Raw genomic sequence first — 57,671 nt, 5'->3', positions numbered from 1 at the left:
TGGAAATAGCCAACCCTACCTCACTTAAGCTACCAGCGATACAATATTTACTACAATCATCGAACTTTCATAAAATGAAATTGACCTAAATCAATTTAATTGAATCTTTTTATGATAAAATATGATAAGCGCAAAATGCGATTACTCTACGCACCAAGTTTAAATTTAAGTCTCGAAGTAGATCTAGATTTGCATTTTCTGATGTACGGAGAACCACCACAGAAGTGGCATTGGACCAGGATTTTTTAATTGATTTAGATCATTACCAGTACAAAGACCGCAAAACCTTTCTTCAAAATGTTGCTACGCGTGATAGCTTGAAGATGACAACACCATACACGAGATGAAGATTTTTAAAAAAACCCAAAACATACCTCTTGATTGGGTGCAATTGTGCAAATAAAAACATCAAACACAATACTCTACTGCAGAAAATGGAAAGAGACAGTTTCCTTCTATAGAGATGTGCTGAAACTTGATCTGCATTTCGTCAATGATTGGTTTGTTGAATTTTCTTTAAATAGTGGAGCAAGACTGAGCATCGCAAACGAAGAGAGTGCATCGATCAAGAGCTGTAGCGGCAATGGTATTACTATATGTTTTCAGATAGATGATATTCAAATTATGCACACTTGCTTGATGAACTTGAGGGTCAATCCAACCCAGATAAAGGTGATTTGGGGATCCAAGGCATTTTATGTTTACGATCCTGAAGGAAATAGAATTGAATTTTGGTCAGAAACGCTCGGCAATGTAGATGGTTAGAAGTTGTGCTGTTGTTTGAGACTAACAGACAACATCAATTGGCTTAAGTATCGATAAGCGGAAAGTTGATTGGTTCAAAAAGGTTCCGCATAGAAAAATCTCAACTACATATCAAAAGGGCAACCATGAGAATTAAAAAAAATACCACTAAGAGACAAATAAACTCAATTCGTCTAGCAGTGCTTACTACCAGTGTCTGTTTTATTATCAGTCTCAGTCTTGCATCTGAAGTACACCTCCCCGAAAAACATTCACCGGAACAACCTGCTGAACTGCATCTTTCACACGATTTGAAAGAAGTTTTAAATCAGGAGATGAACGAGATTGAGAAAGGGATGATGGCAATCATCCCAGCAATTGCAGCAGGTAATTGGCAGGCGCTTGCCCAGTTGGCGCAAAAAATCAAAGACAGCTTTATTCTCAAGCAAAAGCTTACCGAAGACCAGATGCAAGAACTCCATCATTCTTTACCGAGCGGATTTATTGAAATGGATCAAGAGTTTCACACAACAGCCGGAAAATTGGCCCATGCCGCTCATCAGAGCGATGGAGAGCTTGTGAACTTTTATTTCTATAAGCTTCACAGTCAATGCATGAGTTGCCACGCAAAATATGCACCCAAACGGTTTTCTAACTTAAAAAGCAGCCACCAGGCTGGGACAGGTCATCATTAAAGACGATTAAATGCCCCACCAGCATCAACCGCTCACGGTCGTGTTAGTGACTTAAGAATGATTTAATACCGATTTCGCCAGGCTTACTTGGGGGCTTTGTCCCTGAGGTAACTATAGAATTGTTCCCGATGACTCAATCAGGAGAAATGATATGATTAAAGCCAATAACGGTAATGAGACAGAAAAAGTAACCGCCTCTCAAGAAAATACATTCCTCAACCCAACCCCCATGCTCGATGAGTTGGAAAACGGGCTTTGGCCCAGCTTCATTTCCGGTCTCAAAGAGTTGGCCGAGCGTACCAGAAAACCAATACTGCGCGGCTTGCTGGACCAGCTCGAGTACTCCTATCAGACCAAGACAGGCTACTGGCAGGGAAGTCTCGTGACGGTTCACGGTTACGGCAGTGGGGTTGTCGGCCGCCGCAGTATGATCAAAGATAAGATTCCAGAGGCTGCCGAGTTTCATACCTTCCGTGTGCAACCCGCCCCCGGATTGCACTACAACACCAAAATGTTGCGTAATCTCTGCGATACCTGGGAAAAACACGGTTCCGGATTAATTGCCCTGCATGGGCAGACCGGAGATATCATGCTGCAGGGAATTGAAGAGGCTAAAGTTCAGGAATGCTTTGATGAGATTAATCAGGCAGGTTGGGATCTTGGAGGAGCAGGTGCAGCTATGCGGTCCGCCGCCTCGTGTGTTGGTCCCGCCCGATGTGAACATGCCTGTTATGACACGTTAAAACTGCATTACAAAACACTAACCCATTTTGTGAGTGAAATTCACCGGCCGCAATATAATTATAAATTCAAATTCAAGTTTTCCGGATGCCCCAACGACTGCACCAACTCCATTTTTCGCTCTGATATGGCGGTTATCGGCATGTGGAAAGATTCGATCCAGGTGGATGCGGCAGCGGTACAAACCTGGATTGACAAAAACAGCATTGATTCCCTGGTGAATATTGTCATCAATAATTGTCCGACCCGGGCCATCTTACTAAAAAAAGGGAAAATGGTCATTGATAACAAAAACTGTATCCGTTGCATGCACTGCATTAACGTGATGCCCCAGGCCCTGTCTCCTGGCAAAGAACGAGGAGTGACTCTGCTGCTTGGCGGCAAGAACGTCCTGAAAGTAGGCACAATGGGCGGGACAATGATCGTGCCGTTCCACAAGATGGAAACAGATGAAGATGTCCAGAACTTCATACACCTCAGTGAAACCATCATTGAATGGTGGAATGACAATGGCTTTGATCACGAGCGCATCGGCGAAACCATTGAACGGGTCGGGTTGAAGCAGTTTCTTGACGGCGTAGGCCTGGAAGCCTCAATCGATATGGTGACACAACCACGGAGTAATCCTTACTACAAGTCTGAATATTGATGAGGATAGAGGAGAAGATCATGAATACAAAAAGAACCTGGAAAACTGTTGAATCAGGCCCTCGTGATTATCAGGAAGCTCTTCATCCGGTAGTAAGAAAGAATTATGGAAAATGGCACTACCACGAGATGCTTAAACCCGGAGTCTTAAAACATGTTGCCGAAAACGGTGATATCCTTTTCACGGTCAGGGCTGGCACTCCGCGTCAGGATTCGGTCGATCTGATCAGACGGATATGCGACATAGCAGACAAATATGCAGATGGCTATCTTCGTTTTACCGTTCGTAATAATGTGGAATTCATGACCTCAGATGAAACAAACGTTGAATTGTTGATCAAGGAGCTTACAGCAATTGGCCTGCCTGTCGGAGGAGCAGGTCCCTGCGTTTCTGCAATAGCCCATACGCAGGGGTGGCTGCATTGTGATATCCCGGCAACCGATGCCTCCGGAGTGGTCAAGGCCCTCATGGACAGCTTGATTGACGATTTCAAGAGCTTGCGGATGCCCAGCAAGGTGCGGCTTTCAACTTCCTGTTGTGCCATTAACTGTGGTGGCCAGGTAGACATTGCCATTGTTGTCAAACACACCCGGCCTCCCCGCATCAATCACGAGATCCTGGGAAATATCTGTGAAATGCCCAAGGTTGTCGCCCGCTGTCCGGTTGCGGCAATACGGCCGGAGGTTGTCAATGACAAACCATCTCTTATTGTCGACAATGATAAATGCATGTACTGCGGAGCCTGTTTTGGTGCCTGTCCGGCAATGGAAATTAATCACCCGGAACATTCAAAATTTGCAATCTGGGTGGGTGGTAAAAATTCCAATGCCCGGTCTAAACCCTCTGTCATGAGCCTGGTTGCTCATAATCTGCCCAATAACCCACCGCGCTGGCCGGAAGTTACACAGGTTGTCGGCCAAATCTTAGCAGCTTTCAAAAAAGAGGGGCGCCCCTGGGAGCGAATGGGCGAGTGGATTGCCCGGGTCGGCTGGAAACATTTTTTTGAAGCAACCGGGCTGGTTTTCGACAAGGATATGATAGACAGCTATCGTCATGCCAGAACCACCTTTAACCAGTCGGCACATCTGCGGTTTTAGGAGGAGATTCTTCTGTAATGGTGCCCTATCCCCTTATTGAAGGATTTAAGCGGGTCGCATTTTACTGGACGAAAGAAGGAGCGGAATCATGCAAATAAATCCTAAAGAATCCAACTCTCTGCTCGACTCTGCATTAAACTATCATTTTCCTGAATATAGCGAAGAACAGGGAATCCAAAAAGTCGTTGCCTTTGGAGATCATAGCCACAAATGCCCCATCTATGTCAAGCAGACTCCTTCATGCACTGCAGGATGCCCTGCCGGCAATGATATTCGCGCCTGGCTCACCCTGGTCCAGCATAGCGAAAAAAGAAAGCGCAGCTGGCAGGAATCCTACGAACTTGCCTGGCATGAGGCGAGCAAGACCACACCTTTTCCTGCCGTCTGCGGTCGGGTCTGTCCGCACCCCTGTGAAACTAAATGCAACCGGAGTAAAAAAGATGATGGTGCCGTCAATATCAGTTCCTTTGAGCGGTTTATCGGAGACTATGGCATCAGGGCCGGATTACGACATAAAAAACTTACAACAGAGATCAAGGACAAAAAAATCGCCATAATCGGTGCCGGTCCGGCCGGTCTCAGCTGTGCCTTTCAGCTGGCACGGCGGGGCTTTCAGGCAACTGTATTCGAGGCCTTTGCCCAACCGGGTGGAATGTTGCGATATGGCATTCCTCCTTACCGACTGCCACGCAATATTCTGGATGGTGAGATTGATGCTATCGTCAAGACAGGAGTGAAGATCATCTGCAATACGGTTATCGGTATTGATAAATCCCTTGATCAACTGGCAGCCGAATTTGATAAAATTTTCATTGGTATCGGGGCGCATAAGGGAGTCCAGCTTGGAGTCGCTGGAGAAGAAGCTCCCAACGTCTTCAGCGCAGTGAGATTTCTGAGGATGATCAACTCTGGCGAGCCTGTACAGCTTGGCACAAAGGTGCTTGTCGTTGGTGGTGGTCATAGTGCTCTCGTTATTGCCCGCGTCGCCCGGCGTCTCGGAGCAGAGGTCACGGTGTTATACAGGAGAACCATTGTGGAGATGCCGGCCACAGAGGAAGAAGTAAGCGAGGCCTTGGACGAAGGTGTTGAGATTCGATACCTGATCGCCCCGGTTGGTATCCGAACCGAAAATGGCCGAGCTGTTGCTGTGTTGTGCACCCAAATGAAACTCGGAGACTTAGACAAAACCGGCCGGCGGCGGCCAATCCCCGTTGAAGACTCTCATATAATAGTCGAATGTACTGCCCTGATTCTGGCAATCAGTCAGCGCCCTGACTGGAAGGATGCCAAACGCTATGTCAGTGCTAACGGCTGGCTCAAGCCTGACAAAGATTGGTCCATTGACGAATCTATGTATGCAGGTGGCGACGTCATAAGCCCTGATCGGGTAACCACGGCTATCGGCCATGGCCGCCTGGCCGCAGAACGAATAGCGGCTTCGCTGGAAGGTAAACCCTTCCAACCGCCGAACTACTCAGAGATCATCACCGAAGAAAAATTGCGTCTCAGCTATTACGAAAAGAGAGAACGCAATGAACGGCACTGGATGCCAGTAAATAATCGCTTCGATGGTACTATTGACCTGGAGATCGATTTTGGTATAACAGAAGAACAGTTCCGTGCGGAAGCCTTGCGCTGTATGAGCTGTGGTCTGTGCTTTGAATGTAACCAGTGCATGATTTACTGCCCCCAGCACGCAATCTCAGAATTTCCTGACAATCCGGTCGGACAGGTTATGTATACAGACTATACAAAGTGTATTGGCTGCCATATCTGCGCCCTGACATGTCCCTGCGGCTACATCCAGATGGGAATGGGCGAAGGGCTATGAAATGGGAACCAACCTTTGACCGTTCAAGCTGACAATCAGGGCTATTGACAGAGCGACCGCCATAGGTACAAAATTTTAACGTGGCAAGTAATCAGCATTGCTATCTTGGACCAGCGGGAGTATTTGAACGAAAACCTACGGTTATTCTCTAACCCATGTTTAACACAGCAAAAATAATATCTAAAAAATATAAACATATACAGCCGTTACATATTTCCAGTGGCACTACATTCGCATTATTTTGCATCGGTTGACAATTTTACAAAGGATTCCCAGCGACCAGAATCTTCGGTGAAGTACCTTTGTGAACCTCTCTATCTGTCAATTGAGGCTATAACCGCCGATAACCAGAACCTCAGCAGTTTTAATTTTTTCTGCAAGTTCAAGAAACTCTTCGTCCACTTTACAAACGATATTCGGTTCGCATTTTTTGCAGGCAGGATTTGACATTCATTGTGCTGAGTTTCATAAATTCCGATTCCATGCCTGTCGGCAGCCTGTACTGCCTTTACAAGGCGATTCGTAGTACTGTCATTTAGAGGACTTCCGGAAAAACCCAATACTGTAATACCCACCTGCATTCTCCTTCCAACCGCCACTTACGTTTGATTTGAGACAGAAACAATCCAGATCTATCTAGTTGTTATTCTGTTGTAATTAATGTTCATATTTATAAATATTAACACCTTGCTAACCAAGAACTTCACTCAGCTTTGCCTGAAAATAATCAAGGCTTATCTGCCGTATTTCGACCGGTACTTGGGTCAGATCATAAAACTCGAGTATTTCTTCATCTGAGAGGGGGTTGATGCCCGTATCCATCAACAGAAATCGATCATAACGACCAAAGTTTTGGCGAATATCCACTTCATCCCAACCCGCAGCCGCCATCATGTTAGGAAAGCAGCGGACCCAGCCGGGGGTTATAATCATTGAGCGATTTTGCTCTAATCCATCTATACTTTCGTCGCAAAACGCTTCAAGACAGTTTTTGGCCTCAAGAATTTTCCCGCTATGGTTATTGATAATCTGGCACATATCCGGATGACAGCCATTGCCAAAAAGAACTCTGGCATTTGTTCCTTCTGTTGCGGCATCCTGTAGGGCCTGTTTCAAGGTGATTTCGAGTTTATCTAAATTCCAATGCAGTCCGGGATCGAGCCAGGTAATGTCAATACCTCTATACTCTTCAGGTAAAACAGCCAAAAGTTCATCGGCGAAAACTTGGCAGGCGATTATTTTTTTCTTAACCATAGTATTGTCCTATCCTGCAATTAGTGTCTTTTTCTGATGCGCTTGAGCAGATAAACAGCGTGGTAAGAAAAAGAATTTCAATAAATGGGAAATGAGCCTTTCCAGAGAAAACTATAACACACATTCAATTTTGCTGATTGACCACAAAAGAAATCCAAGGTACCTCTTCCTCGCTCGAACCTCCCCATTTATACAGCAAATCTGTTAAGATTCCAGGTGCCGTGGTCTTTTGCCGTAACAACACGAGTTCAACACATCTTGTCATTTGCTAAAGAAACTTGTCAGGTTTACAAAAGAAACTCCATGCGGCAAATTTAAGAAAAACACCACATGGAGCTAAAATCCTTTCTGATACTTGTCGGTTTATAGGAAGACTAACAGTTAGATTGCCACTTACCTGTTGAATACCAGAGATCAGGTCGCCGACCCGATCGCAAAGTGGTTATGCAGGAATCATAATCACACAAATGACTTTATCATCTGTAGATAACTTCCAGAAGCCGATAAATAGGAACAAGTACGTTTAGCCCTTCAAAAAGATCACCTGAAATTAAGCCAAAACCGCTTTTGCACATGCTTTGGCATTTGCTACGTCCTCCTCATTTGGATGGCCAGTCATCTGTTTAACCATACCTGCCCATGCCTTATCAGATAAATTAAGCTTCTTCTGTACCGGTTCGTGCATTGATTCCGCAAGAGCTCCCTGGCAGTCAAAACAGCCTACGTATTCAATACCTTTTTCTTTACATGCCGCTTTTATGGGTTCTGCAAATCCATCCATGTCCTGCTCCGGATAGGCTGGGGCGAAATGGGTGATGAAACCAGCCATTTTTTGGCCCGAACTTGCCTGAAGGACACTCAAACATTCTTTTACGGGTGTTGTCAGGCTACCCGAGTGTAACGGCGAACCAATGAAAATCACGTCGTATAGAGCCACATCACCGGGAGTGATGTCTTCAAGCTTTTTACAGTCTGCCTCATGCGCCAGAGATGCCTCTTCCCAGATAGCTTTAGCGATCTTTTCCGTATTTCCACTCTGGCTGAAAAATGTAATTAAGACTTTCATAGTATAAACTCCGGTTATTGAACGTACGATTAATAATGGACCACTGGATTAGATAATAGCGTTAAACAAGCGGTCTGTTTTTTGGTTTAAAAAATGCTGAAAACCGGCCTGCACTTATCCCGTTATTTTCAAGATAGATTTACATCCTAAATGAAGTCGCATAAGAACTCTGTAGCAGCTGCTACAGAGTTGAAGAAAAAAAGAGGCCTTTCTTTTCTAATATGGCCATTACTTCGCGTCCGCTTCACTTCTTATCCAGTCAGTAAAGTCTGCGACTTTTGGGATACTGGCCTTTTGCATCATCGAAGTAATAAAATATCTCGGAGTCGGTGGAACAATTCCCTCTTCAAGTTCAAAAGGTACACATAAGAGGTTCTCATCGATATACCATTTCGCATTATGACGATTCCCAAGAGCTACCCCTAACCCAAGTTCGGCGGCCTTGAGAGCATGCAGAGAATAGCTGAAGGTAAGTATCTTTTGTCTCTTGAACCATGGATATGATTGCAATATCACATTCCAGCTCACCAATCGTCGCTCTGTTTCTATCAGCGGAATACCTGCCAGACTGTCCACGGAAACAATTGTATGTCTTCGCAATAAATCTGGTGCAGCAAGGACGACGACCTCATCCGGGAGAAGACGTGCACTCTGTACATCCTTCAGAGCCTCAAATCGATATTCAATAGCGCAATCTATACTCTTGTCTTCTAAATCCAGAATCATTTTATCAATAAGTCGTAAATTAAGATCCGGATGAGTTTTCAGGAACCTGTCAATACGAGGCAGTAGCCAGGTTACGATAAAGCTCGGCGGGGCAGAAACGGTTAATGTCTCACGCTTGGCATCCTTTGCCACGCTATACGTAGCGTTAGCGATACTATCAAGAGCTGGCTCGATCATCTTGAAATAGTCCTGCCCTCCCGTTGTGAGAAAAAGGCGTTTGCTGCGCCGGTGGAACAATTTGACCTGGAAATGGTCTTCGATCTTGGCAATCTGATGACTGATTGATGATTGAGTCACATTCAATTCGTCCGCTGCGGCACGAACACTGCCAAGCCGAGCAACTGCCTCAAATGCGAGGACTGCTGTTAAAGGAGGTAGTTTTCTCATATAATTAGAATCTTACCTAAAATTGTTCGTTTTTGTTCATATATTTGATGAATTTATATCATTTTATTTATGATATGTCAGATGCTATTTTAGCATAAATGAAGCAAGAACGATGACTGTTTACAGCGAACCACAACCCAGAACGAAAAAGTACGTATAACCAAAAAGATCGAACCTGCCAGGAGATTTGTAGGAATGTGGCGGTGGAGCTTGTTCACTATTCTCTCAACGAAAGGGTGAAAATGATGCAAAAGCTGATGAGCGTAATAAGCCTAATAGCAATTTTTGTCATGAATGCACTTGCAGGACCTGCTCACGCAGAAAAACCGATCGTAATAAAATTCTCTCACGTCGCAGATGAGAACACTCCGAAAGGTCAAATGGCATTAAAATTTAAGGAGTTAGTCGCTCAACGTTTGACCGGGAAGGTTGTGGTTGAGCTATTTTCGAACAGTCAACTTTATGATGATAACACTGTTCTCGAGGCAATGTTACTGGGCGATGTGCAAATGGCTGCACCTTCAGTTTCAAAATTTGGTGCCTATAGCAAAGAGATACAGGTGTTTGATCTCCCTTTCCTGTTCGACAATCGACAGGCACTTGAAAGATTCCAGACCTCCCCCAACGGTCGGCAATTACTTCATTCCCTCAACGAAAAAGGGTTAATTGGTCTGGGATATTTGAATGATGATCTCAAAATATTATCGGCAACGAAGCGTCTGAAAGTTCCTGCCGATGCTGCAGGTCTCAGGTTTAGAATTCAACCTTCTCAGGTATTGGCAGCTCAATTCAATGTTCTTCATGCCACATCATTAAAAAAGCCTTTTTCACAAATCTCAACACTGCTGCAAGATAATGCCGTAGATGGACAGGAGAATACCTGGACAAATATCTTTTCCAAAAACATATTCCTAGAACAGCCCTATATTACAGTGTCGAATCATGGTGTCGTCAGTTTTCTCGTGGTTACTTCCACTGCTTTCTGGCAAAACCTGAGCGATCCGATCCGACAGGAAATACAACAAGCACTTCATGAAGCAATTGCTTTTGGTAACAATCTCACCGAACAATACAGTAGTTATGCACGTCAAAAAATAACCGCCTCTCATCGTACAGAAATCATAACGCTTTCTGATATTGAAAGATTGCAGTGGAAGAACACCATGAAATCTGTCTGGCAGGAATTTGAGGGTGAAATAGGAAGAAAGCTGATTGAAGCAGCTTACCAATCGAATCAGCCGAACAACTTTGCTCGGAATCCAGAAACCAACGGTATCTGATATTGTCAGGGCACGACATCACTCAAAAGTTGCTCACATGACAAGCGAAACAATGTTCCATTTGTCTGCTGCAACAAGAGCTGTCCCGGTTTTTGCTCTGTGAACCGGACTTAGTGCAGTATTTTATTAGACCAGTGCACGGCGAATTTGACCAGACCGGTGAAATGCTTGAGCTGTAATTTTTCTTTGAGGTTTTCACGGTAGGTACCAATTGTTTTGATGCTGAGGTGGAGACGATCGGCAATTTCCTTGGTGGAAAAGCCCTCCCCGATCAATCGAAGCACCTCGAGTTCACGGTTGGTGAGAACATCCAGGGGAGACCTGCTGTCAACATTCTGCTGGCTGGTGATGCGCTTAAACACCTTCTCCTTCACTGTAGAGCTGGCGTAGATGTCGCCTTTCAGAACGCAGCGGATGGCCTCAACCACGAGAGGGATTGCCTCTTGTTTCATGATATAACCACTGGCCCCGGCCATAAGTGCTCTCTCCGCGTAAAGAGATTCGTCATACATGGAAAGCACCAACATAGGCAGACCATAGTTTTTTTTTATTTCCTGTACGAGATCAATGCCGTTGCCGTCTTTCAAGGAAATGTCGACAACAACCAGGTCGGGTTGTAAACGGTCTATAGCCTCGCCGGTTTTTCTTATCGACTCGACACTGCCGCATACCAGGAGATCCTCTTCCGTGTTGATCAGCTCACTCATTCCAAGACAGAAAATGGGGTGATCATCAACAATAAGTATCTTATGTTTTTTTTGCGGGGCCATCCGTTCTCTCCGCTGTACATTTTAGTGGTGTATACTTTCCGTTTTTTTCATGAAGACATGGATGATCGTTCCACTTTCACTCTTCCCGGTGATTTCGAGAAAAGCGCCAATAACCAGAACCCGGTATTTCATAATCTGCAGGCCAATCCCTTTTCCTTTCTGTTTATCATCTATACCTCGACCGTCATCAATAATCCAGAGATGAATATATTCATCTTTTTGTTCAAGTGATATATCAATAGATGATGCATCTGAGTGTTTTACCGCGTTATTAACTGCTTCCTGGACGATATAATAGAGATGTGTCGCCAGGGTGTTATCGTGAAACTTCAAGGAAGGATCACCACTGAAGGTACAATGGATAGCAGTCGCCAACTGCGTCTTTTCCGCAATTTCGTTGAGCGCCGACTGCAGCCCATACGCCACCAGATGGACCGGACAGAGTCCTCTTGCCAAGTCACGTGCCTTAGAGGCTGCTTCCCCTATCAGGTCGACAATTTTTTCAGCCAGACGTTCCCCGTCACCATTATTTTTTTTAATGGTCGCTTTTAAAGCCGAGATAAGTCCACCAATTCCAATGAGATGTGGACAAAGATCATCATGGAGATCCTGACCGATGGTCTGGCGGACATTGTCACCAATATCCATTAACTGTCTGGTCAGTCTTTTGGTTTCAGTAATATCACGGAGAATGACCACACTGCCGGCAAACTGATGAAGGTGGTCCCGAAAGGCGGCACCACTGATGCTGACATTGCGGATCTCACCAGTCCTGGTATATCGTTTTGTTTCTGTAGCCGGCAGGACCGTTCCCTCCCGGATAGTATTGATCATCAACTCTGTTTCCGGCCAATTTTCCACTGGTACAAAATGGTCCAGTTTGTTGCCGAGACATTCCTCAAGGCTCCAGCCAAAGACAGTACTAAATGCAGGGTTAAAATACGTCACACCGCCTTCCATGTCATAGATAACAATAGGATCAGCGGCAGCTTCCATTACCGAACGATAACGTTCTTCACTTTCCCTGAGGCTGTTTTCCGCTTCCTGCCGGACCTGAATCTGCTGCTTCAAATTACTGCTGTAATCGCCCAGCTGTTCCATAAACCTGTTGAAAAACATGGCCAGCTGACCAAGCTCGTCTTTTGAAGTTACCGCCATCCGCAGGCTGAAATCACCTTTACTGGCATCGGTGAATTTTTCCATTAAATTGCGTAAAGGACTGGTAATCGAGTCACTGATCTTAAAGGTGAGCGTCAGAACCAACAACATGGTGATAATGAATGTAACCATAACCAGGGTTCGAATGGTTTGAAGCGGTCCATAGAATTCCTCCTGATAACTGGCCGCTCCGACGATCCAGTCATAATCTTCTATGTAGCTGAAGTAACATAGCTTGGAACGCGGCTCGGTTTCCCCCGGATTCTTCCAGGAATAGACCACCCTGCCGTTTTTCTGGGTAAGGATGGAGCCAAGATATTCATTTGGCAATCCTTCCACTCTCAGGATATTGACGCCTTCAAGTTGAGGATGAATAATCGCTGTGCCTTCATTGTTCATCACAAAGGCATAGCCTGTTTGGCCAAACTTCACATCAAGAACGCTTTGCCTGAAGTCATCAACATTGACCAGCCCCTTAAACTCCTCGCGATAAGAGGAAACTGAAATCAACCAGTCCCATGGTGTGAAATGGATCATATAAAGGGCTTTAGGACGGCTCTTGGGCTCATCGGGGTTTTTCCAGTCATATTCAAGATAGCCACGCTCTTTCACTAACAGGTCTCTGACGAAGGAATATTCTGAAACATCCGTCTGCAGCAGGGATTTTTGCGGATGAACAACGACGATGCCACTGCTGTTGAGACAGTATATATATCCTGATTCTCCAATAGTCTGACTCAGCAACACCCGCCTGGCCCTCTCTTTGGCTTCCTGTTCCGTAAGTAACCCACTCTTGTAATCCTGATAGAGTGATTCGATAATCTGGAGATTTTTTTCAGCGGCGCTGCGCAGATAATTCTTAATGGAAACAGTCAGAGACGTCGTTACAAGGTTGTAGATTGTGGTTGAGGTGTTGTGTAATTCACTTTCAATATTCTTTTCTATGGTATCGCGGGTAATAACATAGACAGTTGCAAAGCCTATAGACAGGGAAAGGGTGAACAAAAGCGAATAGTAGAAAAGAAGCTTGTGGCGAATCCGTGTTCCGGCAAACATATCCTCTCCATTTTTTCCAGATGATACGATTCTGTTCAATCCATCACCCATGTCTCAGTTGCATTCTATTGCTATGACTTGGGACAAACTTGTGCAAAGTTGGAGATGGTTGGAGACTCACTAGTAACAAAAATCGGAGAACAGGAGAAGAGTTAGTACCGGACCGGTTGTTTTCTTTGCATTTATTCAAGAAAACAACCGGCAAGACATGTACCTCTCAAAGGGTGCTGAACTGAGCACCCGACAAGCGAATACTAAAAAAAGTCCCGGCTTTGTTCCCATCCACCGGGCTGAGCCTTTCTGCTTGTTTTGGGGATGTTAATCTTCAACGAAAATTTTCTCGATTCAATTTTTCAGAAAACCGTGGGCCTCCTCCGGGCTTTCATAGATATGCGGCGGTACACCGCGTTTTTCCAGGGCATCGCCCAGCTTCATCCTGAGAAAGGCACTGGTGGTATATCGGCTGACCTTGGAAAAATAATTCTCTACCAGCGTCTGCTGCATCGCTGCATATTCATCAATCAGGTCGGCATCGATGACAAACTGATCGTAGTTGCCGATGGCGGGGACCTTTCTCCCCAGGGGTTTGAGAAGACGGGCAATGGTATCCCCGATTGCATTGACATCATCGATGGATTTGACCTTATATCCTGCAAGATTAGCAAACAGAGTTTCGGTATCGTGATCAAAGGTGATCCGGTCTTCGACCGAAATATTCAGAAGATCATCCTTCAACTCCATTTTAGCGGGTTTAAAAATGCGCGCGTCCATCCGTTTAAGCGGCTCACGGATGACAGGTTTGAAATCCATATGATCGAGAATGTCTTTCTGAAGATCCAGGCCGGGGGCGATTTCAATCAGTTCAGGCCCCTCTGTTCCCAACTCAAAGACGCATCGTTCCGTAATATAGAGTATCTTCCTCTTTGACTTTGCTCCATAAGAACCGCTGAAAGTAATATGATTCACCTTATCAACGAATTTTCTCAGACGCCCCTCTTCTTTGATAATAAGGCGGCCGTCATCGATCTCATATTTCATCCCCCCGGCGGTGAATGTGCCCATGAACACGACCTTTTTGGAATTCTGGCTGATATTAATGAATCCCCCGGCCCCGGACAATTTCTTGCCAAACTTGCTCACGTTGACATTCCCGGCCCGGTCAGCTTCGGCCATGCCCAGAAAGGCCACGTCCACGCCCCCACCGTTATAAAAATCGAATTGATATGGCTGATCAATGACGGCAGTGGCGTTGGTGGCGGCCCCGAAATTGCCTCCCCCGGCCGGAAGCCCACCTATGACTCCGGGTTCGGCCGTCATGGTCATAAAATCGAGGATCTGCTCCTCGTTGGCCACGCTGGCAATGCCTTCCGGTACCCCGATGCCGAGATTGACCACACAGTTTGGTTTGATCTCAAAAGCGGCGCGTCTGGCAATAACCTTTCGACAACACAGTTCCATGGCTGGAATCGCGTCCATGGGAACCTCCATTTCCCCACTGAAGGCAGGATTGTAGGGTTCCCCCAATGTCTGCCAGTGGTTTTCAGGACGAGCCACCACCACGCAGTCAACAAGGATACCGGGAATCTTGACCTGCCGTGAATTAAGGGTCCCAGCCCGACACACCCGCTCAACCTGAGCTATGACCAGTCCACCGGAATTTCTTGCGGCCATGGCAATGGAAAGGGACTCTAAGGTCAGGGCCTCTTTCTCCATAGTGATATTGCCATTGGTGTCGGCTGTGGTTCCCCGGATAACCGCTATATTGATCGGCAGGGTTTTATAATAAAGATATTCTTTGCCATCGATCTCCATGAGCCGGACGATATTCTCCGTGGTCTTCTCGTTGAGCTTGCCGCCACCGTTGCGGGGATCGACAAAGGTTCCCAGGCCGACATCGGAGAATATACCGGATTTCTGCGAAGCAATGTTGCGATACATATGACTGATAATGCCCTGAGGCAGGTTATAAGCCACCACCTTATTTTCCACGACCAACTTCTGAATTTTCGGAGCCAATCCCCAGTGACCGCCGATAATACGTTTTATGAGTCCTTCGTGGGCCAGATGATTAAGGCCTTTATTGGTGTCGTTACCGGGCCCGGTGGCAACCGCGAACATCAGGGTCAGGTCTTTTGGGGCCCCTGTCTCGAGATAGTATTGCTCCAGTGCAGCGGCGATCTCCTCACATACCCCGACACTTGCAAAACCGCCAACTGCGATAGTGTCGTTGTCCCTGATCATGCGAACGGCCTCTTCCGCAGAAACAATTTTATCCTTCTTGGTATAGGTTGTCTGGAACTGGTTGAGCAGGGTTTTAAATGTCCTGGTTTGCGTAAAAGGCTTTTCCATCGGCATTGAGACTCTCCATCATACTCCAGGAATACCGGAGCATAGCAATAGGTTTAATCTAGAAAGGTTCCCTTGACACGTACTACCAATCTTTACAGCGCCGGCAGGCTTCTTTCATGGTCTCCCTGACCTGACCGGTTCCACTACAGAGCACGGTAACGTCGTTTCTGTCATACCAGACGCCATCTGCATCCATCCTTAAATTTCGATTCCATATCCCGAACCTGTTTAATACCCACAGGAATTTTCATGCTTTTTTCCATAAAGCAATGGATGTTATCCGCTGAAAGCCTCCGGCCCAATCAGCCGGAGAGGCGCTCAACCAGGATCTCAGTAATATCCCGGGGCCTTAGACTCTCCTCGACATTTGCCCCTTTCACCCCATCTTCAAACATGGTCAGGCAGAACGGACAGTTGGAAAGCAGTGTCTGCGCGCCGGTCGCAGCGGCCATTTCCACCCTTTTAATACTAATCCTCGTACCGAGTTTCTCCTCAGCCAGAATCCTGCCGCCCCCGGCACTGCAGCAAAATGCCTGGTCGCGGTTTTTCGCCATTTCGACGAGATGGCCCCCCGCCGCTTTTATCAGCTGTCGAGGCGCTGCATAGATACCGTTATGCCGGCCGAGATAGCAGGAATCATGATAGGTACAGTCAAAGCTCTCCGGCCTGAGTGGTAATTTGCCTTCTTGTACCAGCCCGGCCAGGAAAACTGCATGGGATTCAACGTGGACGGTCAGGCCAAGATCCCGGTAGTCTTTTGCTAAGGTGTTGAAACAGTGCGGGCAGGACGTGACGATTTTCGTAACGCCATATCTTTGCAGGGCCTCGATATTTTCCACAGCCAGAGTCTGATAGAGATATTCGTTGCCCATCTTACGTACCGGTTCACCGCAACACTTTTCTTCCTTGCCAAGAATGCCGACTTTAATACCAGCGGCATGGCACAGGGTGACGAAATCCCTGGCAACTTTCATGTTGCGCTTGTCAAAACTTGCGTAGCAGCCAACAAAATAAAGAACATCGACATGAGGATCATCGGCAAGGCTGGGCACATTCAAACCCTCCGCCCAATCACCCCGGGCCGCATAGCCCATCCCCAATGGATTGCCGTTCACTTCAACCTGCTCCATGGCGGCCATGACTTCCTCGCCGGGAAATTCTCCCTCCATCAGCACCAGGTTACGCCGCATTTCGATGATCTTGTTGACATGTTCAATCGAAGCCGGACATATATCCTGACAGGCACGGCAGGTCGTACAGGACCAGATGGCATCTTTTACCACGGCATCGATAAGATCCATTGCCGGATTGGTCGCGGCGATCTCGCCTATTCGATTGATAAGCTTCATCGGGGAAAGAGGTTTGTCCGTGGCAAATGCCGGGCACCTGTCCTGACAACGCTTACAGAGCGTACAGGCGTCGCTGTCAAAGATATCCTTCCAGCTCAGCTCGGTTACCTGCCGGGCGCCAAAGTTCTCGATCTCTTCATTCTCCAGATCAACGGTGGCAAGTTTGCCGACGGGACCACGGTCAGCAAAAAAACAGTTCAGACTCGTGGTCAATATGTGTCGAAATTTGGTGTACGGAATCAAAGAGATAAACAGCATCGCCAGGAGCAGATGGAGCCACCAGAGCCCCCTGTGCAAGGTGAGGAGAGACTGTTCAGTCATACCGCCGCTCAGTCCTTTTGCAACCACCAGCCCAAGCGGCGACCAGTACGAAAGAGGAGTGTTCATTTCGGTCACTGCCATTCTCGCTCCCTCTATCAAAAAACCGGTCAGCAGGATTGTAAACAAAAGCGAGTGCATGATGACATCATCACGCCTGGTCTCAAGTCCCGGAGGCCGGACGATCCAACGTCGCACCAGCAGACCGGACAACATCAGGATTGCCGCGCCGCCTGCGATATCCAGAACAATACTGAAGATCTTATAAAAGGTACCTTTGAGGAAGACAAAATCAAAAAGCAGGTCGGTAAAATCAGCCTGGACCACGATGAGCGACGTACCGATAAAAAGCGCCACAAATCCCCAGAAAAAAATGGCGTGGGCAACTCCCGGCCCCTTCACTCGCAATACCCGGGTCTGGAGCAACACGTTGCGCACCATTGCCGCCAGCCTGGCTGCCGGTTGATCGCTTCGCTTTATGGGCTGACCCAGCCTATAGATCCTGATGCGCTGTAGAGTGCCATACACAAGAACAGAGACAGCCGCAAGGGCCAACAGATACATGGGTGCGAGTGTCGTTAGCCCATGACCCACATTCCAGTAAATTTCACGGGTGAATTCCATTACGGTCTCCGGATTTTTTACGTGCAAGTTTTTGTAAAGAAAAGGAACGGCTCAAAGCCATTCCTTTTCTTTTCTTAACGGGTCAGACCCGCACCGATAACAATACGCTGAACCTCACTTGTACCCTCGTAAATCTCGGTAATCTTCGCATCACGCATCATTCTCTCTACGGGGAAATCGCGGGTATAGCCGTAGCCACCATGCAACTGCACAGCCTGAGTTGTAATCTTCATTGCGGTTTCACTGGCAAAAAGTTTGGCCATGGCCGACTCCTGGGAGTAAGACAGGCCGTTGCTGGCACGGTAGGCTGCGTTATAGACCAGTAGCCTTGCCGCTTCGACCTGGGTTGCCATATCGGCCAATTGAAACTGGACCCCCTGAAAGGCGCTGAGCGGTTTATTGAACTGCTCTCTGTCGGTGACATATTTAACAGTGGCATCGAGTGCGCCCTGGGCAATGCCAAGGGCCTGAGAAGCAATACCGATCCGCCCGCCATCCAGGGTTTTCATGGCGACCTTGAAGCCTTTGCCTTCTTCGCCCAGTAAATTTTCCAGCGGCACCTGGCAATTTTCAAAGACCAGCTCCATGGTTGGCGATGAGCGGATACCCATTTTTTTCTCTTTTTTGCCGAAACTGAATCCTGGAGTCCCTTTCTCAACGATAAAGGCACTGATCCCGTGATGCTTCTCGGCATTTTTGTCTGTCCTGGCAAAAACGATATAGGTTTCCGCCTCTCCGGCGTTGGTTATAAAAATTTTACTGCCGTTGACAAGCCAGTTCCCACCTTCTCGCATAGCGGTTGTTCTCGTTCCCCCGGCATCAGAGCCTGCGGAAGGCTCGGTCAGCCCGAAAGCACCCATGGCCTCACCTGTGGCCAGTGGCGTAAGAAATTTCTTTTTCTGTTCGTAGGTACCGAAAAGATTGATGGGATTAGAGCCGAGTGAGAGGTGGGCAGACAGCGTTACCCCGGTTGAGGCGCATACCCTCGACAACTCTTCCACCGCGATCGCATAGCTGATATAATCAGCTCCTGCTCCCCCATATTCCTCAGGAAAAACGATGCCTGTCAAGCCAAGGTCGGCAAGTCTTGCAAACATCAGGTCACGGTCAAAAAGCTCCTGCTCATCACGCTCGTCCGCCGATGGTGCGAGCTCTGTCTCGGCAAAAGTTCTTACCATGTCGCGGATGAGATTCTGTTCTTCGGTCAATTCAAAGTTCATCGTATTGCTCCCATTGGTTGGTGTTTGGCTCTATCTATTACTTTAGTGGTTCATGTTCCTACAATCCCATCAATATTGATAAAATCCTCTGCCGCTTTTTCGACCCAGCCAGCCGGACTCAACGTATTGGCGAAGCAGAGGACAGGGGCGATATTTCGGATCGCCAATGCCCTGGTGCAGGGTAGTCAGAATCGCCAGACACGTATCAAGACCAATAAGATCTGCAAGTTCCAGAGGCCCCATGGGATGGTTCATGCCAAGCTTCATCACCGTGTCGATGGACTCCTTGCTACCAACGCCTTGAAAGAGGCAGAATATGGCCTCATTGATCATCGGCAGCAGAATTCTGTTGGCAATAAAACCGGGGAAATCACTGGCGACTGCTGGAGTTTTTCCCATTTTTTCGGCAAGTTCTACGGTTGTCCGGTAGGTCTCATCGGAGGTGGAAAGGGCCCGGATAACCTCAACCAGTTTCATCACCGGCACCGGATTCATGAAATGCATGCCGATCACCTTTTCAGATCTTCTCGTCCGGGAGGCAATACGACCAATTGGAATAGAAGAAGTGTTGGAGGAGAGAATCGCATGGGGGGGACAGACTTCGTCGAGCTGGCAAAAAATCTTGAATTTTATCTCCTGATTTTCAGAAGCAGCTTCAACCACAAAGTCAGCCGATTGCATTTTAGTCATATCGGTACTGGGGGTAATCCGGCCAAGAATACTCCGCACTTCACTGTCGGATATTTTTCCTTTTTCCGCACTGCGGCGCAGGTTTTTAGTTATTGCCGCCATCCCCCGCTCAACGAATTCAGTGGATATATCATGAAGAATAACCTGCATCCCGCTTGCTGCTGCAACCTGGGCTATCCCCCCGCCCATCTGACCTGCCCCGATAACACCAAATGTATTTACCTGCATGATCTGCTCCTCTATTTGTTTTCGGCGAGCCAAAATCGTTCTGTTTATCCCGCCCTGTCTGGATTCTGAATTACGATGAACTCGCAAAAAGCCTAACTACAAGATGGTTATGTAAAAAACTGCATATGCGAGGCGCGCAAAATATCTTTTATTTCGGCGTACTAACGTACGTCGTAATGAGAAATATTGTGCAGCAACGAAGCAGATGAAGGATTTTTCGACGCCATCACTTATTGCTCACCACCATGGCCATACCCATGCCACCGCCAATACACATGCTGATCAGCCCGGTTGCGTAGTTGTTGCGCTGCATCTGGCTGATCGTGGTGATCATCTGCCTGGCCCCGGTGCAACCAACAGGATGGCCCATGGAGATTGCACTGCCGAGCTGGTTTGGTTTTTCAATGTCAATGCCAAGCTCAAGCATGCAACCGATCGCCTGGGAGGCAAAAGCCTCATTCAGTTCAATCAGCTCGATATCGCCAATGGTCATTTTTGCCTGTTTCAGAGCACGATTGATTGCCGGAACTGGACCAAGGCCCATGAACGCCGGATCAAGTCCCCCGGAGGCGAAACTCTCAATGGTCAGGAGCGGTTTCAGATCAAGCTGCCGGGCCTTTTCCTCACTCATCAGCAGCACCGCTGCTGCGCCGTCGTTGATACCGGAGGCGTTGCCCGCAGTAACGGTTCCATTTTCAGCAAATACCGGCCTGAGCCTGGCAAGTTTTTCCATGTCGGTGGCCATTGGTCGTTCATCACGGTCAACGACGATTTCCCCCTTGCGGGACGTCACCTTCACCGGAACAATTTCCTCGGCAAAATATCCTTTGTTAATCCCCTCCATTGCCCTGGTATGACTGAGACAGGCCAGTCGGTCCTGATCTTCACGACTGATATTGTATTTCCCGGCAATATTTTCGGCGGTAACCCCCATATGGTAACCATAGAATATTTCATACAGGGCATCATAGACCATCAGATCAAGGACCTCGCCAACCCCCGTGAGTTCCATACGGTAGCCCCAGCGCGCTTTACTCATTGCCATCGGTGCCTGGCTCATATTCTCCTGACCACCGGCCAGCACTACATCCGCCTGCCCGGTCATGATCGACTGGGCCGCAAGAGCGATCGCTTTCAGTCCCGAGCCACACACTTTATTGACACCAAATGCAGGAGTTTCCTTACATATTCCCGCTCTGATCATGGCCTGCCGCGCAGGATTCTGCCCCTGTCCGGCCTGCAGGACATTGCCCATGATGACCTCGTCTATGGCAATCTCTCTTGCCGCTGTATCCCAGTTAGCGTACCTGTTCTCCATGGCAAGTTCTTCCTGGTTGGCCAGTTTTTTGGGTACAGTCTGGTTGAAATCACTGCCCTTTGCCGGCCGCAGGCTAACTTTTTCTAGAGTGTTGCGCAGGACCAAAGCCCCCAGGTCAACGACCGGTACATCTTTCAAAGTACCGCCAAACGCACCTACAGCCGTCCTGCATCCACTGACAATAACAACTTTATTCATATGCTTATCGCTCCAGTAAGGGTTGATCGAGATGACGCTCTTGCATCACACTTGCCGGCACATTGTGGTTAACCAGTCCCGCTCAACGCACATGGCGATCCTGGCCAAACCATTCCTGATGCCGCAGTTTCGCTTTCATGGTCTTACCGGTTGCCGTTTTGGGCAGCTGGCAGAATTCAACAGTCTTTGGTGATTTATACTCCGCATGATTTTTCCGGCAGAAATCGATAATTTCTTCCCCGGTGGGATTTGTACCATATTTGGGAACGACAAATGCCTTCGGCACTTCGCCCCAGACTGGATCCGGGATTGCAACTACAGCTACTTCCAGAACATCAGGATGCTGGTAGATAATATCCTCAATTTCAATGGAAGAAATGATGTCACCACCCCTGACGATGACATCGCTGGTTCGATCCATCACCTGGATATACCCGTCAGGATGTATGACCCCCAGGTCACCGCTGTGAAACCACCCATCCCGGAAAGCCCTTTGGGTTGCCTCGTGGTCTTTGTAATAGCCGAGCATGACATTATTGCCCCGCATCACCACCTCCCCCATGGTCTGCCCATCAGCCGGTACAGGCTGCATCGTCAGTGGATCAACCACCTCCATATGGATGCTGGTGGTATATGCGACCCCCTGTCTCGCTTTCATTCTCGATACTTTTTCTGGATCAAGTTCAATCCACGATGGTTGCCAGGCACAGACACTGTGCGGGCCATGAAGCTCAGTCAGGCAGTAGACATGGGTGACGTTTGCACCAATTTCCTCCATCCCCTGGATGATCGTGGGCGAAGGAGAGGCCCCGGCGGTAAGAATTTCCAGGGGACGGTGCAGTCTCACCCTGGCCGCCTCCGGAGAGCAGATCATCCTGAGCAGGGTCGTCGGTGCAGCGCAGAGATGGGAGACATTTTCTTTTTCAATAAACTGAAAAATCTCTGTCGGCAGACATTCTCGCAGACAGACATGGGTTGCCCCCACCGCGGTAACCGCCCATGGAAAACTCCAGCCATTGCAGTGAAACATTGGCAGGGTCCAGAGATACACGGAGGCAGGTTTCAGCGAGGACTCGACGATCTCACCCAGGGTATGCAGGTACGTTGAACGGTGACTGTACATAACCCCTTTCGGTTTGCCTGTCGTTCCGGAGGTATAATTGATGGAGATCAACGCGTTTTCATCAATAATGCCTTCAACCACGGGCGGTGTCTTTGCCCTTCCCAGGAGAAAAGATTCATATTCCGGACCCTGCAAAAGGAGTGAACAGCTGTTTTCACAGATGTTGACGAACAGTTTAACCTTGGCAAAATCGCCAACCACAGCAAGGATCTGCGCTACATATTCGTTATCGACAAAAACAGCCTTTGCTTCGGAATGGTTGATGATATGAAGATATTCCTGGCCCGATAACTGGGTATTGACACATACCAGGACAGCGCCAATCATGGGAATGGCGTAATGCGCCTCTAAAAGAGGCGGTGTATTGGGACAGATGAAAACCACCTTGTCGCCGGGGCCGATACCCTTTTCCAACAGCGAATGTGCCAGCTGGTGGATGCGCTCCTGAAATTCACGGTAGGTGTACCTGCGATCTCCATAGACCACGGCAACCTTGTTCGGATAGACCCGAGCGCTCCGGGCGAGAAACGAAACCGGACTGAGCATGTCACTGTTCACACTTTGCCTGAACACCAATGGAACTCCTGTATTATTATTTCGTGGAGGAACGTATCCCCGCACAGCGTGGCGACCGAAAAAAGTGGTCGTCAGGCGAGTATTAACAAAATTCCCGCAGATCTTTGCGCCCGATGATGGACGCCTTACAACCTGTCAGATAAAAACCAGTTTAAGTCTGTTGCATTACAGCGTTCTATGTATAGTGAGAAAAATATTTGATTTAACGACATGAAACAATCGGCACAAAACTTATTTCTATCTGGGAAAAAAACTGAAAAGCTCTAGGTTCACAACCTAGAAAGTACCGTCGGATTAAAGGCTGTCCACGACGGCATGAAACAGGACGCATGGAACAACAGCTTTTACGTCACGTTCTGTTTGCCAACGTAGGTTATGGTATTGATACAAGTGACAGGCTTGAACTGATGGCCCAAAATGGAGACACGCATCGGGCAGGTGGATCAGGCCGGCGAAAAAAAGGACGGCCCGTCTGGATTCATCATCCGAGGCAACCATGTCATTGTTCTGAATTTCAATGCCGCCTTTGACAACCCTGAGGTGATAAACAAGAAGGCGACGATACCACGCACACTCTGTCCGTGATCCAGTTCAAATAGAGTTTGCCCGGTACATTCAGCTTACCCCACTCATGCTGGGCTGGCAGCGTATTGATAGTATCTGCTGCGGCGTAGAACAACCTTCTCTGCCAGCACCGAGAACTGCCTTGAACCATTTCTCGAACCATTAACTCCCGATTTTGCAGGAAAAACCAAAGATTCTCAAGAGGATCAGGAGAGACATGACCAGGAAACTGCAGTTGATCAAGGTACAGGAGATGACAGCCAGTTTTGGCACGGATGTAATTCAAACGGCAGGCGGTTTTTTCCTTGCCCGAAATTGTCTTTATCAGGGTTTTGTAGCAGATAATTTTCACGGCCCGGGGCTTCAGGTTCTTGATTTTTCCCACCCTTTTTTTCGCAGGGGATAAGATTCATCTGCAATCTTAAACTCATTCCTGAACGTACGGTTTTACCTTCTTCCGGAAGTTGCAGTTTTAGGTCAAGGCGTAATTTACCAAACGGAATTTGAAGAAAAACAGGAATGAGCCTTAGTCGCTGGATTAGCATGCCTCTTTTTATCGGCAGTGCAAGTCTCTATCCAGTCCTTACCCCCTACTGCCCTGTTGTCTTGCATCTTGCCTAACATGATTTCTTTCTGTATAACAATACAGAATGCGGCGTAGTTTCTACAAAACTTCTTGTTCAGCATGGGGCAACCCACATGACCATTTTAACCATTTTCCTTGATTGAACGTATTCGATACATTGATTCAAAAATGTAAAATTGGAAAGAGATGACAGAACTCGACATTTGCGGTTTAAAAACAGAATTCTAAGCTAATAAAAGCATGAATTTTTCTCAAAAAAAATCAGTATCTACCCTTCGCTTTTATGAAGCAATAATCTCAAGCGGCTCTGTAGGGATGGCGGTCTGCGATTTTTCAGGTCAGTACCTGGAAGTGAACAATGGAATGTGTCAGATGGTTGGCAAAACCAGATCTCAGATTCTTCGGCAAAACATCAACTCTCTGGATTCATGGAAACAATCCGGTTTATTAGATGCGGCACGAGCTGTAATCAGAGAAAAAAAGGAGAGACATGGTGAAGTGTCTGTTACTTCATCCACTGGGAAAGCAGTCACTGTCAATTATCATATAATGCCTTTTGTTGCGGAAAAGCAGGATTATTTACTTTTTATTTTCAATGATATCAGCAGAAGAAAACAAGTTGAGGAGCAACTCAGACATTCTCGGGACTTGATGGACTATGTCATATCTCATGCTCGAAGTGCAATTGCTGTGCATGACAGGGACTTGAATTATATTTATGTCAGTGATCGATATCTCAAAGAATACAAAATAAAGGAAGAAAAAGTCATTGGTAAGCATCATTATGAGGTATTTCCTGATCTCCCTCAAAAATGGAGAGATGTTCATCAGAAATGTCTGAAAGGTGAAGTATTAAGTTCTGAGGAAGACTCCTATTCTAGAGATGATGGTTCCGTTGATTGGACACGATGGGAATGCCGCCCATGGTATGAATCTGACGGTACCATTGGAGGTATTATTGTCTACACTGAGGTTATAACAGAGCGAAAAACGATTGAAGATCAACTGCGCAAAAGCCAGGAACAATTGAAACTTGCGATTGAAGGTTCAGATTTAGGTTTATGGGACTGGAATTTACAAACCGGAGAAACGTTCTTCAATGACAAATATCTAAGCATGCTTGGCTATGCTCCTACCGAGCATTCTCACACAAAAGAAACCTGGTTAAAACTTCTGCATCCAGAAGACAAAAAACGTGTTCTCAGAGCATTAGATGAAAACCTGAGAAACAACGAAAACTGGAATATCGAGTTTCGTCTTCGAGGGAAAAATGGCGATTACAAATGGATTCTCGGCCGAGGAAAAGTTGTTGAAAAAGATGCCGAAGGAAATCCACTGAGGGCGTCAGGGACGCACCTGGATATTTCCGACCGAAAACGTGCAGAAGAAGACCTGCTGAAGCTGCATAAACTTGAGTCCGTTGGAGTATTGGCAGGTGGAATCGCCCACGATTTCAACAACATTTTGGTATCCATTTTAGGTAACATCAATTTAGCTCGTCTTGATTCTCAGCTTACGCCAGAAACACAAAAACTCCTAATCGAGGCAGAAAAGGCATCATTTCGTGCGAAGGGTCTCACCCAACAATTGCTTACCTTTTCAAAAGGGGGTGAGCCAATAAAAGAAGCAGCGTCTCTCAAAGAAGTTGTTCAGGACTCTGCTGAATTTATTCTCCATGGGGAGAAATCTATAGCAAAATATGAATTCGTTGATGATCTCTGGCTGGTTGAAATCGACAAAGGCCAGATCAGCCAGGTAGTACAAAATATTATTCTCAACGCTAACCAGGCTATGCCTGATGGCGGCACAATTGAAATTGTCTGCGAAAACTATACTCAAAAAGAACAGGCCAGCACAATTTCTCTACGCGCAGGTAACTACATTAAGCTGAGCATAAAAGACTGCGGTGTAGGCATCCCAGCCAACATACTTGGAAGGATTTTCGATCCGTATTTTTCAACAAAACAAGAAGGCAGCGGTCTCGGACTGGCTATCACCTTCTCAATAATAAAAAAGCATAATGGTCATATTCAGGTAGAGTCAACATCGGCCTGCGGGACAATATTTACAATCTTTCTCCCTGCTTCAACGCAGACCCACCAGGAAGCCCAGAAAGAAAAAATTATTGATACAGATCCTGCTAAAATAAAAGTTATGGTAATGGATGATGAAGAAATGGTCAGGAATATGTCTCAGGCTATGCTGACAAGCATGGGACATGAAACAGTCCTCGCCAAAGATGGAGGTGAAGCTGTATCGTTATACAAACAGGCAATGGAAAGCGATTCTCCTATAGATTTAACAATTATGGACCTGACAATCTCTGGAGGCATGGGGGGAAAAGAATCTGTAAAAGCAATATTGTCTCTAGATAAAAAGGCCAAAGTGATAGTATCAAGTGGTTATTCTACCGATCCAATCATGTCCAGTCATCATGAATATGGCTTTTGTGGGGCTCTTGTTAAACCATATCAACTACATGAACTCGTCCGAGCAATAAAGGAAGCTTTTACAAACTCCCAAAAATAACTTAACCTCGCCTGTCAAAAACTGAAATATTTAACATGCGGGATTACATGACCATTGCAGATAAGTATCCTCAACTATTGAGATCGCTGATCGGCTGTACTCGATTGTGCCGGTAATGGTGGTACTGTGCGGGGTGATCAGCCCACTGTCAATCAACAAAGTCGGCTGACATCTAAAGGACGGGTCAGAACCTCAATCGACATTAGCCTCAGAATGGTAAACATTTTGGGCGACAACCCGATTTCGGCCACCGTTTTTAGCCTGATACAAGCGATCATCAGCCTGGTTGATCAGGCTCTCAACCGTTTCAGCATATTCGATACTCTGCACACCCAGGCTTGCGGTTATAGTTTGACGTCGCGGTAATTCGCCCGATTCAATGTCAGCCACAACTAATCGCAGTTTTTCCGCCACTTTGATTGCCTGGGCCAGATTAGTCTGTGACAGCAGAATCAGGAATTCTTCGCCGCCCCAGCGAGCGACATGATCCGTCTGCCTGATGTTTGCAGACAGCCGTGAAGCGACTTCAATCAGCATCCGGTCGCCAAACCCATGACCAAAGCTGTCGTTCAAATGCTTGAATCGATCAAGATCGAGCATGATTACCGAAAACGTCTGCCCATATCGCATAAATTTGCCGTACTCCATTTTCAATAGTGCATTCATCTCGCGGCGATTAGCCACCCCGGTCAAATCATCGGTGCGGGATGCCTTGTCGAACTGGCTGCTGATCAACCGGTATCGCGCCTGACTCTCGGCGCGCAGATACTCATAAATCAGTGCCATTATTGCCAGGGCCAGAAAAGAGGCGATAAAGCGTGTCTTGAAAAGAATACTGTACTCTGCAATCGCAAAAGGCAGGTTAGGTATGAACATCAACAACAGGGTTAAGACAGTGAGTCCAGCGACCACGCAGATGCCTCGTCGCAGACCCTGAAGAAAAGTTATCAGGGCAAGCAGAGAGTAACACCATAGCGGACCCGTACCTTCGACACCACCACTGATAATCAGGTAAAGGAACAAATAACTTGCAGCCAGAGAAACCCCGTTTTTACCGTAACGCAGGTCGATAGTCGACCGCATAAGCAGCAAAGAACCGAGGCCGACCACAGCGGGTAAAATCAGGTTCGCAGCAAGTAAAAACTTGCCATCAACCAGCGCATTGATCCCGAAGGCGAGGAGAAAAACACCGCCGATAAGCCCAATCAGCAGGTTGAGTTGATAACTGCGTTTTCTTTCCGCTTCGCTGAAGTCCATTATCGGGTCCATAAAATCGGCGTACTCGTTGGTTAGATGATAAGTACTTGCCTTTTGGGGCAAACTAAAAAAATGGTCTTCAGACGGGATCTGTTTAATCGACTCCTTACAGGCTACCTTCTCAGGCTGATTTAGGCAATTTTTTTTCTGCCTCGCTTATTGCGCTTAACCTTACCGTTACAGGATATTTTCTACAAAAATGTTCCTATAATTCTCAAAAGTTGTCAACAGTTCCCCCAACAGAAAACCAAAGTACCTGACCATCACAGGGTGGCTCATCTTCGCTGAGATACAGGTCGCACAGGTCGGAGGAGATACAATCTGCTAAGAGGCTGTTTCTTTTCAAGATCAAACTCTTCCCAAAAACCAAAAGTTGATACGTATAGTTCCTGTATCTCTCCAGATACGCTCTACCATCTGAAAGCTCTTTTAACCAGACAGGCAAGACCCTGCCTTCATAGAAAAAATATACAGTTATCAGTCAAAAAAAGCACAGACGTTGAATCGGCAATTTAGACAGGTCGGTCAGTTACTACAGCTTTTTGTCGTCTTGAATACGTACTGGCTATGCATTCTAAATGGTTTGGCCTTCAGAGAGTAATTTAATGTTTTCGAGTGCTTTGGGCCAACAGGAGTCGAACATCTCGACAAACGACGGATGGGTGTACATTTCAATGGCTAAGATCGTTTTGCCTTCAGACTCGGACAAAAGATATTTCTCTGTGGTGCCGATCCATTGCCGTGCTGTTTCACTTTCCGTTTCTTCAATTCCTTCTTGAGTTATCATTGCAACATTTTTAGCCAAAATACAGTTGTGGGGTTCAAAGATCTCTAATATTGCTTTCGTTCCACCCATATTCGGATCAACAAATTTAACAGTCGCCCCGGCCTCCCATCGGCCTTCAAAACCAGAGTTCTCTGAAAAAGCCTTCACCCACTGTTCATATTTCCCAGGTTCAAGCATGGTGTTCCAAACATGACTTCTATCTGCATCAATTTTTATTGAATAGCGTAATGTCTTCATTTGTTCCTCCTCTGCATAACCACTAAATAACATATCAATTGCCCGACCTTCATGCCACTATGTGGCACATACTCATATAGTATGTAATTTGGGGAAAAATAATGTCAAACGATATCTACCAATTTGGGTAAGAATAAACAGAAGCTACCAGGGTTTCTAGCAAGACTCAGGAAGCAGTTGAGGAACACCAGATAAATTCGTTCTAAGCAGGTTTTCCCGGAAGGTCTCTCGCTATAACGAATGGAATGCAACGTTGCGAGGAGTTGAGCAAACCCTGCACCTCACTGATTCACTTTGAAAAAATAAGAATGCTGTTTGCCGGGATTGTTATGGATGTTGAAAAATGCAGACCGTGCATACCGCCACCGGATACGTATATTTCTCCTCCATTGCCGGTACCCCAGGGATTGGCCCAGTTATCATACACATCGCTGTTGATCACCTCTTTCCAATAGCCGTTAATCGGAAAGCCCAGCTCATAACTATTGAAAGTAGACTCATTCAAGCTGGCTACAACAACTACATCATAACCCTCCCGGGGAACCCAGCGGTGAAAGGCTAAAATACGATTATCATTACTTGCATGATACACATTGATACCGTCACCTCTCAGTCCTTTCTGGGATCTTCGGACGGCAATGACCTCTCGGGTAAATTGAAGAAAATCCACCATGGCTTTGTCGCCCTGATCCAGGCCTTCCCACCAGATCAGGAAGGGGTGCTGGGGATTATCACTCCACTGCTTGTCTTCAAGCATTTCCTGCCCCATAAAAATATGAGGAATACCTGCTGCCGTGAGCGTTAGCCCCATTGCAACCCGCGATCGACTCCGTGCGTACCAGGAACGGCTGTTGGAACTATCGGCGATTTTGGGAATGCGCCAACCCCTGTCATGCCTGACCAGGTCGTGATTTTCAGTACATTGAACCGCCCGCCATCTATCATTGAGTATCGGTGATGCAATTTCTCTGCCGATACGTTCCATATCAACAAATGCAGATGCCCCTTGGGCAGACTGACCAATGGCACTCCGGACCGCATCCCTCAGCCCGTCATTCTGAATCGCATCAAAACCGGCACCATTTTGCGAGGCTGGCTTAACGATTGCCGACTCTACCGGCCAACATTCTGCGATGTGAATGGCCTCTGGTTTAATGTATTTACATGTCTCAGTAACATATTTGCAGAACAGCCAGCCGTGATAACCCCCTACGTTTTTTATGACACTGACCTCATCGTAACGAAAGCCATCGCAATGGTATTCAGTCAGAAAATACGTCGCGTTGTCAATCAGGAACTGTTTGACATTATCCTTCCAGTATGCAAAGACCAGTCCCCCAGCCCAGCCCCGGTCGGTAAAATAGAGGCTGTCATTTAGATTCCCGCGCGATTTGCAATCAAAAAAGAAAATACTCCTATCATTGGCAATCGATTCACCGCCGGAAAAATCACCTCCGGCATGGTTATAGACAACATCGAGCAGAACCGCGATATTATAGAGATGGCACATGTCAACCATAACCTTCAGTTGATTGGCAGTGCCCTGTATATCCTCGAGGCGATATGGAGAAAAACCAGGATTGATGGCCAACAGTTGCGTGTTTATTGACGCCAGATACGTTTGTAAAGCAGCATCGGTATCTCGGACACCGTAATCCGTCTCTGGCGAAAAGTAATCTACACCGTTATAACCGAGACTGAAAGTACCCGAAAACTCTTCAATAGGTAGAGGCTGGATGGCGTTTATACCCAGATTTTTCAGGTAAGGGAGTTTTGCAATGATTTCAAAAAATGTCCCATTGTTTCTATTTGCTGGAAAATACCAGACTCCGATGTGTAACTGGTAAATAATCAGCTCGTGAAAAGGCGGGGGCCGAAAGTCTTGATCGTGCCAGGGAAAAGAGCGCGGATCGATGAGAAGACAATGGCAATTCGGCCACATGGGATCATCCGTCAGATCACGGGCATACGGGTCACGTTTCAACCCTTCCATGCCGCCGTCCGGACCCACCACGTAATACATATAGCTTTCGCTAGCCGTAAGACCAGGGACAAAACCAACCCAGAAGCCACCACCTTTTTGTTGAAGAGCTGCAGTTGCATTATTCTTCCAATCTCCCTGTTCGGTCTTTTGGTAATCCCAACGAACCCAAACCTCCCGAGCAGATGGTGCCCAGACACGAAAAGTCGCACCTTCCCCCGTACCGAGCAAATTACCGCCCATAGGGGTATTGTCATCTACATGATCAAGACTTGCAAAATGTTGTCCATTCATAGTTCTCCCACTCCCTCAATGGCCTTGCTCTATACTGTTACGGGTTCAACTTGCTGATCAAGAAATCTCCCTTCAGGATGGCACAATATGTTGTATTCACATCAACTCTCAATGTTGAACGATTTGAGAAAAATGAAAACATGGTGTTTTCCCCATCAGATGGTCCAGGCTAACTCAGCCTGATCTATGAGCTGGGTTGTCAAGGCTTTTTGCACGTTTTCCATCATAGTAAGCTTGCCAGTGGTAACACAGTCCTGCTGCAGTTCGCACGCAGAGCAGTCAGGACAATTGGGCAAACGAGTATATTGGAAGATCGATGCGGGATCAGCCAGATCCTCAACGACGATGCGGGCCAGCTCCTCCTCTTTCGTGTCATCTGCCAGCTTGCTCCCGGCCTCTTCTGCAGAAAAACCTTCAGCCCGCCAGTCGAGATATCGATCCACCATTTCGTAGTAGGGGTTTTTATCGTCCTCACGAGTTTTAAGAAATTTTTTAAAATTATCCCTCGCCCGTTCGAAATGCCCGAGTTTGTACCATGTCTGGCTCAGCATGAAGGCTACATTATATTGTGTCCAGGGCGATTCCTGTTTCAAGCTAATGCCAAATACATCCACGAATGAAGTTGGACTACCCAGTTTTTCCAATACTTCTGCGATCTTTATCAACTCCTCATCGGAGCAGCTTTTGAGTTTGAGTGCGTTTGGTTCAATCTTGTCAAGATCCAGCATGATCGGCGTATCGTTTATAACTGGGGGCGGTACGTTTTTGCGGCCCATGGCTGACACCTCTGGTACATAGCAAAAAACCGAAGGAAATCCCATGAAGGATACGTCGCGCAGATAGACATTTCGACCCTTGGAATGAAAAAAGCCAATCAACCGTCGAACCTCCTCAACATGGGAGTCACCCTGGGTCCACACCTGAGGGTCGAACTCATAGGAGGGATTCTCGGCAAACAGGCTGAGTGGATACTGCCCTCGATTGTCCTTGGTAAATTGTGCGAATTCGATATACCGTGCATACATCGAATTTTCATCATTCTTGGTAAAATAGGATGCCTCTTCCATGGGTTTTGCCAGAGCAGTTTCGTCGAACATGGCATCACTGGCAATTCCTTGGTAGATCTCAGTCAGGCAGCGGCTCAAGGCAACCTGAAAACAGGTGTCGCAGCCCACGTTAAGTCGATATGTATGTTTTTCGGGGTATTCAACTATAAGACCAAGTGAAGGGATTTTTTGCCCGGCTGAAAAATCTTTAATTGTCACCCGATACCTGCCGCAGGCTTCAATGGCCTTAATGATTTCTACCTCCGGTTCGTATTGCGCTAAATATTCATGAGGTATAGTTGGAGGCGTCATCTGGCCGAAGAAAACCTCTGCAGCGCCCCATCGTTCAAGTATTTCACACAGTCCTTGATATATTGCTTCAGCTCTCGTGTTGCCTGCGGCCATTCCATTTGAACCAATTGTGAGCAGCAAAAGGTTTAACGGGAGCGGAATAACTTTCCGGTTCTTCGTGTCAAAAAACGGTACAGCAACCACACCGGGGGCCCCGTTCGTTTTCACCCTGGCGTGATACGACATCATGAACTCACTTCGGCCGGCTCCATTATAGCGAACGATATCGCTGGTCACTTCATCCGGCAAAGAAGAAAATTCGTCATGTGTCAAATAACACTCATCCGGCATATAGTAAAATCCATAGTTTTGTTTAAATTGGGAGACAATAGTTCGTGGGAAGATTGCGAAGAGGCCATTTTGCATTCGTTCGACGAACTCGGCATAAGCACTTGCCAAAGAAAATTCGGCGGTTCGACCTTTGCCATTGGCCCGGAAACCTCCTTTTTCCTCAGGCAATGACAGGCTTACAGAAAATAATTCCGGGTAGGGGTTGCCGTAAAAAGATTCTTCAGGCAACAATCCAATCTGGGCTAATAGTGTCCTCAGCAAGGTGATGGTCTGCTGCGCGCTTCGTTCTTTGTACGGACGGTGAATGGTTTCAAACATGACTACCTCATGATTTTTAATAGGTGGATGTGAACCATAGGTTTGTCTGACAAATCATGTACATAAGTAACCAACAGAAATTACAAACCAACTAAAAGTTTGATCGGCCTGTATTTCCCATACCATACTGACAGCAGGGTCTTTAAAATGTCGGATATCTAATAAAAGGATTGACCCATCGCCCAAAAGGCGGTGCGGCTTGTAACCATTCCTGCTCCATCTGAAAGAGCAATGGTGAGCTCAATGGTGTGAAAAAGGGCATGCATTGTGGTACTGGAAAATTTTGTACCAGTTGAGGTGGGAAGCCGGCCCGAAAAAACTGAGGCCCCTCCCAGGGTAGCCCCCATGGATGTTGTGTCTGGAGAAATTCCTGATTTTGAGCAGATACACCTGGCAGCTGCCCAGAGACAGGTTGCGCAATCAAGGCTGTTTTCGGAAAAAATCTCATATCTGTATTCTCCGTTTTTTAAAATAGCGCGTTTTTCTGGGGATTGATTTAAAGCAAGGTATGGGGACATTCCTGATGGTATCGGGTTAAGCATAGAGATATCCCTCTTAAATGGTCATCCGACCTCGCAACATTTCCCTCATCGATATTTGCATGGCAACTCAAGATCTCTCCTCGCCATTTGGTGTGGATTTAAACCATACCAAATGGCGGGGATTACCAATTATCGCAGGACATTTCAGGTTTAAAAGACAGGTCGCCCGAAATCGCCGAGGCCGCCTTGATAATAGGATTGGGGGCCTTGGAGATCGCTAGCCCGTTGCGGATCGAACCTCTGCGGATCAAACCTCTGCGGGTCATACCTTAGAGCATTACTACGCAAACATTGCTGCTGGACCTGGCTGGCTGCCTGATATTGTGATTGATTCTGCCCCAAATCCTGGCCAAGAACATTGGCCCTGGCTGCCGCGCTGGCTATTGCCTCATCACCCGGCTTTTTAGTAAGGGCCTCTTCAATCTGGGCTAATGTTTCTTCAATTGACTTGGAATATTGCGCTACTCTTTGTTGCAGTTGGAGCAGTTGTTGTTGTTGATACTGAAGTGCTATTCGCTGCATTTCAGCAGTTTGTTCGGCTGTGGGCTGAACTGGAGGAAAAGACATTGGCATCATAGGCATTGATGAGAATTGAAACATAGCTGCGGCCTCCTCAGTAATTGGAATGTTAAATACAGGAACAAGCATTGTACGGTGAAAAATCCAATTTAAAAACCGATACTTTTCAATATGTTACCAATAACAATGACATGAACAGGTCTCAGCTCAATCGAATCGCCAAGAGCTCTTCTCTATCGATACTTCTACAACCCTCCTCTTTTGAAATTTACCTGTAAACAAGGTGACCAGAGTGACCGTGAACTTACCTATGCGGAGCAAGTAAAACGACCAGGCCACCTCACCCCCTTAGCCAGCATTTCTCATGAGTATTGTGATTACAAACTCAACGACCTGCTTTCATTTTAAAATATTGACTATCGCAGAAAACAGAGTCTTTTTCGTTTCAGATCAAAAGCTCACCCTACGACTCAATAGATTTTATCCCGCTTTTTAAAGTGTTATCTTCTCCCTGGCTTGAGCCATCAACGAGCCGTTAAGGTTGGCCTGTACACTGACCTCAGCCGATCCACTCTGGAATTCCTCTTTTTTCCAGTTACAACGCCAGATGAAATAGCCACCGGTTCGAAGGAAAGGCAGGTCACCGGAACGTAATTTTCTACGACCTTGATTCAAGATCATGCTGACACTCACGCCTTTGGCCGGTGTTGCCAAACTTCCATCAGCCATTAAAATTCTGGCACCAATGAGAGTGTAAATCCACCGCTTGTTACGCCGACTGAAGATATCTTTTATGACAAGCTTTTCCACAGGTTGCTCTGGCCGCGGCACGTAGATCGGGATCAACCTGGTACAGCGGTGGATGCCCAACTGATCTGTTTTAACCTCAAATGATACCTGAATCAGATAGTTGCCAGCCACCCCGGCAGCCTTCGGATCAAAGAAAGCCGTGTAGATGCCGTCTTCAGGCTGAGGGTCAGCTTGTCTTCCATCGTCTGTAAGTTCGATCCGCACCCGTTCCCGCTCGTAGATATCCCGGCCGTCAGCCATGATCTGGGCAGCAAACAATCCAAGCTTCGTCAAATCCGGATCAACCTTGTCTCCGTTCAAGGCTTGATCGTCCAATTTGATCTCCTTAAGCTGGTTAGCATACTGCTTGAGCAAATCGTCAATGGACCGGGTGGGAAAAGTGATGCTGGCACTGGCTTTACCCCCTGTAAGCGGTTTGCCGGCCAGCTGCGCCTTGAAGGACAGTAGAACCTGATCGTTGTACAGATACTTGGGATCCAGAGACGCCAGACATTCTACGTCTGAATCGGCCATAACTGCCGTTGTGATCGCAAGGGGCTTGTTGCCGCCACCGCCCTTGTGGTCGACTATGAGCGTCCAGGCTCCTGCCTCGGGGTGGACGACGCGATAATAGGCATGGCTTGAGCCCTGGAAAAAACAAACATCCGCAGTACCTGGAGAATAGACTCTGCCTGATGGGGATCTGATCCCGAAGACAACCTCCACGCCCGAACGCGGCCATGCTGCCGAGAAAAAGGCCTCGCGGGTAATCCGGTTTATATATGCGGTTTCCTCCAGGTGGCCCCCTGGGGTCAGCGGCACCGAGGACAGGTGGGCAACACCGCCGCAACCGACATGGCCCATAATGTCATAGTAGATTTCCTGCAGCTTATGAAGGTCCGCCGCGGACTCAACGGAATAAACGGCACCGGTGCCGGTGCGGACGGCGATATTGTTGAGGACTGCTATATCGCTGGCCGGGCCCAAAGCAATCGTATAGACCTTCACATTTTCATCTGTAATTCCGTCTAGGAATATATCGTCAATCAGCGGTGGCGGCTCTGTATGATAGCCATCGCTGAGAAAAACAATGGCGCGCGGCCGTCCGGTATCTGCCCCGAGTGTTGTAACTCCACGCTGCAGTGCTTCGCGAAGATCTGTCATCCCGCCTGAGGTGATCGGGTCGATAAGATTGTGAGCATCGTCCTTGTCATCCTGGGAGTCTATGGCGGTGAGGGCCATATCTTCGACAGCGGACGCGGCAAACGAGACCAGTCCCGTCCGGTCGTTAATCTGCAAAATATCGATCATCTGCTTGGCTCGTTCCTTAGCCGGATCCATGTATCCGGAATAGCCCATGCTGCCCGAGCGATCGATTACCTGGACGATGTCTGAAGGCTGGCAGGAAAAACCGGTGGCGTTGGCAACCACCAGCGCATAATCCTGACGCAGCCCAGCCAAAGACGGCACTCCTGTGGCCACGTTCACCGCTTCCACCTCAATGCGATATTGCCCGACCTGGGGGGGATTAACCACAACCTTCTGCACATTGTTGCGGATGTCGGTGATGCTGTCTGCGGTGGCTTCGGTTCCGGAAGCCACATGAATGACCCGCAGGAACAGCCTATTCTGGATCACGGCACCTGCCGGGTCACGCCACACCAGCGTCACCATGAGGGGTATGGCCGTCGACGCGACATGGACATCATAGCTGCGAATATCACCTGTCGCGACGGCGCTTGACAGGTCGTCGTCGAACTGCACACGACCGGTACCTGTCGGGAACAGTGTGTTGGTCAGGTCAACGCGGCCCCAGCCTTGAGCGTTGTGAGGTATTCCCATTCCCATATCAACCGCACCGTTGACAATCAATGCCTTCACAAGGGCGGCGGAAGGCGTGTGTCCACGCTGCTCGATCAGGTACTGGCGGATCAGTGCACAGCAACCAGCGGTTATAGGAGCGGCCATACTGGTACCGCTCATCCAGCAGTAATTATCTGCTGCGGTGGGGCCAGACCCTGGAGGCACATCCGGAGCATTGTGATCACCGCCGTAAAGGATTGGTTGGCCCGGAAGACCATATCCAACCGCCTCGGCATGTGTCCAGGTCCCATCCTCGTCCCCGGTTCCTCCTAGGCCATCAGGGCCGCAATCGTTGGTGGACACTGAGGCGCGTGTTGAGAGAATCCAGCTCCCCGGTGCGACGACATCCGGTTTTCTTCGGTTGTTCTGCACCGGGCCGGGACAGCTGAAATCCGCTACCTGATTCTGGTTATCAGCGGCTGCGGCGACCCCATGCAGCACCGGCCCTCCTGGATACGTCGTTGCAGGATAGGCAGGGCTATTGGGAAACCTGACCGAGGCTGGCAAAGTGGGTTGTACGCTTTCACTCGCACCAACTGTCAACACGTTTTTCCCTGAGGCCGGTGCATTGACCCTTTTCGGAGCATCATTGCCAGCCGCAAAAACTATGAGAAATTCCCGGTTGTTGAAGGCAAAGTCATCACACCGGGAGGTGAATAAATTGTAAACACCGTCTGACTCATGATACGACCACGAATTTGTGTGAATCCGGGCTCCATCATCGCGTGCCACGTCGAAAAACCCGACCCTCGGATCGACCGGAATACCCGTCAATTCACGGTTGGAATCCATGGTGGACTGAAAGACGACCTGGGCTGCAGGGGCCATACCCTGAATGTGACCATTAGAGAGGGTGCCGTTGCCAAGCACTGACCCTGCGACATGGGTGCCATGGTTATCAATGTCGCTGGCATCCCCTGGGCGGGCAAGGGCATGAATGGCTACAATCCGGCCCTGGAAATCATCATGCAGAGTGGCATCATCTACGCCTGTGTCCAGACCTGTATCGGCGATTGCGATAATTTGGCCGTTCCCATTCAGGCCGTGGTAATTGTGCAGCACATCGGCACGGATGATGTCTGCAGCCACGTTATTGGACAGGGTGGGAGGACTGTAAGGGGCAAGACGTTGCACCTGGGGAATAGCGGCAATGGCTGCTACCAGTGACGTGTCGGCATACAGTATGATCACCTGCCCACTCATCCGGATAATACGTGCTCCCAGGCTACGTATGGCATCCACCACAACAAGCGGGTCCTCCCCGGCAAAGACAACAGCCTCAATATTCCCTACCTGATCGGGGCTCCGGGCCGGGACGGGACGAAGAGATTTTAAGGTCAGGGCACCACTTTTGGGGGCGTCTGTCGGACCCGCCAGCTCGACCGGTTCAGTTGCAAGCGGAGAAATGGCATCCGATTCAGGGAGCGCATTCCGCACCTCAGGCGCAAGAAGAAGCGGGTCAACCTTGAATGCAGAAGAGTAGGGAGAAACCGACTCAACAAACGTAAGCTGCCTCACCTTATTTATCTTGTCGCTCTCAACGGAAAACAGGTATTGATCTGGGGCCACACTTTCAACCAAGACAACGCCCATCCGCTCAAGCGTTGTCTTCCAGTCAGGGTGCATGGGCCCGATGAGACACATGATGTGATGGCTTCGACCTGAAGGCAGTGCTGCCCCGGCAGCTCCTGCAGCCGTTGAGACTGCAGAGGGCCGCCTGGTATCCATGCTGAACCCGCCTATCTTTATCTCATGCTGGTCAGGTAGCTCGCGTACCCGACATCCTGCTGTACGCAGAACCTGCAGCCCCCCTTCTTCGATACGGACAAGAAGTGATTGTCCATAGTTTGCCAGAATTTCACCACCTTGCTGATCAATCAACTCAGCAATTCGATTCAATCTTTTGCCTGTATAGACTATCGCTTTCTTGCTCATACTGTCACCTCCATACAACTTTTATTTAGAACAGTTTTGGCCGTATGTTTCTGATGAAAAACTGGTATTTACCGCTCTACTTTCAATGTATCTGGAGTTGATCTTCTCGCTTGTTCAAAGAAAAGTTTGGATCAATCAGCTCTCCCCTCAATCATGTATCCTTTCTAACGATCAATGACTTTAATATTGTGCTTGTATCTTCGAACATTCACGGTAGGTACTAAGAACTTTCTCCCCAGGCACCGAGAGAAGAAAATATATACAATTGAGTTTTCCCAGTTCTGGTATGCGAGGTCAGAAAAAACAAAAAGCCGAACCACCTTTTCTCAAGGCAGCTCGGCTATCCGTTAAGACCCGTTGCTTTCCGTGCCTGCCTTGCAGCAGGGTCGGCTTTATCTTATCTGAATCATATTTGATAATATATTTTATAATAAAGGTTAAAGGGAAATCAATACCACTGCGTAATACCGGTTTGATATTAGACTAAAAACAGAAGAAAGTGTGGAGCCATGTTTTGCAATACCATGCAGTAAACGGTTCATTTGACAGATAATATTTCTATTACCACTTCCGAATGCTATGGTAAAAAGTCAGATTATGCTTCCTGTTCATTTGTTGAGTGTAATTGTTTTCCCAAATTCTATTTCGCCCCCAACTTGAAGAATTTTTAAGATAGGATGCGGCGACAAAATTTACCTTTAACGGAGATCTCTCCAATCGATTCTTTGTCGACCATTCGAAATTGGCCAAAGGCTGTTTGAACATCCGCCCTGATAACAGCCATGTCACAGGAATTAATCAGAGCTGGCAGTGCGATGCCATTCAGGGTTAAGCAGTACTACTCCGTCACATTGACAGGCGAATACACCCTCATATATAATTTAGGGTAAAGATAATTTTCATCATGAGATAAAGCCGACCCTGCTGCAAGGCAGGCACGGAAAGCAACGGGTCTTAACGGATAGCCGAGCTGCCTTAGAAACAGGTGGCCCGGCTTTTTTAATGGGAGATCCCTTTGAAAGGTCTTGAAAGTTGTTTTAGCTACTTATGATGACAGTAAGCAGCATGCTCACCTGAGAAATGTATAAACTCGGCATAACGAAGTGAGCTTCACAAGCATTCAACAACGATGGCGAAAAGTCGGGTCCCTCAAGCCAGCGTTTAAACTGGGGAGGATTTGGGTTCATATAGAAGTGAGGAGCAAGACAACGATCTCAATGAACTGCCTTGTAGCTCGGAATACTCCGGAACAATGACATTTAAGAGGTGTTTAAGAGAAAATCTGGACTGAAAGCAGCGTCTTGTACAATTGGATCGAGATGTTTATGAGGCGATCATTATACCATGGTTGGGAAAAATACGGTCTGTACCACAATCTTTTTTAAACCACAGTGTCCTTAAGAGAGGTTAGAAATGAAAAGAGTGAAAAGTATCTACCGGCCTTTAGTCTTGCTATGTTTTTTTCTCTTCCCATGCTGTCCCGCCTACGGTGACAGTACCAGTGCCCAGATTGGTTCCGGTCTCATTCGCTATAGCGAACCGATGAATCAACAATATCGTTTAGACTGGTGTCTGGACTGGACAGTCCAGTGCGGAGAGCCTGCAGCTACGGCCTGGTGCAAACAGAATAATCTATCCCGTTCTAATAGCTGGAAGCAAGCTGCAAACATTGGCAAGACCACTCCTACTAAAACTCTAAAAAGTGGTAAAATATGTGACAAAGATTTCTGTGACGGTTTCTCTGAGATCGTCTGTGAAAATCCTGAACCAGGCATTTTTTACGATTTTATTCAAAAAGCACCAAGTGCAAAATGGACGAATGCCTGGCAAATCTTGCCCTATCCTGGCAGTGGCTCAGATGATAAAGGGTTTGTCCGTGTATTAAACAGTGTCAAACTTGAAAACCAACGCACATATCGCGAAGTATTGGAGACCCATCCACACTGGCAACCTCGAGGGCGCATAGTTGGCCGCTATTCAAATATCAACCTGCCTGCCCATGGTACAGAGTTTCGTGCAGAGCTTGGTTTTATTGACGGGGCTGGAGTCTCAGATGGAGTATACTTCGAAATCTGGGCCGAATTTCCACAATACAATGGTATACCCCTTCGACGTGAATATCACAAAAAAATGAACGGATATCTTATCAGTGATTTCAGCCAGGATCTGTCTCTGTTTAGCAATATGACAGGAACAATTGCTCTTTCTATTGATGCCGGAGAAAAATCGTCTGCACAGGATTGGGCTGTTTGGGTAAGGCCCCGGCTGGTGTCAATGAAAAATGAATATGCTTTTGCATCTTTTATAGGTGGGGCCATAGGTTCAAAACGTAGTGGTAACACGCTTATAAATCCTTGGGGTGGCAAGTCCGGTTATCTTTATGGCGATGTTGTATTGTATCTGGCTTTTGCTCATGTCACCTCAAATCACCCAATCAGAATTGATTCCTATTATAAAGAGCAATTTATGGGTACCACTAATCTTGGGTCAGTTCATTCCGGTCAAAAAGAAAAGTGGTTCACTTTACGAAGAACTCAGGAGGGACCTTGGCGTGAAACCGTTGTTTTCAACGGCACATATGTGGGTGATTTACGTTATACAATCTCAAAGATAGGAGAGTAAATTCAAGAAGCTTGTTTTTGTAGTTTTGTCGTAAACTTTTGCAAAAGTGCGACCAAATTGCATTGCCGCCAATATGCAGTATAAAAAAACGATTTAAAATCATATTATTACGGTCGAGATTCGAGGTCACCTCGAATCTCGTTGTCGGAGAACATGCGCTGTGCCAGCAATGAGCTGTAACAAAAAGAACTCTTTCATTTGCATGGGTCAGAATAGATAGATCTGCAAAAATGAAGTTGCATTGCGCTCCGGGCTACCGACTATTTTTTCAAAGCCGCTGTGATCCTGCTGCTCGAATGTCTTGCCCCCACGATGTTTCTTGCCACAGGGCCAATTTGGAGTTCAGAGAGGGGGCCGGTAACGAAAATCCGATCATGCCACTGGAGGGATGGTGTTATCACCGGAAATCCACAGGCAGCTGTCTTGAGTTTGAACTCCTTAACTGCCTGGTTCACGAAACCGCCATCGGGACGTTTTTCCACAAAACCTGTGGCCAGAACAATTCTTTGACACTCATATCGACCTTGCCGCCCAGTCAGCAGGGCACTTCCGTTTTGACATTTCGCATCGGTTATATCGTCAGTGATGCAAGTAAGTTGATGCCGTGCCGCCGCTTTGTCCAACGCAAGTTTCATGTCTCCGGGAACACTGCCTTTGGCTCTGGCGGCCACTATCTGCTGACGTCGTTGTTCAATCGGTGAACGGTAGAACCCTTCCGTATACCTTGGACCTATCCAGCCTGGAGCAAAATCGAAATTACTGACATACACCTCCTTTCGGGAAATCAACAGCACTTCAGCGTTCAATTGTTCAGTCACTTTCAGAGAAAGATGTCCACCACTGATACCACCACCGATCACCCCAACCGGACCATCGGCCCGCAAACCATCAAGGCGAAAGCCGGGATCGAACACATGATCTACCGATACTCCCATTTCTCTGAGACGGGTCGCCCAGGTCGGCCACAGGGGTTGTTCACTCATTCCGAGCGCAAGTAGCACAAATCGAGCATTGATCGTCTCCTCCGCAGTCACAACACTTACATACTCGACGTTATTGTGAAGTTCTAAAGCGCGGCCTTTTATGTGCAAAGACTCCAGTTGATGGTCATCTACCACCATCCTGCAATGCGCATCAAATAATTCCACGGATGGCCTGTTTTTAGGGGCGATAAAATTGGTGTCTTTTCTGATTTCTGGTAGTGCGGCGTAGCGACGCAGTGAGAAGGGATGGATGTCAATATGGTGCACCGAGGAAGAGCGTAAATACTTCATTCCACAATTTCTGGCGCAACGTCGCCATTCATGGAGCAGTTCTATGTGGGGATCTAAAATTCGAATATCATCGTGCGTCAGATGGGTCTGTTGACGCAAACAATGCGCCAGATGAACTCCGTGAATACCGCCGCCAATGATGAGCATTTCAAGCATGTAATTATTTTCTCCGTTTTACTGCATAAGCTTCCACATGCCAGTCCAGGCATATGCACTCTACTGCCTTATCTGTTGAATCACTGGATCGAAATATCCCTGTCAGAGCATCACTCAAGCTGTGATTTAAATGCTGCAAACTCAAGTCGCAGGTTCTGCAATTCGTGGCGTAGACTGTCTATTTGCTCTTGCAGATCGCCAGTGCAGTTATTTTCTTTCCGGACAATTACTGTTTCAACTTTTGCCTGGGGTACTGCCTCAACGACAGCCTCATCCGGATCTCCACTCAAGAGATGTGTGTAGCGAGCTTCTTTGCGGCCCGGCAGGCGGGGCAGCTTTTTGACCAGTTCCATGTCTTCAAGGCTGGAGATAGTTTCCTGAACCTCGTCAAGGGTCTTAAAAGCATACAGGCGTTCTGTTCGCCCACGGATTTCACCAATGGTCTGGGGACCGCGGACTAAAAGTATACAAATGACGGATTCTTCGCGGGTTAACAACTTCAGCTCTTTTGAGAAAATCTGTTCGTATTTTGGAACTCGGCTAACGTTGCTTTGCCTGACCAGTTTTCTCTCCTGCAAACCTTTTAATCCGTAAAGAACCGTTTCTTCGTCATACGATACTACTGGATTTCTGTTGGACTTCTGGTTGCAGGCATTTGTTAAAGCATTGAGTGAAAGAGGATAGTAGTCAGGTGTTGCCATTTCCTTTTCCATCAAACATCCAAGCAATCGAACCTCGTTATCAGTAAGCAAAATTTCCATAATTTTTCACCATTGTGTTGTATAGCGTTTGTCCAGATCAAATGAAGTATTTCTCTTGGTTTCACAAGTACTCTCCAGTTGATCTCATACATTTATACAACCTGTATTTTTTTTTGCATAGAAGTATGTCCGGCGAACTCAAATGTTGTTCAGCCTCCAAGGTTGCCCCTCTTTCAGCGTTGAACACTACCCCGTTTATAGAGAAAAAATATTTCTTCTCTTTAAAACTCTTTCTGGTTGATTGAGGGTTTTTGGAAAGAAAAGACGTCTGGCTTTTGAGGGGTCATCTCTGGAAGCTGAAAAGGACGATTGTAAGAGTCAACATCTCTTTGCCGGATGTTGGCTTCGACCTCCTTGGTTCGACAGGTATTTATGGTGCCCCATTGACCGGTAATTTCCCGCGACTGTGCTCGACCGTCTTCAAAATGACTTCGCTCATGAATATGTAGTCGTATTCGAATCAGATGGATTGTTCACCGAGATGAACGGTATATGAAAATGTAACACAGGTTATCTGGCCAAGCTCTGCAGGAAACGGATGAGTGTTAAAATCCCTTGTAACACGTTTATGGCCAATCGGCTGAACATCATAACAATCGGCATCAACGATAAGCATTGTCAAACTCCATCGTTTCGATAGACTTTGACAATCACTTTCACATTGCTGAACGTGTCGGGCCACACCTGAAAAAAAATGTACCGGCACCAATGATACAATACTCGCCAAAACACTGAACTTATCTGTGTCGGGGAACAGTTGACTCTCCAGAGGTACTGTAAATCGGTCACCTTCTGTCCTCAAGCAAAACGGCCGCTCCGTATCCGGCCGGGTCCACTTACAGCCGGATCTACAATCAGATACCCTTGCCATGAATCGTCCAGATGAATATATCAGACAGATAACCGACAAGGTAAGGTTTGAGCTTTCTGTATCCGATGTTAGGTTCCAGTTGTTTTTGGCGGTTCCTGCCTCTGTGCTGTTGTACTTTTTTCACCAGCTCAAATGTCATTTATCGAGACGCCAGCAAGGACTGGATATCGAGTATTTTTTCCTGGCCCCCTATATATCCTTCCTCAATAGCGTGCGATACCCGGTCAAAATTCATCATCCTCAACTCTCCAAGACGGGGCTGGATCAATATATCTGGTCTGTCCACTGCCAGATTTATACGACTGATACGTTCCTCCATGATTTCAATAGAGGTTGTGATTGTCTCAATGATGTCTGGTGTGGCAGCATCGTTTTGTCGGGTCGATGAATGGATATTTTTTATATTGTTTTCAATGGCTTCATAATAGCCAAATATTCTCTTGGTAATCGTATTGCGTTCGTTTTTCTCTGCTTCAAGGGCTTCCGGTGATACAAACTGGTTCTTTGAATCATTCTTGCCTGTGGGTATGTTTTTTCGGCGTGAAACTATCCTGGTATTAAGATCAACGGCAATGACAATCTCGGCGCCCATTGCGCGTGCTACACCAACAGGTACTGGATCAACAAGTCCCCCATCTACCAGCCAGCACCCGTTCATCTTCACCGGAGCAAAAAGCGCCGGGTACGACATTGTTGCCCTGAGGGCGCTGATGATATTTCCTGACTTGAGCACGACTTTTTCTCCACGTTCAAGATCTGTCGCCACCATTGCCAGCGGTATGCTAAGGTCTTCAAAGTATTTAATGTTGGTGTGCATTGAAAAGAGTTCAGTAACCCTTTTTGTACCGTTCAGAATACCTGACCGTGAAAACGCCATATCAAAATAGGAAAATATTCTTTTCCCATCCATGCGAAGTACAAATTCCTTGAGGGAGCGAAGACCTCCACCGGCATAAATTGCACCGACATATGCCCCCACACTGCAGCCTGCGATGATATCAATGGGGATGCCCGCGTTCTCTAATGCTTCGATAATGCCTATATGTGCCCATCCCTTAGATGCACCGCATCCAAGAGCGAGTCCGAGTTTCTTACGAGATGGCATGATCTTTGAGCTCCTTTCACAGAAGATGAGACCTCAAGCAGCTGATATCCATCCCCCCTCACCCCGTTAAACATCTTCACGCGCTGTTATGATATTGCCTGCTAAACCCCCAGAATCTTTTCGACCATACATAAAATACGGTAGCAAAGGACCGTATTAATTCAGCCAGGGTAGCTCTTTAATTGTTACACCCAACAGTATTGCCTCACGCCATCCTCATAAGAAAAACCTTCTCATATGCCTGTATTGCTAACGATACTGAGACTGAATCCTTATAGTGGGAAAGTGGGACTCTTTTGTTTAGTCTCAAGTTCAGACGCACACCTTCGACAAAAACTGGTCGTCGGGAGGGCCTGGAGCCGAGCCAGGCTGATAGGCTCCCGACATTCTTCGCAAATCCCATAGGTGCCGCTCATCATCTTTGTTAGCGCACCCTCGATCTCCGAGAGTCTCTGCCTGTCCCGCGCCTTGATTCGGCCAAGAAGGTCAGCCAGTGTGACTTTCTGGGCCTCTTCTTCTCGTTCAATATCATGTTCACTTAACGCATGCCAATCCGATTCAAGTCCATAGAGGTGATTAAAAATTTCCCGACGTTCTCTTAAAAGTAGTTCCTTAAGATGTCTTCGATCATTTTCATTCATACACTTATTCCTCCACTATTCTGGAAATAATTTTGAAATTTAACCGTGTCAGAATGCTTCTTTTCAGACAAATTTTCGGAATAATCTCCTATGGACTGATAAGCAAGAATCTCAACAGGATCTCATAACAAAGGTGCATGCAGGAACTTTACCGAGCTTTTCTCCTGCCATTTCAATACGAAGTCAACCGCTGATGCTTTTGCCGTCATATCGACAAGTGCATCAGCGGCGTCTTTTTCATTCAATTTTTATTACCCTGTCTGCAGCGGGACCTTTCTGGCCCTCGACAATTTCAAAACTCACCCGCTCCCCCTCGGTCAGAGATTTAAAGCCAGCGACCTGAATTGCCGAATGGTGAACGAAAATATCCTTGCCACCATCTTGTTCGATAAAACCATAGCCTTTTGCATCGTTAAACCACTTTACTTTTCCCTCTGGCATGTTGCATACTCCCTGTTAAATGAATAAAAACTACATCTTCCTGCCATCTTCGAGCAGGAATATCCTGCACAAATCCTCTTGTTGTAAAACTGGGCAGTCCGCAAATAAACATCTGCCTGCTTTTAAAATTTCTTTTCCCCCATTTCTTCCTCTGATTGCGAAATCTGCTCATGGCAGGCTTGCAAGACATACCTACTGAAATGTAAACTCAGCTTTTGGAATGCCACCCGGGTCCTCCAAATCAGTCCCTTACTCGTCGGGTCGGTGACCAGAGTCGTCGATAGTACCCGCCCGTCTACTCTATTTATGAGGTGTTCACTGCAATTTTTTAAATCGTATACGAGAATATCCATGATAATTTCATCATCAGGGGCGAATCGATTAACAGAATGCTGGAATGACACGCCCTTTCTTGAAAGGTCGTAAATTATCATCACTGCAGGTTCTCCACAATTTGCAAGTGCCACAATACCAGACATTCGATACCTTCTTGCAGTACGCCTGCTGACAGGCTGCTGTTTATCCGTTTTTTTTCGAGTGCCCATGTCAATTTTTTCTTGCAGATCTGAACGTATTCTGCGGCACAAAAATGATTGTTACGCTTGTCATGAGCCCAGCAAACCTTTTATTTGTTTTTCATAACAATCGGGGCAACAGCCATGACTCATGGCCGTACCTCTTTTCCATAAATAATCTTCCAGGTGCACCCATTCCCCCTGCCCCTGTTCCACCTTTCTGTCGTCTCTGATTTTTTTGCAGTACGCGCATATTGGTAAAATTTTTTCATACATGGCAGTTCTCTTGAGAGCTGCCTGTTTTTCAAAGTAATTTCCCAGTTTCAGTATCAGTTTTTCAACATCAAATGGCTTTTCAATAAAATCTTCGGCACCCAGGCGAAGGGCCTGAACCGCAAGTTCGACATTTCCTCTACCTGTGAGGATAAACACCCCTGTTTCAGGGTTACATTTTTTAATCTCCTGCAAGACATCAAGGCCGCTCATTCCAGGCATAGCCAGATCGGTCACCACCGTGTCGAAAGGTTTATTCCTGAATTGCGCCAGCGCCTCTTCACCGCATTTTGCGTTTGTTACAATGAGTTGACTTCTTTGCAGGTAATAATTGAGTGATTCAAGAATAGCTGGCTCATCATCTACCAGCATGACAGTTTTTCCATTGAGGTCCATGTCATTTGTCCTGCTTTTTTTCCGAGGTACATTCAAAAATGCAATCTGCATTTTCCTCTACCGGCTCACCCAAATTTATAACGCCCCTCTGAATTCCAATTGGTATTTGACAAACTTCCGCCTCGCATTCTGGTAATCATCAGGGCTGTAATGCTTGAGATTTTCATCTCTATCGAAAAAGTTTTGGTAATACGCCACCAAACGTTGCAGGCCATTTTCATTCTGGCCAACTTTCTTCCTGCTTTTAGTGTCCAAAGGCATTCCAGCAACATTTTTCATTTTTCCCTCTGTGTTTTCCCAGTCAGACGACTGCACTCAAAAAACCGCAAAAGCCTTCCTTTATTTCTCTGCATCACGAAAAATGAATGACTTGAATCGTGAAAACGTAGTATTTCTATGGCGAATTATTGACAAAAAACAAGGGAAAAACAATATGGCAGCTAACAAGAAAATACGGTATGAAAATGCCGTACTACAATAGATATATGATTAAATGTATTATATTTTTTTTTGGTTCTTATTCCTCAGTTTTTTCTCGGTATTATCTCGATCGGACTCCACCGTCCCCACGGAGACCCAGAAGAGACATGCCATCTCCTTAGACGTTGTATTCTGCCGTACATCGGGGACAATCAGCAATTTACAAGAGGCCAGACTGGCATTGATCGAACAATATTTGGTGGTTGTTCTGGGACAACATCCACAACACTTTTTCTGAGAGTTTTTTCAAATAATCCTCTGTTATTCTGCTCTTTCCTGCTCTGGGGTTGTTATTTCAAATCAAAAACCATTGAGACACCCACCCCTAACAACAGCACCCTGTCCTATTGACATATAGCATGGTAATCGCCTAGAATTAGTTGAACATAATTTGTTTATAATCATATAAGACAAGGCCAAACCTGCCGGAAGGCAGGGACGGAAAACCACGGGTCTTTGTAAAGAAAGCCGGGTTACCTTACATGAGGTAACCCGGCTTTTTTTCTGCTGTTTGGCAGCAACAATCAAGAAATATCTGTAAAGATGCACAGCTGCGGATGAAGGATAGTAATACATCAATCGATTCTAATAAAAGGTGACACTTATGAGAGTACAGCCAAAAAGAATCATGTGTACTGTTGATTTCTCCGATTTCACTGCTGAGACGCTTGGCTACAGTGTAGCATTATGTAAGGAGTTTAACGCGGCTCTACTGCTTGTTCACATCATCACCGCCGTGGACACTTACCCCGGGCAGGAGAGAATGACCGTCGATCATGTAAAACTTCAAGAAAAAAATATTCTGAGTGCCCGGAAGCAACTTGGAAATATGGTAGAAAACCTGACAATAGACCACGAAATTATTGTCCTTGAGGGAAATCCAGCGGATAAGATATGCCGGCTTGCCCTGGAAAAAGAAACAGATCTGGTCATCACCGCCACCCATGGGAAGTCTGGAATTAAAAAATTATTGCTCGGTTCCGTAACAGAAAAACTCATAAAAACAATTCATTGCCCACTGCTTATACTCAACACTCGTAAGTATGATCCCGTATCTTTAACCGACTATGAAATGAAGCTGAAAAAAATCCTGGTGGGATGTGATTTTTCACCGGATTCCAAACTTGCTTTTGACTATGGACTCAGTCTGGCACAGGAATTTCAGGCGGAGGTTTACCTGACACATGTCATAAAACCCACGGAACATGTTGAATTGAAAGCCTCAGATTATATCAATATTATCCCTGGAAATTTTGCCCACTGGAACAGCTCGGATTATTTTGAAATGCAGGAAAAAGTGACGGCGAAAAATCGAGACAGAATTAATGAGCTCCGTAAAAGACTAGAGGGGCAACTGTATTATATGCTGCCTGAAGAATGTAAACACTGGTGCACCCCCCATACCGACGTGCTTACAGGGGAACCATATAAGGAGTTGGTACAGTTTGCCAAAGTACAAGAAGTGGACATGATTGTGTTGGGGATTCGGGGCCATACGCTTTGGGAAAAACTCCTGGTGGGTTCCACAACTGATCGCGTCATACGCCATGCGCCCTGTCCGGTACTGGTCGTTCGAGAGATGGGAGGATAATTCAGGTATTCCAGAGACAAAAAGCCCTTAACAGACAGCTTGACCCGATAAAATTGCGGCAATATTCCTGGCGAGGGTCAAATTAAAAAATGTCAGGATCTTGTATGAAGGCTCAGACAAGACCGCAGTCGAAGTTGATGAGATTTCCCGGTGTGATATTTCAGGAGAAATACTGTAAGTGATCGACTTCTCTGTAACCAGGAGGCTGGTATGGTAAAAGATACCGACAAGAACACCTTTTCCGAATTGCGACTGCAAGCTCAGACTCTCCTTGCTGGGAAGCCGGAACTGCCAGATACCCTCCAGGGGGATGTCCAGAAATTGATCCACGAACTCGACACCTATCAGATCGAACTGGAACTGCAAAACGAAGAGCTCCGCAGCACCCAGGAAGAACTCGAGAAATCCCGTCACCGCTATGCCGATCTCTATGACTTCGCACCAATCGCCTATCTGACCGTGAGTGACAAAGGGCTGATCCTGGAGGCAAACCTGACCGCTGGAGATATGTTGGGGGTGGCGAGAGCACAGCTGCTCAACCGACCATTTTCAGAGTTTATCGTGACTGAAGATCAGGATCTGTTCTATCTCCACCGAAAAAAATTACTGGAAACCCGGATGCAACAATCCTACCAGATACGCATCCAGAAAAAAGACGGCTCGTTCTTTCTTGGTCTGGTGGAAGCGGTCATACGGGGTGGCAGCAGCGATCCACCGGGGCAATTTCTGCTGATGGTAAATGACATTTCTGCCCATAAGGAGATCGAACTGGCGAGACTTCGCCGCTTGAAAAACAGATACCAGGCGATCGTCATGGATCAAAATGAGATGATCTGTCGCTTTGATCCCCAAGGCAGGATTACCTTCGTCAACGATGCCTACTGTCGATATTTCAGTGTGAGCCATACAGACCTGGTTGGCAGGAAGTTCATGCCAAATTTCCATGAGGACGATGTACATTTGGTGGGCGATCTTTTAAAGAGCCTGACACCGCAGAAACCGGACAAAACCATTGAACTCAGGGCGCACCTGGGTGACGGCACAATGGTCTGGCAGCAGTGGTGTGGCAGAGCCATATATGACAACGAAGAAAATGTGCTCAGGTACCAGGCGGTCGGCAGGGATATTACAAAAATAAAACAAGCGGAAGAGAAATTGCAAAATGAGACAAAATTGCGACAACTCTTTCTCGATGCACTTCCCTGTATTGCAATGCTTTTGCAATTTGATACCCGCGAGATTGTGGCTTCCAATAAGGCTGCTGTGGCGGTAGGAGCGGTGCCCGGCATGAGATGTTATACAAGCTGGATACAAAGAGATCATCCCTGTACCTGGTGCCTTGCCCCCGAAATTCGCTCAACAAAGGAACCCTTAAACAATCAATTCTGGGCTTTAGGCATATATTGGGATGCCTACTGGGTTCCGGTTACAGAAAATTTTTATCTTCACTATCTCTTTGACATTACAGAAAAAGAAAGAAACAGAGAAGCCTTAAACAAGATAAACGAAGAGTTGGAGCAGCGAGTTATGGAGCGGACCCTTGAACTGCAGCAGTCACACGCACAGTTGCTCCATTCAGAAAAACTTGCCGCCATTGGCAAACTTGCCGCCTCTATCGCCCACGAATTCAATAATCCTCTCCAGAGTGTCATGACCATTGTCCAGGGGATAGAAGAGTACTCTCCTCTTGAAGATAAAGAAAAACATCTTCTCACCCTGGCACTCCAGGAATGCAGCAGGATGAAGAATCTCATCGCTGATCTCAGGGATTTTTTCCAGCCGACCTCCGGTGCAACTGTGCATGTTGACCTTCATGCCCTTCTTGACGGACTCCTTTTAATCAGCAAAAAAGACTATAGCAGTCGAAATATTAAAATTATAAAAAAATATGGTAACGACGTCCTTCCTGTAATGGCTGTGGCAGATCAGCTGAAACAGGTCTTTATCAATCTCCTCAACAATGCGGCTGACGCCTGTGAAAACGGTGGGACAATCACCCTCACTACACAAAAAATCGGGGAACACATTGCAGTCCATATCGAGGATAACGGCAAAGGCATAGTCGTGGCAGATATAGACCACATCTTTGAGCCGTTTTTCACCACTAAGCCTGAACTCAAGGGTACAGGCCTTGGTTTATCCGTAAGTTATGGGATAATAAAGCAACATGGCGGACGTATAGATGTAAAAAGTGAACCTGGCAAGGGATCGACATTTTCCGTTTTGCTGCCCATTGAGAGCGCCAATAATGATCAATAAATCAATACTTCTCGTCGATGACGAAGAAATCATTCTCTCATCAATTGCCTGGGTTCTTGAAAAAAACAACTTCAAGGTAACAACTGCGATAAATGGCCGGGAAGCAATAGACCTCCTTGAGGCAAATCGCTATGATTTGATCATTACCGATCTGAGAATGAACGGGATAGATGGTGTGGCCGTATTGAAACAGGCCAAAATTCTCTCACCCGATACCAGAGCAATTATCCTGACCGGATATGGTGATGTTGAATCTGCGGTCAAAACACTCAAGCTGGGAGCCGATGATTACCTGCAAAAACCATGTAATATTGAGGACCTTCTCTATAGAGTAAGTCGTAGCTTTGAAACGCAGGACCTGGTTGTCAAACTACGAGAGCAGAATGAGCAGCTCAAAAATGAAATAGCCTCGAGAAAGGCCATTGAAATAAAACTCCAGGAATCACATGCCAATCTAGAGGAGCAGGTGGAGAAAAGGACAGCGGAACTCAATTCTTCCGTTGATGAATTGAAAACTGTTTTAAACACATTGTTCATGAAAGAAAAAGAGCTGAAAAAAAAGAACCGGGAACTCTTGGAAACCAACACTACTCTCAGCACCCTTTTAAAGAGAAGAGAACAGGAACATAAAGATATCAAGCAGGATATGGCCGCCCAGACAAGGGAAATGGTCCTGCCGCTATTGAGAAAAGCACAGAAGGGAGCAACCGGTTATACAAAGAACTATATAGAAACGGCGAAAGCAAACTTACTGGATATTTCCTCAGAACATTCACATGATATTGTTCTGACCAATGCGAAGTTGTCGCCCCGAGAATTACAGATTGTCCACTATATCAGGCAGGATAAAACATCAAAGGAGATGGCAGATATTCTAAACCTGAAAGTGAGCACCATAGAATCGTATCGAGAAAATATCAGAAAAAAACTGCGGCTGACAAATCAGAAAACTAACCTCAAGAAATTCATCACTTCACACCTTTAGTACGGTATTTCGTCACCGTACTTTCTCACCAATTACAGCATTGCCTATCCTGCGCTGTTACCCCATAATTCATCTCAGGTCACCTGTGAATTCTGCCTTGTAGGTCAGAACCGGCTCTGAATTGAGGTGCTCTCTGTTTTCAACAGCAGGATTGTTGATAGGAACAACTACACTTGCTGCCGGAGGGTTAAATTTTGAATGTAAAGAAGAGTCGGAAAGATAACAGGCAAAACCTACTTGCATCATCTGCGATCCCTCAAATGAGTGGTAAAGGCGTGAAGAGCGAAAATGACCTGCGATGTCAGCTGATGTGTTGTCAGGATCAGTTTGGGAGGAAAAATAACAGGAACCATTACGGTTCCAACGATCACCACGAGAAAAGACGGCAATCAATCAGGTTTGAGACGAAAGGCATAGTAGTGCTGACAGGCTTTGAGGAACCGGTTGTAGCCAATATTTACGACATCGCACCAGGTGGAGTATCCTTTGTACATGCCGACAAGAAGAATATAAACAACGTTGATCTCAAGATGGAAATACTCATCTATGACAGTCACACGGACTTTGATTATTTCATAGGTCAAATCAGTGGTCGGGGTAAGTTCATGGAATTAGTATCTGATCCGATAAACAAGTTACCCGTCTGGAGATACGGTGTTGAGTTTTCAGATATCGACAGTCCGCAACATAGCCGGTTGCAAACATGTTACAGCCTGATGAGCTACCGACGATTCGTCGCTCAGCAAGCGGTTATGGACAATAGCAAATAAACCGTAGGAAGATGGCAACCTTAATACAAGAAACTCACTTTTAGCACGAGGAGGGTGCGTGAGGGACAGGCCCATGTTGTCTGGCAGAACCGATAATATACATTTATCCAAGGAGGTTCAAAATGTTCGATTTATTACCACTAAAACGTCGCAGTATGGTTCCGAATATTTTCTCAGAGATGGATGATATGATCAAAAAAACGTGGTTTGACTTTCCTTTTCACAATTTGCAGGAAGATATGGATATCAACTGGAGTCCGCGTATTGACGTAAGCGAGACCGACAATAGCCTTGAGATTGTGGCGGACCTTCCAGGCATGGAAAAAAAAGACATTCGCGTCTCTCTCGAGGATAATCTGTTGACTATCAAAGGTGAAAGAAAGGAAGAAAAAGAAAGCAAAGACAAGCGGTACCATACCATAGAGCGTCGCAGTGGTTCTTTTTATCGCGCCATCCGATTGCCGCTTGAGGTTGAAAAGGACAAGATTGATGCAACTTTTAAAGATGGGGTTCTGACCCTCAATCTCCCAAAATCCAAGGAAGCCAAAGAAAAAGTTGCCCAGATTGCCATAAAATAGAAAGGGGGAAGGATAGGGATTTCCTGAAACAACCGCAGAGGATTTCCCTATCCGTTCCCATTGCAACGCTGAAGAAATCACATCACCTACGATACAGAGGGCAAAAATACACAACTGCCCTTTTGACTCATAAGGAACTGCAATGTTTTCAACTGAAAGACTGTCCCCTAAAACTGTTTTTTGCAATGCCCTGATGAAGAGCGACGCTGCTGATTTCAAAGTCGTCTTCTGGGACAAAAGTGAGCGTGAGTTTGGCAGCGGCAAAGATTTCATACTTCATTTTAAAAATGAAGAGGTCTTAAAAAATGTGCTCGTTAATGCACCGCTTGGATTCGGCGAAGGCTATATGAATGGAGACATAGAAGTCGAGGGTGATATCAGAAAGGTTGTGAAGATTGGATATCTGTGCGATCGACTCCAGGTCGGTAAAAAACACTTCTTGTTCAACATCTTCAAACACGGTGTGCTCCAGAGAAACGGGATGAAGGCAGATATGGAAAACATCGCATATCACTATGATCTCGGGAACGATTTCTATCAGTTGTGGCTTGACCCGGAGATGGTGTATTCCTGTGCTTATTTTGAAACCGACAAGGATTCGCTGGAAATGGCACAGCTCCAGAAAATCAATCTATGTTGCCGCAAGCTGCAGCTGCAGCCAAATGAAAGTCTACTGGATATCGGTTGTGGATGGGGAAGTTTGCTTATAAACGCTGCAAAAAATTTCGGTATCCAAGGAGTTGGTATCACCCTGTCAAAACAGCAGTTGGAGTATGGAAAGCAGCAGGTGCAAAAAGAGGGTCTGCAAGACCGTGTCCGTCTTGAATATCTCGATTATCGTGATCTTCCCCAATTGAACCAGACTTTTGACAAGGTTATATCGGTGGGCATGTTCGAGCATGTCGGCAAGGCCAATATGCAGAACTTCCTGAAAAATACGAGAACGGTGCTGCGACCAAACGGCCTCCTCCTCCTTCATACCATTGGCAAGACGGTAGAAGGACCTACCAACAGTTGGATAAGAAAACATATCTTTCCGGGATGTTACCTTCCTGACCTTGGTTCTATTCTGAAGAATTCCACCAGCCTGGGGTTGAACTTTATTGATTGTGAAAATCTGCGTAATCACTACAGCAAAACCCTCGATCACTGGAGCCAGCGTTTTGAAGAAAATGAAGCAAAGATCCTTTCCATGTTTGATGACCGTTTTGTCAGGATGTGGCGTTTTTATCTGGCGGGTTGTTCCGCAGTATTTCGACTTGGAACCGTCCATCTTTTCCAGTTGTTATTTTCGGCAGGGGTCAGAAATGACTTGCCTTTAACTCGGGAATGGATGCTTGCAGGAACTTCTGCACAGGTGAGAGCCGACTAATGTAATATTTAAAAAAAATGAACTCCTTGAATATACCTCAAGATGAGATGTCTGTACTCAGGTTCTACAATGGGCAATGTCAAAAAAACATGATAAATGCGGATGGGAGTATTGGGCAACGGGTCGTTGTGAGTGCCCTGTGTCGACACTAACCCGCACAATTTACTAATAAATCAAGTTATTGCGAGATGGCTGTACATGTTTTGAACGTAGATGAAATAGTACTGGATCTCGTTGTTTGAGGACGTCTGTGATTTCCCTGCTGCTGTTGCAGATGAGCTGGGATTTTGCATTATCTATCACCTGAACAGGAGAATGGAACATGCCGGAAGGAACAGTGAAGTGGTTTAACGATGCTAAGGGCTTTGGCTTTATTGAGCAAGACGGGGGGCAAGATGTTTTTGTACACCATTCCGCGATTCAGGGTGTTGGGTTTAAGTCTCTCACAGAAGGTGAGCGCGTCAGTTTTGATATTTTATTTGGCCAGAAAGGTCCCGCCGCCGAACGGGTGGAAAAAATATAAAAACCAGCGGTTGATTTGACCGCTGACAATGTTGCCTCAAGTATCAGCGGCTGTTGATTGTTTTTACCTACGATGTATGGGAGCAAATGTAATTCAAAGGTTCTATCCGCATGTCTCCTGAACATTGTGCGTATCCGGTTATGTGTATATCAGCACTGCATTTTTCACAAACGACCGGCGTTTTAAATAATTACACAGCGTTCGCCGGTCAGTTCATGCTGCGGTATCTTCTGCAGTATTTTTACAGCCAAAATAGCCAGGACGTCATCACGATAGAAATTTTACAGCAATGAAGCATATGGAGAGTTTTTATAACCTCATCACCTTTAGATACACATCAGATAAGAGAGAAAGTGCCATGAAAATGACCGACGTACAAACAAAAGCAAAGAATCTTGGTATCAAACCCAAAAAATTTAAAAAAGCAGATCTCATACGAAAAATTCAGGTTGAAGAAGGCAATAATCCCTGTTTTCAAACCAATGAACAGCGTTGCAACCAGGAAGATTGCTGCTGGCGCAAGGAATGCCTCGGGTGAACCGCAGGGAGATAGGGCTATATCTCCCTGCATCAACCTGTAAATTTTTCTTTTCATCCTGAAAATCGGGTAAAGCGCACACTATTTAGTATTCACTCCCAAGTACTTCAAGAGCAGCCTGTCTCTGGCCACCGATTCGGTGGACCATCTATAGCTGCCCATGACAGTCTGGACCTTTGTGGTT

Annotated in this window: 46 protein-coding genes and 3 riboswitches; of the genes, 18 read left to right on the top strand and 28 right to left on the bottom strand. The window is 46.6% G+C overall.

The window, feature by feature from the left end; translation table 11 throughout:
- Positions 1-393: 393 nt before the first annotated feature.
- From FCL48_RS21280 to FCL48_RS21260, 5 genes are all read left to right on the top strand, one after another.
- Positions 394-765 carry a VOC family protein gene (locus tag FCL48_RS21280; RefSeq protein WP_136875455.1) on the top strand — a complete coding sequence of 124 codons (372 nt, stop codon included), beginning with the start codon at positions 394-396 and terminating at the stop codon, positions 763-765.
- Positions 766-890: 125 nt separating this feature from the next.
- Positions 891-1,439 (top strand): cytochrome c, encoded by a 549-nt coding sequence (locus FCL48_RS21275; RefSeq protein ID WP_136875453.1) that lies wholly within the window; start codon positions 891-893, stop codon positions 1,437-1,439.
- Between the two features lie 151 nt (positions 1,440-1,590).
- Entirely contained in the window at positions 1,591-2,829 is a 1,239-nt protein-coding gene (gene dsrA / locus FCL48_RS21270; RefSeq protein WP_136875451.1) for a dissimilatory-type sulfite reductase subunit alpha, read from the top strand.
- Positions 2,830-2,849: 20 nt separating this feature from the next.
- Entirely contained in the window at positions 2,850-3,926 is a 1,077-nt protein-coding gene (gene dsrB, locus FCL48_RS21265) for a dissimilatory-type sulfite reductase subunit beta (RefSeq protein WP_205747795.1), read from the top strand.
- Positions 3,927-4,014: 88 nt separating this feature from the next.
- Entirely contained in the window at positions 4,015-5,757 is a 1,743-nt protein-coding gene (locus FCL48_RS21260) for an NAD(P)-binding protein (protein WP_136875449.1), read from the top strand.
- A gap of 321 nt (positions 5,758-6,078) precedes the next feature.
- Here the strand turns inward: FCL48_RS21260 and FCL48_RS25705 are convergent, their stop codons facing one another.
- The 4 genes from FCL48_RS25705 to FCL48_RS21245 form a co-directional block, all read right to left on the bottom strand.
- A complete protein-coding gene (locus FCL48_RS25705) occupies positions 6,079-6,207 on the bottom strand; it encodes a hypothetical protein (RefSeq protein WP_256374305.1) in 129 nt (42 codons plus the stop codon).
- 240 nt (positions 6,208-6,447) lie between these two features.
- Positions 6,448-7,011 carry a DUF1638 domain-containing protein gene (locus FCL48_RS21255; RefSeq protein WP_136875447.1) on the bottom strand — a complete coding sequence of 188 codons (564 nt, stop codon included), beginning with the start codon at positions 7,009-7,011 and terminating at the stop codon, positions 6,448-6,450.
- A gap of 550 nt (positions 7,012-7,561) precedes the next feature.
- A complete protein-coding gene (locus FCL48_RS21250) occupies positions 7,562-8,077 on the bottom strand; it encodes a flavodoxin family protein (protein ID WP_136875445.1) in 516 nt (171 codons plus the stop codon).
- A gap of 228 nt (positions 8,078-8,305) precedes the next feature.
- The gene (locus tag FCL48_RS21245; RefSeq protein WP_136875443.1) at positions 8,306-9,190 is read right to left on the bottom strand and encodes a LysR substrate-binding domain-containing protein; all 885 of its coding nucleotides are present in this window, start codon (positions 9,188-9,190) and stop codon (positions 8,306-8,308) included.
- A 245-nt stretch (positions 9,191-9,435) separates the two neighbouring features.
- Here FCL48_RS21245 and FCL48_RS21240 point away from each other — a divergent pair, with 245 nt between their 5' ends.
- The gene (locus FCL48_RS21240; RefSeq protein WP_136875471.1) at positions 9,436-10,470 is read left to right on the top strand and encodes a DctP family TRAP transporter solute-binding subunit; all 1,035 of its coding nucleotides are present in this window, start codon (positions 9,436-9,438) and stop codon (positions 10,468-10,470) included.
- A gap of 110 nt (positions 10,471-10,580) precedes the next feature.
- On the opposite strand, the gene FCL48_RS21235 is transcribed toward FCL48_RS21240, so the two are convergent.
- From FCL48_RS21235 to FCL48_RS21200, 8 genes are all read right to left on the bottom strand, one after another.
- Complete coding sequence (locus FCL48_RS21235) at positions 10,581-11,240, bottom strand: response regulator transcription factor (RefSeq protein WP_136875441.1); 660 nt, start codon at positions 11,238-11,240, stop codon at positions 10,581-10,583.
- Between the two features lie 21 nt (positions 11,241-11,261).
- Positions 11,262-13,454 carry a cache domain-containing protein gene (locus FCL48_RS21230; protein ID WP_169309314.1) on the bottom strand — a complete coding sequence of 731 codons (2,193 nt, stop codon included), beginning with the start codon at positions 13,452-13,454 and terminating at the stop codon, positions 11,262-11,264.
- A 345-nt stretch (positions 13,455-13,799) separates the two neighbouring features.
- Positions 13,800-15,803 (bottom strand): acyl CoA:acetate/3-ketoacid CoA transferase, encoded by a 2,004-nt coding sequence (locus FCL48_RS21225; protein WP_136875469.1) that lies wholly within the window; start codon positions 15,801-15,803, stop codon positions 13,800-13,802.
- Between the two features lie 302 nt (positions 15,804-16,105).
- Positions 16,106-18,094 (bottom strand): heterodisulfide reductase-related iron-sulfur binding cluster, encoded by a 1,989-nt coding sequence (locus tag FCL48_RS21220; RefSeq protein WP_136875437.1) that lies wholly within the window; start codon positions 18,092-18,094, stop codon positions 16,106-16,108.
- A gap of 74 nt (positions 18,095-18,168) precedes the next feature.
- Positions 18,169-19,314, bottom strand: coding sequence for an acyl-CoA dehydrogenase (locus FCL48_RS21215; protein ID WP_136875435.1), 1,146 nt, complete (start codon positions 19,312-19,314; stop codon positions 18,169-18,171).
- Positions 19,315-19,383: 69 nt separating this feature from the next.
- Positions 19,384-20,232 (bottom strand): 3-hydroxybutyryl-CoA dehydrogenase, encoded by an 849-nt coding sequence (locus tag FCL48_RS21210; protein WP_136875433.1) that lies wholly within the window; start codon positions 20,230-20,232, stop codon positions 19,384-19,386.
- A gap of 226 nt (positions 20,233-20,458) precedes the next feature.
- Positions 20,459-21,748 (bottom strand): thiolase family protein, encoded by a 1,290-nt coding sequence (locus FCL48_RS21205; RefSeq protein WP_136875431.1) that lies wholly within the window; start codon positions 21,746-21,748, stop codon positions 20,459-20,461.
- A gap of 82 nt (positions 21,749-21,830) precedes the next feature.
- Positions 21,831-23,444, bottom strand: coding sequence for an AMP-binding protein (locus tag FCL48_RS21200; protein ID WP_136875429.1), 1,614 nt, complete (start codon positions 23,442-23,444; stop codon positions 21,831-21,833).
- Positions 23,445-23,864: 420 nt separating this feature from the next.
- On the opposite strand from FCL48_RS21200, the gene FCL48_RS25060 reads away from it, so the two are divergent.
- From FCL48_RS25060 to FCL48_RS21190, 3 genes are all read left to right on the top strand, one after another.
- Entirely contained in the window at positions 23,865-24,032 is a 168-nt protein-coding gene (locus tag FCL48_RS25060) for a hypothetical protein (protein WP_169309313.1), read from the top strand.
- A gap of 196 nt (positions 24,033-24,228) precedes the next feature.
- Positions 24,229-24,417: a hypothetical protein gene (locus tag FCL48_RS21195; protein ID WP_136875427.1), complete on the top strand. Its 189-nt coding sequence runs from the start codon at positions 24,229-24,231 to the stop codon at positions 24,415-24,417.
- Between the two features lie 420 nt (positions 24,418-24,837).
- Entirely contained in the window at positions 24,838-27,126 is a 2,289-nt protein-coding gene (locus tag FCL48_RS21190) for a PAS domain-containing sensor histidine kinase (protein ID WP_136875424.1), read from the top strand.
- Positions 27,127-27,318: 192 nt separating this feature from the next.
- Here FCL48_RS21190 and FCL48_RS21185 read toward each other — a convergent pair whose 3' ends face one another.
- From FCL48_RS21185 to FCL48_RS21155, 7 genes are all read right to left on the bottom strand, one after another.
- A complete protein-coding gene (locus tag FCL48_RS21185) occupies positions 27,319-28,395 on the bottom strand; it encodes a diguanylate cyclase (RefSeq protein ID WP_136875422.1) in 1,077 nt (358 codons plus the stop codon).
- 562 nt (positions 28,396-28,957) lie between these two features.
- Positions 28,958-29,407, bottom strand: coding sequence for an SRPBCC domain-containing protein (locus FCL48_RS21180; RefSeq protein ID WP_136875421.1), 450 nt, complete (start codon positions 29,405-29,407; stop codon positions 28,958-28,960).
- Between the two features lie 289 nt (positions 29,408-29,696).
- Positions 29,697-31,682, bottom strand: a complete 1,986-nt coding sequence (locus FCL48_RS21175) for an alpha-amylase family glycosyl hydrolase (protein ID WP_136875419.1) — start codon at positions 31,680-31,682, stop codon at positions 29,697-29,699.
- Between the two features lie 155 nt (positions 31,683-31,837).
- Complete coding sequence (locus FCL48_RS21170) at positions 31,838-33,688, bottom strand: YcaO-like family protein (protein WP_136875417.1); 1,851 nt, start codon at positions 33,686-33,688, stop codon at positions 31,838-31,840.
- Positions 33,689-33,846: 158 nt separating this feature from the next.
- Entirely contained in the window at positions 33,847-34,230 is a 384-nt protein-coding gene (locus FCL48_RS21165) for a hypothetical protein (protein WP_136875415.1), read from the bottom strand.
- A gap of 150 nt (positions 34,231-34,380) precedes the next feature.
- Positions 34,381-34,830 (bottom strand): hypothetical protein, encoded by a 450-nt coding sequence (locus FCL48_RS21160; RefSeq protein ID WP_136875413.1) that lies wholly within the window; start codon positions 34,828-34,830, stop codon positions 34,381-34,383.
- A gap of 411 nt (positions 34,831-35,241) precedes the next feature.
- Positions 35,242-39,336: a S8 family serine peptidase gene (locus tag FCL48_RS21155; RefSeq protein ID WP_136875411.1), complete on the bottom strand. Its 4,095-nt coding sequence runs from the start codon at positions 39,334-39,336 to the stop codon at positions 35,242-35,244.
- 327 nt (positions 39,337-39,663) lie between these two features.
- Positions 39,664-39,737, bottom strand: a riboswitch (cyclic di-GMP riboswitch).
- Positions 39,738-40,240: 503 nt separating this feature from the next.
- Positions 40,241-40,314: riboswitch (cyclic di-GMP riboswitch) on the top strand.
- Between the two features lie 435 nt (positions 40,315-40,749).
- Between FCL48_RS21155 and FCL48_RS21150 the strand changes: the two genes are divergently transcribed.
- The gene (locus FCL48_RS21150) at positions 40,750-41,958 is read left to right on the top strand and encodes a hypothetical protein (RefSeq protein WP_136875409.1); all 1,209 of its coding nucleotides are present in this window, start codon (positions 40,750-40,752) and stop codon (positions 41,956-41,958) included.
- A 260-nt stretch (positions 41,959-42,218) separates the two neighbouring features.
- On the opposite strand, the gene FCL48_RS21145 is transcribed toward FCL48_RS21150, so the two are convergent.
- From FCL48_RS21145 to FCL48_RS21110, 9 genes are all read right to left on the bottom strand, one after another.
- A complete protein-coding gene (locus FCL48_RS21145; protein WP_136875407.1) occupies positions 42,219-43,388 on the bottom strand; it encodes a SidA/IucD/PvdA family monooxygenase in 1,170 nt (389 codons plus the stop codon).
- A 110-nt stretch (positions 43,389-43,498) separates the two neighbouring features.
- The gene (locus FCL48_RS21140; RefSeq protein ID WP_136875405.1) at positions 43,499-44,149 is read right to left on the bottom strand and encodes a YceH family protein; all 651 of its coding nucleotides are present in this window, start codon (positions 44,147-44,149) and stop codon (positions 43,499-43,501) included.
- Between the two features lie 460 nt (positions 44,150-44,609).
- A complete protein-coding gene (locus tag FCL48_RS25055) occupies positions 44,610-44,765 on the bottom strand; it encodes a hypothetical protein (protein ID WP_169309312.1) in 156 nt (51 codons plus the stop codon).
- A gap of 394 nt (positions 44,766-45,159) precedes the next feature.
- Entirely contained in the window at positions 45,160-46,125 is a 966-nt protein-coding gene (locus FCL48_RS21135; protein ID WP_136875403.1) for a patatin-like phospholipase family protein, read from the bottom strand.
- A gap of 272 nt (positions 46,126-46,397) precedes the next feature.
- Positions 46,398-46,766: a TraR/DksA family transcriptional regulator gene (locus FCL48_RS21130; RefSeq protein ID WP_136875401.1), complete on the bottom strand. Its 369-nt coding sequence runs from the start codon at positions 46,764-46,766 to the stop codon at positions 46,398-46,400.
- Positions 46,767-47,003: 237 nt separating this feature from the next.
- Positions 47,004-47,207 carry a cold-shock protein gene (locus FCL48_RS21125; protein WP_136875399.1) on the bottom strand — a complete coding sequence of 68 codons (204 nt, stop codon included), beginning with the start codon at positions 47,205-47,207 and terminating at the stop codon, positions 47,004-47,006.
- 122 nt (positions 47,208-47,329) lie between these two features.
- The gene (locus tag FCL48_RS21120) at positions 47,330-47,752 is read right to left on the bottom strand and encodes a PilZ domain-containing protein (RefSeq protein ID WP_136875397.1); all 423 of its coding nucleotides are present in this window, start codon (positions 47,750-47,752) and stop codon (positions 47,330-47,332) included.
- 60 nt (positions 47,753-47,812) lie between these two features.
- Positions 47,813-48,391, bottom strand: coding sequence for a response regulator (locus FCL48_RS21115; protein WP_169309311.1), 579 nt, complete (start codon positions 48,389-48,391; stop codon positions 47,813-47,815).
- Between the two features lie 75 nt (positions 48,392-48,466).
- Positions 48,467-48,670, bottom strand: coding sequence for a hypothetical protein (locus tag FCL48_RS21110; RefSeq protein ID WP_136875393.1), 204 nt, complete (start codon positions 48,668-48,670; stop codon positions 48,467-48,469).
- A gap of 606 nt (positions 48,671-49,276) precedes the next feature.
- Positions 49,277-49,352, top strand: a riboswitch (cyclic di-GMP riboswitch).
- A gap of 123 nt (positions 49,353-49,475) precedes the next feature.
- On the opposite strand from FCL48_RS21110, the gene FCL48_RS21105 reads away from it, so the two are divergent.
- The 8 genes from FCL48_RS21105 to FCL48_RS21070 all read left to right on the top strand — a co-directional run bounded on the left by FCL48_RS21105 (position 49,476) and on the right by FCL48_RS21070 (position 57,487).
- On the top strand, positions 49,476-50,462 hold the full coding sequence (locus tag FCL48_RS21105) for a universal stress protein (protein ID WP_136875391.1): 987 nt from the start codon (positions 49,476-49,478) through the stop codon (positions 50,460-50,462).
- Between the two features lie 210 nt (positions 50,463-50,672).
- Positions 50,673-52,721 (top strand): PAS domain S-box protein, encoded by a 2,049-nt coding sequence (locus FCL48_RS21100; RefSeq protein WP_136875389.1) that lies wholly within the window; start codon positions 50,673-50,675, stop codon positions 52,719-52,721.
- Entirely contained in the window at positions 52,711-53,706 is a 996-nt protein-coding gene (locus FCL48_RS21095; protein ID WP_136875387.1) for a response regulator, read from the top strand. Before FCL48_RS21100 ends, FCL48_RS21095 begins: the two co-directional genes overlap by 11 nt.
- Before the next feature lie 194 nt (positions 53,707-53,900).
- The gene (locus FCL48_RS21090; RefSeq protein ID WP_136875385.1) at positions 53,901-54,476 is read left to right on the top strand and encodes a PilZ domain-containing protein; all 576 of its coding nucleotides are present in this window, start codon (positions 53,901-53,903) and stop codon (positions 54,474-54,476) included.
- A gap of 122 nt (positions 54,477-54,598) precedes the next feature.
- A complete protein-coding gene (locus FCL48_RS21085; RefSeq protein ID WP_136875383.1) occupies positions 54,599-55,054 on the top strand; it encodes an Hsp20/alpha crystallin family protein in 456 nt (151 codons plus the stop codon).
- 142 nt (positions 55,055-55,196) lie between these two features.
- Positions 55,197-56,426 (top strand): cyclopropane-fatty-acyl-phospholipid synthase family protein, encoded by a 1,230-nt coding sequence (locus tag FCL48_RS21080; protein WP_136875381.1) that lies wholly within the window; start codon positions 55,197-55,199, stop codon positions 56,424-56,426.
- Between the two features lie 322 nt (positions 56,427-56,748).
- The gene (locus FCL48_RS21075) at positions 56,749-56,949 is read left to right on the top strand and encodes a cold-shock protein (protein WP_136875379.1); all 201 of its coding nucleotides are present in this window, start codon (positions 56,749-56,751) and stop codon (positions 56,947-56,949) included.
- A 358-nt stretch (positions 56,950-57,307) separates the two neighbouring features.
- On the top strand, positions 57,308-57,487 hold the full coding sequence (locus tag FCL48_RS21070) for an SAP domain-containing protein (RefSeq protein ID WP_136875377.1): 180 nt from the start codon (positions 57,308-57,310) through the stop codon (positions 57,485-57,487).
- The last annotated feature ends 184 nt before the right edge of the window (positions 57,488-57,671 follow it).

This window comes from Desulforhopalus sp. IMCC35007, assembly GCF_005116575.1.
Lineage (GTDB): Bacteria > Desulfobacterota > Desulfobulbia > Desulfobulbales > Desulfocapsaceae > Desulforhopalus_A.
The sequence above is the reverse complement of the archived record's forward strand: the minus strand, read 5'-3'. Positions and strand labels throughout refer to the sequence as shown.

What these genes read in the sequence shown, in the direction of transcription:
- FCL48_RS21275 (WP_136875453.1), top strand. Translation starts at nt 891, where the DNA reads ATGAGAATTAAAAAAAATACCACTAAGAGACAAATAAACTCAATTCGT.
- dsrA (WP_136875451.1), top strand. Translation starts at nt 1,591, where the DNA reads ATGATTAAAGCCAATAACGGTAATGAGACAGAAAAAGTAACCGCCTCT.
- dsrB (WP_205747795.1), top strand. Translation starts at nt 2,850, where the DNA reads ATGAATACAAAAAGAACCTGGAAAACTGTTGAATCAGGCCCTCGTGAT.
- FCL48_RS21260 (WP_136875449.1), top strand. Translation starts at nt 4,015, where the DNA reads ATGCAAATAAATCCTAAAGAATCCAACTCTCTGCTCGACTCTGCATTA.
- FCL48_RS25705 (WP_256374305.1), bottom strand. Translation starts at nt 6,207, where the DNA reads ATGTCAAATCCTGCCTGCAAAAAATGCGAACCGAATATCGTTTGTAAA.
- FCL48_RS21255 (WP_136875447.1), bottom strand. Translation starts at nt 7,011, where the DNA reads ATGGTTAAGAAAAAAATAATCGCCTGCCAAGTTTTCGCCGATGAACTT.
- FCL48_RS21250 (WP_136875445.1), bottom strand. Translation starts at nt 8,077, where the DNA reads ATGAAAGTCTTAATTACATTTTTCAGCCAGAGTGGAAATACGGAAAAG.
- FCL48_RS21245 (WP_136875443.1), bottom strand. Translation starts at nt 9,190, where the DNA reads ATGAGAAAACTACCTCCTTTAACAGCAGTCCTCGCATTTGAGGCAGTT.
- FCL48_RS21240 (WP_136875471.1), top strand. Translation starts at nt 9,436, where the DNA reads ATGCAAAAGCTGATGAGCGTAATAAGCCTAATAGCAATTTTTGTCATG.
- FCL48_RS21235 (WP_136875441.1), bottom strand. Translation starts at nt 11,240, where the DNA reads ATGGCCCCGCAAAAAAAACATAAGATACTTATTGTTGATGATCACCCC.
- FCL48_RS21230 (WP_169309314.1), bottom strand. Translation starts at nt 13,454, where the DNA reads ATGTTTGCCGGAACACGGATTCGCCACAAGCTTCTTTTCTACTATTCG.
- FCL48_RS21225 (WP_136875469.1), bottom strand. Translation starts at nt 15,803, where the DNA reads ATGGAAAAGCCTTTTACGCAAACCAGGACATTTAAAACCCTGCTCAAC.
- FCL48_RS21220 (WP_136875437.1), bottom strand. Translation starts at nt 18,094, where the DNA reads ATGGAATTCACCCGTGAAATTTACTGGAATGTGGGTCATGGGCTAACG.
- FCL48_RS21215 (WP_136875435.1), bottom strand. Translation starts at nt 19,314, where the DNA reads ATGAACTTTGAATTGACCGAAGAACAGAATCTCATCCGCGACATGGTA.
- FCL48_RS21210 (WP_136875433.1), bottom strand. Translation starts at nt 20,232, where the DNA reads ATGCAGGTAAATACATTTGGTGTTATCGGGGCAGGTCAGATGGGCGGG.
- FCL48_RS21205 (WP_136875431.1), bottom strand. Translation starts at nt 21,748, where the DNA reads ATGAATAAAGTTGTTATTGTCAGTGGATGCAGGACGGCTGTAGGTGCG.
- FCL48_RS25060 (WP_169309313.1), top strand. Translation starts at nt 23,865, where the DNA reads ATGGAGACACGCATCGGGCAGGTGGATCAGGCCGGCGAAAAAAAGGAC.
- FCL48_RS21195 (WP_136875427.1), top strand. Translation starts at nt 24,229, where the DNA reads ATGACCAGGAAACTGCAGTTGATCAAGGTACAGGAGATGACAGCCAGT.
- FCL48_RS21190 (WP_136875424.1), top strand. Translation starts at nt 24,838, where the DNA reads ATGAATTTTTCTCAAAAAAAATCAGTATCTACCCTTCGCTTTTATGAA.
- FCL48_RS21185 (WP_136875422.1), bottom strand. Translation starts at nt 28,395, where the DNA reads ATGGACCCGATAATGGACTTCAGCGAAGCGGAAAGAAAACGCAGTTAT.
- FCL48_RS21180 (WP_136875421.1), bottom strand. Translation starts at nt 29,407, where the DNA reads ATGAAGACATTACGCTATTCAATAAAAATTGATGCAGATAGAAGTCAT.
- FCL48_RS21175 (WP_136875419.1), bottom strand. Translation starts at nt 31,682, where the DNA reads ATGAATGGACAACATTTTGCAAGTCTTGATCATGTAGATGACAATACC.
- FCL48_RS21170 (WP_136875417.1), bottom strand. Translation starts at nt 33,688, where the DNA reads ATGTTTGAAACCATTCACCGTCCGTACAAAGAACGAAGCGCGCAGCAG.
- FCL48_RS21165 (WP_136875415.1), bottom strand. Translation starts at nt 34,230, where the DNA reads ATGCTTAACCCGATACCATCAGGAATGTCCCCATACCTTGCTTTAAAT.
- FCL48_RS21160 (WP_136875413.1), bottom strand. Translation starts at nt 34,830, where the DNA reads ATGTTTCAATTCTCATCAATGCCTATGATGCCAATGTCTTTTCCTCCA.
- FCL48_RS21155 (WP_136875411.1), bottom strand. Translation starts at nt 39,336, where the DNA reads ATGAGCAAGAAAGCGATAGTCTATACAGGCAAAAGATTGAATCGAATT.
- FCL48_RS21150 (WP_136875409.1), top strand. Translation starts at nt 40,750, where the DNA reads ATGAAAAGAGTGAAAAGTATCTACCGGCCTTTAGTCTTGCTATGTTTT.
- FCL48_RS21145 (WP_136875407.1), bottom strand. Translation starts at nt 43,388, where the DNA reads ATGCTTGAAATGCTCATCATTGGCGGCGGTATTCACGGAGTTCATCTG.
- FCL48_RS21140 (WP_136875405.1), bottom strand. Translation starts at nt 44,149, where the DNA reads ATGGAAATTTTGCTTACTGATAACGAGGTTCGATTGCTTGGATGTTTG.
- FCL48_RS25055 (WP_169309312.1), bottom strand. Translation starts at nt 44,765, where the DNA reads ATGCTTATCGTTGATGCCGATTGTTATGATGTTCAGCCGATTGGCCAT.
- FCL48_RS21135 (WP_136875403.1), bottom strand. Translation starts at nt 46,125, where the DNA reads ATGCCATCTCGTAAGAAACTCGGACTCGCTCTTGGATGCGGTGCATCT.
- FCL48_RS21130 (WP_136875401.1), bottom strand. Translation starts at nt 46,766, where the DNA reads ATGAATGAAAATGATCGAAGACATCTTAAGGAACTACTTTTAAGAGAA.
- FCL48_RS21125 (WP_136875399.1), bottom strand. Translation starts at nt 47,207, where the DNA reads ATGCCAGAGGGAAAAGTAAAGTGGTTTAACGATGCAAAAGGCTATGGT.
- FCL48_RS21120 (WP_136875397.1), bottom strand. Translation starts at nt 47,752, where the DNA reads ATGGGCACTCGAAAAAAAACGGATAAACAGCAGCCTGTCAGCAGGCGT.
- FCL48_RS21115 (WP_169309311.1), bottom strand. Translation starts at nt 48,391, where the DNA reads ATGGACCTCAATGGAAAAACTGTCATGCTGGTAGATGATGAGCCAGCT.
- FCL48_RS21110 (WP_136875393.1), bottom strand. Translation starts at nt 48,670, where the DNA reads ATGAAAAATGTTGCTGGAATGCCTTTGGACACTAAAAGCAGGAAGAAA.
- FCL48_RS21105 (WP_136875391.1), top strand. Translation starts at nt 49,476, where the DNA reads ATGAGAGTACAGCCAAAAAGAATCATGTGTACTGTTGATTTCTCCGAT.
- FCL48_RS21100 (WP_136875389.1), top strand. Translation starts at nt 50,673, where the DNA reads ATGGTAAAAGATACCGACAAGAACACCTTTTCCGAATTGCGACTGCAA.
- FCL48_RS21095 (WP_136875387.1), top strand. Translation starts at nt 52,711, where the DNA reads ATGATCAATAAATCAATACTTCTCGTCGATGACGAAGAAATCATTCTC.
- FCL48_RS21085 (WP_136875383.1), top strand. Translation starts at nt 54,599, where the DNA reads ATGTTCGATTTATTACCACTAAAACGTCGCAGTATGGTTCCGAATATT.
- FCL48_RS21080 (WP_136875381.1), top strand. Translation starts at nt 55,197, where the DNA reads ATGTTTTCAACTGAAAGACTGTCCCCTAAAACTGTTTTTTGCAATGCC.
- FCL48_RS21075 (WP_136875379.1), top strand. Translation starts at nt 56,749, where the DNA reads ATGCCGGAAGGAACAGTGAAGTGGTTTAACGATGCTAAGGGCTTTGGC.
- FCL48_RS21070 (WP_136875377.1), top strand. Translation starts at nt 57,308, where the DNA reads ATGAAAATGACCGACGTACAAACAAAAGCAAAGAATCTTGGTATCAAA.